This is a genomic window from Gracilibacillus suaedae (assembly GCF_017599345.1).
Taxonomy (GTDB): Bacteria; Bacillota; Bacilli; order Bacillales; family Amphibacillaceae; genus Gracilibacillus; species Gracilibacillus suaedae.
Map to the genome: position 1 here is coordinate 1 of NZ_JAGFVL010000061.1, position 44,283 is coordinate 44,283.

The window sequence follows — 44,283 nt, forward strand, 5'->3', positions numbered from 1 at the left end:
GTGAGTTCCCACAGGAGTCTCCGTATTCTGCCTACGCTATTGTTGTGCTCTGGTTATAGAAAGGATAGAACTCATGGAAATACATATGGTGGAGAATTCGATTGGTTGATTTCGGATTAGTGTTGTAGGGCATATCTTAACGAAGGCCGCCCACTTTCACTCCTGTGGGAATTGTTTGACCTGAAGATCCACTTTTTCGAGCGGTTTTGGCTCGAAAAAGTTAGCTGAAGGACAAACCCCACGGAAAGGGAAGTGGGCAGCCGGAGTGGCAGTTATGATCACGATATATGTCAAAATTACTTCATAGGTGACTGTGCATTTAATTTCGAACAAACAGTATTTTCACTACTTCGCAGTATATATCTACTGTGTAATATATCATTAAACCTGGACAGGTGATAGGGTAAATATATCTATTGAATGCAAAAAGAAGAGCCGATGAGATATCTCATCGGCCAAAAGAAAAAGGGGCTATCATTTTGTGAGAAAGCAATCTTTGCAGCATTGCTCAATTTGGAACACTTTAAATATAGCAAATAAATGAAAAGCTGGTGTTAAGTATCAGTTAAGATCGTGTAAAGTTTTTCCTGAATCTATGATAAATCGTTATAATGTTAGATAATAGTTTTGAGGAGGAGTTAACATGAAGTCAGTTTCGATTTGTGTAACAAGTGATGTGCATGGTCATATCATGCCAACGAATTATCGCAACAATCAAGAAGAACAGATTGGTTTAGCAAAAACGGCTAATATTTTGAAAGAAATAAGGGAGAGAAATGATACGATTTTAATAGATAATGGCGACTTTATTCAAGGAAGTCCATTCACCTATTATTTTGCCAAAAAGCAAGCAGATCAGCCTAGTCCAATGATTAAGGTTGCCAACCAACTAAACTATGATCTAGCAGTAATCGGTAATCATGAATTTAATTATGGACAGCCATACTTACAAAAAGCAGTTGCAGCGTCTGATTTTCCCTGGCTCTCTGCTAATATAGTAGATAATGTAACGAATCATCCTTTTTTAGGTAAGCCTTATATCATCAAAGAAATAGCAGGGATACGCATTGCTATATTAGGATTAACCACACATTACATACCAAATTGGGAGGACCCCAATCATATAAAAAACCTTGCTTTTGAAGATGCCTGTCAGTCTGCAAAAAAATGGGTAGCAAAAATTCGTGAAAAAGAAGTACCAGATGTGATGGTGGTCAGCTATCACGGTGGATTGGAACGTGATCCCCAAACAGGTGAACCGACCGAAGATCTTACAGGAGAAAACCAAGGTTATCAAATCTGCAAGGAAGTAGAAGGAATTGATATCTGTATTACAGGTCATCAGCATCGCTTTCTAACAGAAAATATTAATGGAGTAACAGTTGTTCAACCTGGCAATAATGGTCAAGCGATCGTAGAGATAAGACTAGAATTCGATCAAACGATCCAATCCATTACTACTACTCTGCATCGTGTAGATGAACAGACAAAAGTAGATCACCAAGTGGAAAACAGTATACGGGAAGAAGAAAAACAGGTTCAAGCCTTCTTAGATCAAACCATTACAACAGTGAAGGGTGATATGGAAATAAGCGATCCGATGAATGTACGGTTACATGGTCATCCTTTTATTAACTATATTAATCAATTGCAAATGGATGTAGCGGAGGTGGATATTTCGTGTACGGCATTATTTCACGATCAGTCACCAGGATTTCCTCAACAAATAACAATGAGAGATATTGTATCTAATTATATTTATCCTAATACACTAAAAGTACTGAAATTAACAGGACAAGATATAAAAGACGCATTAGAAAAATCCGCTAGTTTCTTTCAAGTGGAAAACAATGAAATAGAGATTAATCCAACGTATTTGAAACCAAAACCACAACCATATAATTATGATATGTGGCAAGGTATTTACTACGAAATCAAGCTATCGAATTCAATTGGTGAACGAGTGATAAGGTTGGAATATCAAGGTGAGCCACTTGATTTAAATCAAGCATTTCAAGTCGTTATGAACAATTATCGTGCAAGTGGTGGCGGAGACTATCATATGTTTAAAAACAAAGAAGTGGTGAAAGATATCCCGATAGATATGACAGAATTGATTGCTGATGACCTTTTGAAAAGGGATGAACTTGTTCCTGATTCATCTAGTTATTTTCGTATAATTGAATAATGATAGACTAAAAAAATAGTATAAAGATAGAAAAATATTACGAATTGACGTATAAAACACTTCATTGTTGCCCCATAATGACAAATGTGACAAGCATTTGTAACATCGTAATTTTTGTTACAGACTCTTAAATTCACTGTAACCACAAAGGGTATTTCGATGTGTTATATTGGTGCTTGTCAACATTGAAAGGAGGCAACTATGATGCGAAGGTTTTTAGTGTCAGTAGGTTTTGTTACAACTAGCTTCTTTTTTGTGCTACCAATTTCGGCAGCAGAATATGAGGTAGAAAAAGGAGATAGTTTGTGGGACATTGCACAAGAACATAACACAACAGTTGCGGATTTAAAGGAGATTAACGAGCTAGATTCAGACTTAATTCTTCCAAAACAAATTTTAGAGATAGATAGAGAAATTACTTACACGGTTGAAAGAGGTGATTCATTAAGTCAAATCGCTCATGATTATGATGTAACGGTTAGCGATTTAAAAGAATGGAATAACCTCGAAACAGATTTAATAATTATTGATGAAAAATTAATCATCAAGGATGTAAACAAAGAACAGTCTGAACCACAACAAGAAGAGGAAACAAAGGAAGTAAACCAGACAGAAGAAACACCAGAAGCTACAGAGCCAAAGATTGAAAAACAAGCGAATACAGCAAATGAAGAATCATCTGAAGACCAAACTGGTGAAACTATCTCAGTATCAGCAACTGCATATACTGCAGAATGTGATGGCTGTTCAGGTGTCACTGCTACAGGGATTGATTTATTAGAAAATCCTAACATGAAAGTAATTGCAGTAGACCCTAGCGTTATCCCACTTGGAACTAGAGTACATGTGGAAGGTTACGGAGAAGCAATCGCCGGGGATACTGGTGGAGCAATTAAAGGGAATAAAATCGACATTCATGTTCCAACAAAAGACGAAGCCTATGACTGGGGCGTCCGCACAGTAGACGTCACTATATTAGACTAGTAAAGTAAGTAGAAACTCTCTCGTTTTGTGCGAGGGAGTTTTTTTGTTGCTAGGAAAGTTTATAATTCGTGGTACCATCGTTGTTGAACTATGATAAGCGAAACTTGAGAATAACCCAAGTTGTTAGGTTTTGGGTATGTTGTAGAGCAGAGCTTAGTGTGGGCCGCCCACTTCCACTCCTGTGGGAATTGTTTGCCCTGAAGATCCACTTTTTCGAGCGATTTTAGCTCAGTTTTTCTAACGAATTTGCACAAAAACAAATAAACTCAAAAAAAATTAAAAAAAATCACAGATTAAGAGTTGCTATTTCAAAGTAAATATCTTATAATTTTAACAACGTTGTTATTATAAAACTGCAAGCGATTACAAAAATAACATTGGGAGTGTGCGAAGTGAAGAAAAAATATGTTTTAGTTGGAACTGGTGGCCGTGCAGAGTTTTTCTATGGAGCAATGGTGCGTGATTTTCAGGAAACGTGTGAACTAGTTGCTTTTTGTGATACCAATCAAACACGATTAAATTATGCTAATAAACTATTAAAAGACAAATATGGAGTCTCAGAAATCAATACGTATACAGCAGATCAATTTGATGAAATGATTGCAACGGAAAAACCAGACATTGTCATTGTAACTTCAATGGACAGAACACATCATCGATATATCATTCGTGCAATGGAATTAGGCTGTGATGCAATTACAGAAAAACCGATGACAGTCGATGCAGAGAAGACACAAGCAATTATTGATGCAATTGAACGAACAGGTCAAAATGTTCGCGTTACATTCAATTATCGTTATGCACCACATAATACGAAGATCCGTGAGTTAATTCGCGATGGTGCAATTGGTCAAGTAAATTCGGTCCACTTTGAATGGGCTTTGGATACACAGCATGGAGCAGATTATTTCCGTCGTTGGCATCGTGATAAACGTAATAGTGGTGGACTACTTGTTCATAAGTCAACACATCATTTTGATCTAGTTAATTTCTGGCTCAACACGGAACCAGATGTAGTTTATGCAACAGGTGGACTTCGTTTCTACGGAAAAGAAAATGCCGAAGAACGTGGTGTGACAAGATTCTATGAACGAGCACATGGCAGTGAGTATGCCAAAGATGATCCATTTGCAATTGATTTAGAATCCAATGAACATTTGAAATCGATGTATTTAGATGCTGAAAAAGAAGACGGATATCATCGTGATCAGAGTGTGTTTGGTGATGGAATTAACATTGAAGATACCTTAGGAGTAAATGTGACATATAAAAACAAATCGATTTTAACGTATTCTTTAAATGCATACTTACCATGGGAAGGTTTTCAGATTGCTTTTAATGGTACAGAAGGGCGAATTGAAGTACAGGTGCGTGAGCAATCTTATATTAATTCAGGTGGTAATAAGAGTGATGAAGGAAAATTGAGCGGTAAATCAATCCGAGTATTACCTATGTTTGGCGAACCATATGAAGTAGAAGTGGAAGAAAAAGAAGGTGGCCATGGCGGTGGCGATCCGGAATTGTTAAATGATTTATTTGGGGTACCAAAAGAGGATGAATTTAACCGTGCTGCTTCACACATTGATGGCGCCATATCGATTTTAACTGGAATTGCTGGAAATAAATCGTTAGCAACAGGGCAAGCAGTAAAAGTGGATGATCTAGTAGACCTGAAAAGGAAGTAATAGACAAAAGGCTGTTGACGAAGTTTAGTCAACAGCCTTTTGTCTACAACATTGATCAAAGTCTCACTGTATATTTCTTCTATTGATCTTGCTCCATTTCAATTACATCATCATTTATAGACTGTTCGTTAGTTGAAAATCCAATCACACCGAAGCATGCGATTAATAGAAGAAATAACACTACTAATAATTTTCTCATTTGTTATCCCTCCTAATTTGTAAATCCAACTTATATTGTATATGATAATCGGTATAATAACTATGTAATTTCTGTGGAAAAACGTACAAAATTATGAATGGAGGATAAAAATTGGTAAATAACCTGCAAGAGGCTGAAATTGCCCGGATAGAGAGTATAGGGGAAGGGTCACGGGTCTGTTTAGATTTAGTTGATCATCTTGCCCCGACTGAAGGAATATTGTTGGGAAATACAGGGCATGGCTACTTTTTTGTATTAGCGGAGAATCGGACAACCGATACCTACCCAGCCAGACCATTTCGTATAAATAGTGGAGCCATTCATCATTATGTTCTTAAAGAAGAGGAGAAGACGGCTTATTTAGCGGAACTGAAACCGGGTCATAACATTACGGTATATAATGAAAATGGCGAAACGCGGAAAATAGCCATTGGCCGCGTGAAAATAGAAAAACGCCCTCTTATGCGTGTGGTAGCAAAAGTTGGCGATACAGAGATTTCAGCGACACTCCAAGAGGCTGACAGTGTTCATGTATTAACTCCTGAACACAAGGAAAAACCAGCTATCACACTCCAAGAAGGTGAACGAATTTTAGTAAAACTTGATCAACCTGGTCGGCATCTTGGCGAGAAAATAGAAGAAGAGATAATCGAATTTTAATGTTGTGTAAATTTTCCGAAAACTCAAAAGAAAGTTGTTGACAAAATATCAAGAGCATACTATGATAGTATCAACATTTAAAAACGTGATGGCATTGATGAAGAGAAGTAGCTTATACTCAAGCACTAAAGAGAGCTGATGGTAGGTGCAAATCAGTGTGCAAGGTAAGTGAATGGACTTCTGAGCCCCAAACCGAACGAGAATCTAGTAGGCTTTGGCGAGATACCCACTCGTTGCAAAAGGGTAGCGTTGATCAGACGTGATAAGTGAGCTGTATGTGCAGCTAATAAAGGTGGTACCACGGGTTTCCTCGTCCTTTTCGGATGTGGAAACCCTTTTTGTATTGCTGGAAAAGTAAAGTGACCAGTAATTGAGTTAAAACGTCCAGTAAAACCACAAAAGTGTCCAATAAAATATAGAAAATTGATGAGAAGGAAGAGTACAATGTTCCCGCTGTATGACAGAGAGCCGGAAATGCTGAGAATCCGGTATACACGGAAATTGGAATGGACCTTCGAGAGTGCCTTGGAAATGATAGTACAGGGCAACGGCTGATCCCCGTTAATGGATAATGAGCGGAAGGCTAGAAAATAGCCCTCAACAAAAGGTGGCACCGCGGTAATCAAACCGTCCTTATGCAGACTTATAAAGTTTGTATAAGGACGGTTTTTTATATTCGGATAATTAAACTTTTAAAAAAAGGAGTCGAACGAAATGGTTAACTATAAAAGCACGGAACTAAATGGAGATACGATCACACCGATCTCGATATTTAACAGAGTCAAAGGTAAAAAGAAATTTTTACTGGAGAGCTCCGGCAGCCACGATGAAAAAGGGAGATTTTCTTTCATCGGATTCAATCCATATAAAGAAATTATTGGATCAGAAACCAACACAACCGTTACGAACTATACCGATGGGACAACTGAAACGGTTCAGCAAAAGCCGTTAGAAGTAGTTAAAGCACATATTCCTAACGAAGAATTACCTTTATCATACGCCTTTTACAGTGGAGCAATCGGATATATCGGCTATGATGCGATTCGACAATATGAATACATTGGTGAGCTGTTAGATGATGAAATGGATATGCCAGATGTTCACATGATGTTTTACCAGGATGTTATGGTTTTTGACCATATGAAACAAAAAGTTACCATAATGACGGTCAATCTAGATGGTTCAAGAGATGATGACCAATTAGAGACCAACTTACATCAGCTGCAAGATCAAATCTTAACACCAGAACCGACCATGCCAGATGAAGAGTTGCTCGTTAGCTTCGAATCATCGATAGAAAAAGAAACATTTTTGAACATGGTCGAAACGGCAAAACAACATATTATGGACGGCGACATTTTCCAAGTAGTCTTATCACAACGGATGAAAGCAAGCTTCGATGCTGACCCGTTTACCTTTTATCGTAGGCTGAGAGTAGCCAATCCATCGCCTTATATGTATTTTATCGATTTTGATGATTATATTGTGCTTGGAGCCTCACCAGAGAGCTTAATAAAAACAACCGGACGAAATGTTGTTACCAATCCGATAGCTGGTACAAGACCAAGAGGAAAAAAAGCGACAGAGGATCAGCAATTAGCAACGGAATTATTAGCAGATGACAAAGAATTAGCAGAACACAAAATGCTAGTGGATTTAAGTCGCAATGACCTTGGACGTGTTTGTGAAGTTGGTTCGATTACAATACCGAAATATATGGTGATTGAACGTTATCAACATGTTATGCACATTGTCTCTGAAGTGCATGGTGAATTAACACAAGATTACACTGGTTTAGATGCACTTGTATCGACACTTCCGGCAGGAACGGTTTCAGGGGCACCGAAAATTCGCGCTATGCAAATTATTAATGATCTCGAAGACAAAAAGCGAGGCGTCTATGCAGGGGCTGTCGGTTACATCAATATGAATGGTGATCTCGATTTAGCGTTAGCAATTCGTACGATGGTGATTAAAGGAAATCAGGCGTATGTGCAAGCAGGAGCGGGGATCGTTTACGATTCTGATCCACAATCGGAATACCAGGAAACGTTAAATAAAGCAAAATCGCTATTGGAGGTTAGTAAAAAATGATTTTATTAATCGATAACTATGATTCTTTTACCTATAACTTATTTCAATATATCTCAGAGCTTGGCAAAGAAGTGAAAGTTGTCCGAAATGACAAAATGACCATCGAGGAAATCAGACAGTTAAAGCCGGAAGCGATTATTTTGTCACCTGGACCGGGGATTCCAGAAGAAGCTGGAATTTGTATCGATATTGTCAAAACCCTATCGAGCGAGTTTCCGATTTTAGGAATATGTCTTGGGCATCAGGCAATTGGTGCCGCATATGGAGCAACTGTTACACATGCTGGACAGATCAAACATGGTAAAACCTCGATGATTCGTCATCAAAACGATGAAATTTTTAATTACTTGGAACAACCATTAGAGGTGATGCGTTATCACTCTCTTGTTATTGAAAAAGATACACTTCCTAATCAGTTGTTAGTAACGGCAACCGCAATGGATGATCAGGAAATCATGGCGGTGAAGCATACCTACTTACCTGTTTATGGTTTGCAATTTCACCCTGAATCAATTGGAACAGGAAAAGGTAAGCAATTACTGAACAATTTCTTTGAATCGATCAGAAAGGGGCAAAAAGCGTGAAAACATATTTAAAAAAAGTGATGGAAAAAGAAGATTTGACATTAATAGAAATGGAAGAGGCTGCAAGGTATATTTTTTCAGAAGAAACAAGTGATATTGCGATTGGCGCCTTTCTATCAGCGCTAAAGACAAAAGGAGAAACTGTCGAGGAAATTACAGGATTAGTAAACGTATTGTTAGAAATTTCACCACTTGCCTTGCCAGATGAACTGACAGATGCAATGGATAACTGTGGTACAGGAGGAGATGGTTCGCAAAGCTTTAATATCAGTACAACTTCTGCTTTTGTTATCGCAGGTGCAGGTATTACCGTAGCAAAACATGGTAATCGTAGTATTTCAAGTAAAACAGGAAGTGCAGATGTTTTGGAGCATCTAGGTGTACCATTAGAATTTACAAGACCAGAAACATATGAGATCTTAAAACAAAATGGTATTGCTTTCTTATTTGCACCAAATGTACATCCAGCAATGAAGCGTGCAATGAAAGTAAGAAGAGAATTAGGCGTGCCGACCATCTTTAATGTGATTGGACCATTAACGAACCCTGTAAAACTAACTTCGCAATTGATGGGAACTTATCGTCGTGATTCACTAGAAAAAATGGCAGCTGTCCTGCATAAATTAGGGCGCAGGCGAGCATTGATTGTCAATGGTGCTGGTTATATGGATGAAGCATCTTTAGCAGGTGAGAATCATTTGGTATTATTAGATCGAGGCGAAATTATGAAATTCACCCTGAAACCAGAAGCAGTGAACTTGCCAATTGTTGAAAATCATTTAATCAGAGGTGGCGATGCGAAAGAAAATGCAGAGATTTTGCGAAGTGTATTAGAAGGGAGAAAAGGGCCACATCGAGACACGGTTTTATTAAATGCAGGATTAGGCATTTTCGCTAATGGCAAAGCAGACACGGTGCAGCAGGGGGTAGAATTAGCACGTGAGTCGATTGATTCTGGTGCTGCATTAGCGAAATTAGAGAATCTGATTACGATAAGCAATAAGATGAAACAAGAGGTGTAACATGACTATTTTAGATAAGATTTTAGCAGAAAAGGAAAAGGAAGTAGCAGATCTAAAAGAAAGCTATCAGCCCGGACAGATCCAAGCAAAACGAGTGAATGTTTCCTTATATGATACGTTTATGCACGCAGACAAAATGAGTATTATAGCTGAAATGAAACGTGCATCTCCGTCTAAAGGATTGATCAATGATGGGGTCGAACCTAGTGCGCAAGGTCGTATTTATGAAACGTGTGGGGCAGGTGCGATCTCGGTATTAACCGATACTCCTTTTTTCCAAGGAACGATGGAAGATATGCAAGAAGTTAGAGAAGTGGTTGATATTCCGGTCTTAAACAAGGACTTTATTATTGATGAAATCCAAATTGACCGAGCTTATGATGCCGGTGCAAATTTGATTTTATTAATCGCAGCAGCGCTTCCAGAACAAAGACTAGCGCAATTATATCAATATGCGAGTGAGAAAGGGCTGGAAATATTATTCGAGGTACACAACGAAACAGAATTAGCAGTTGCTCAAAGAATCAGTGCTCAGATTATCGGGATTAACAACCGTGATTTGAAAACATTTGAAGTCGATCTTGCCACAACCGAGAGACTGGCAGAAAAAATCGATACAACGAAGACGTTATTAATCAGTGAAAGTGGCATGAAGGAAAAATCAGATGTAGAACGCGTGCAAAAAGTTGGTGCTAAAGGAATTTTAGTCGGTGAAACAATGATGCGTTCTGTCAATTTAAAAGAAACATTCGATAGTTTACGAGTACCGTTAGGAGAATAAATATGGTTCAAGTAAAAATTTGCGGGTTACAAAATAAACAGGCAATTCAAACTGCTGCAGAAGCAGGTGCAGATTTTATCGGATTTGTTTTTGCTAAAAGTAAACGAAGAGTGACGAAAGAACAGGCAGCAAATTTAGCACAATTTGTTCCATCCGATGTGAAGAAAGTCGGTGTTTTTGTTAATGAAGAAATCAAGGTGATTCGGGAAATTGCTCAAGTTGTCGGTTTGGATTATGTGCAATTACACGGGGATGAGTCGCCAGTTTTTTGTCAGGAAATTGGCTTACCGGTAATTAAGGCATTTGAGGTTCGTGGGGAGAGTGACCTAAATAAAATCGGTTCTTATGACTGTGCGTACTATTTACTGGATAGCCCGAGCGGTAAATACCGTGGTGGCTCAGGTGAAACATTCGACTGGCAGGTAGCAAAAGAGTTTGACTTTTTAAATAAAAAGATCTTGCTTGCAGGTGGTCTTAAAGTCGAAAACATTGAAGAAGCGATCGCAGAAGTGGCTCCTGCCGGTGTTGATGTTTCCAGTGGGGTCGAAACAAGTGGCGAAAAGGATTTAGAGAAAATAAAAGCATTTATAGATGTAGCAAAGAAAGGTGATGGAAATGGCAAACTATCAGGCACCAAATGAAACAGGTCATTATGGCGAATACGGTGGTCGTTTTGTACCGGAAACGTTAATGCCAGCCGTTTTAGAGGTGGAAAAAGCATATCAAGAAGCTATTAAAGATGAGCGATTTTTAGAAGAATTCGATTATTATTTAAAAGAATATGTTGGAAGAGAAACGCCATTATATTATGCAGAGCGTTTTTCCAAAAAATTAGGTGGCCCCAAAATTTACTTGAAGCGGGAAGACTTAAATCATACTGGTGCTCACAAAATTAATAATGCATTAGGTCAGGCGCTTTTAACATTACGAATGGGTAAGAAAAAAGTTGTTGCAGAAACAGGTGCTGGCCAACATGGTGTAGCAACGGCTACGGTATGTGCATTGCTTGGTTTAGAATGTATCATTTTTATGGGGAAAGAAGACGTAAGGCGTCAAAAGCTTAATGTTTTTCGTATGGAGTTATTAGGTGCTCGCGTGGAAAGTGTTGATCAAGGAAGAGGTACCTTAAAGGATGCTGTCAATGAAGCATTGCGCTACTGGGTAAGTAATGTGGAAGATACTCATTACATCATCGGTTCGGTAATAGGACCACATCCATTTCCACAAATCGTTCGTGATTTTCAAAGTATGATTGGAACCGAAACGAAAAAACAAGTGAAAGAAAAGGAAGATCGCCTACCAGACGCGGTAGTTGCCTGTATCGGTGGCGGCAGTAACTCAATGGGCATGTTCTTTCCATTTGTTGAGGATGAAGAAGTCAAGCTTTATGGAGTAGAAGCTGGTGGAAAAGGTGTCGATACTGATCAACATGCTGTTACATTAAATTATGGCAAAAAAGGCATCTTACACGGTACAATGACTTATTTATTACAAGACGAGAATGGACAGATTCAAGAAGCACATTCGATTTCAGCTGGTCTCGATTATCCTGGAGTAGGCCCAGAGCATAGTCACTTACGCGATATTGGTCGTGTCAACTATGTGAATATTACCGACGAAGAAGCGCTGGAGGGATTACAAGAATTATCGAAAACAGAAGGAATTATTCCAGCCTTAGAAAGTTCTCATGCCGTTGCATATGCAATGAAACTGGCAAAGGAAATGAACGAAGATGAGGTTATAGTAATTTGTTTATCAGGCCGTGGTGATAAAGATGTGGAAACAGTCAGAGATGCATTAGGTGGTGAAGTAAATGGGTAAAGCAAAAATAGATCAAGCGTTTAATAACGTATTAGAACGCGGAGACAAAGCCTTTGTACCATATATTATGGCGGGTGATGGTGACGGCTTAGATCAACTGGATGAGCAATTAGCCTTTTTAGAAGAAGCAGGTGCAACGGTCGTGGAATTAGGAATAGCCTTTTCCGATCCAGTAGCAGATGGCCCAACAATTCAAGAATCGGGCCTTCGTGCATTAGCAAATGGTGTATCACTAAATGCAGTGCTGAAAAAATTGAAAGATGGAAAAGATAAGCGGAAGATTCCCGTTGTACTGATGACATATATTAATCCGATTCATGCTTATGGCGTGGATAACTTTGCAAAATCTTGTGCAGAATCAGGAGTGGACGGCTTAATTATTCCTGATTTACCTTTAGAAGAAGAAGGAATCATTGTACCAGCTTTACTGGAAAACGACATTGCTCTTATTCGCTTAGCAGCATTAACAAGTACAGAAGAACGCTTAGCGGAAATCGCTAAACGTACGGAAGGCTTTCTTTATGCAGTAACAGTAACTGGAACTACCGGTGTGCGATCTTCCTTCAAAGACAATCTCGGAGCACATTTAGAGTCATTACGAGCAAAAAGTAATGCTCCCGTTCTCGCAGGATTCGGTGTATCCAGTCCTGAGCATGTGCGTTCATTAACAGAGCATTGTGATGGAGTCGTAGTCGGAAGTAAAATTGTTGATTCGTTATATAAAAATGACCGAGCTGCGATCCGGGAATTAATCAATTCCGCTCGCCTATCAAAGCAGTAATCCTGAAAAAAGCGCTTGAGGTGCCAGCACCCCAAGCGCTTTTTTCAGTTGCAAATAAACTCCCGAAGCCCTCGAAAGATTATCAATAAAGTAAAAAAATTGTAAGCACAAATTTTTCATCTCAGCCCAACTAGTTATTTAGTTCCTATTATTTTAGTTAGTGCATTCATTAAGCGTACTGACATGAAAAAGGAAAAAATTTAGTTAAATCTAAAAAAAGGATATGTTTTCATAAAAAAAGTGAATTCACACACTTTGTATATAGTGGCATACTGTAAATAAGTTCTATTGCAATAGATCGGAAACATGTACGAACAAGGTTTTAAATAACTTGTTTATATTTTAATTAGATATTGTAAGCGATATCATAAAGGTTTTTATTGAATGAAGGAGGCGGTGGATTTTTATTGGTAGGCTGCTTTATCTCATGCTGATAAAGCAGATATTCATTAGTTATCAACCACAATCTTTTACACTTTTTCTAGCAATTTAGTTTAATTTTAAAAAAGTGTGCGTACCAATTTGTTTATAGTAAAAAATAAAACGAATTAGGGGGAGTTAGGTGTGAAGAACAAAGTCCTACTATTTATCACAATTTGTTTAGTGTTGTTGTTGGCAGCATGTAGTGATGACGAAACAAGTAATGAGCCAAAAGAAACTGAAGATGGAAAAGTTGTTTTAACAGGGCTAATAACAAAGCATCCATTGACCAAAGACCTTGAAGACATGGAATGGCTAGCAGAAGTAGAAGAACGAGCAGGTGTAGAAATCCAATGGGAAGAAGTTACCGCTGACTGGGATCAAAAGAAAGGTGCCATGTTAGCAGGTGGTGATATTCCTGATATTATTGTAGGGCCTAATGCGATCACAGATGCAGACTTTGCACAGTTCCCAGGTTTATTTGAAGACTTAAAACCATTGATAGAAGAACATGGACCAAATATCCAAGCTATGTTTGAAGAGCAACCAGAAACGGAATTACTTTCAACACAAACCGATGGAGAAATTTATGGCTTATCCAAGTATCAACAGTTCTGGCCAGAAACAGCTACCATGCAATTTATTAATCAACAATGGCTAGACAATCTAGGGTTAGATACCCCGACGAATTGGGACGAATTGTTTGATGTATTAATGGCTTTTGAAGAAGAGGATGCCAATGGTAATGGTGACCCAAATGATGAGATTCCAATGGACTTTGCCCCAGTAGCTGAAACTGGATTTGGTTATTTCCATCCAACTGTGTTACTCGGCAGTATGGGAATGACAGTAACTGGTGGTGGTGGTCAAGGCTACTTCCTGGAAGACGGTGAAGTGAAAAACTTCTTTATCGATGAAAGATACAAAACATTCGTTTCCTTTTTAAATAAATTATATGAAAACGGTTTAATAAACGATGAAGCATTTACACAAGATTATTCACAATATCAGGCTTTAGCACGTGGTGAAGGTGAAGATGCCAAAATAGGTTATACATTTGGTTGGGAAAAAACAGACAGATTCGGTTTAGGTGTTTCAGACCAATACGAAACGTTTGATCCGATGAAAGTCTCGGCTGATTATGACGGTGAAGTAAGCTGGTCTTATGACTATAATGAATTAAACTTCGGTGTTAACTTTGTTCAAATGTCATCAGCGACAAGCAACAAAGAAGCAGCCATGAAGTTTATCAATGAACTATATGACCCTGAAGTCAGTCTGCAAGTATTATTCGGCTCTATAGGTCCTAATATTGAAAAGACTGGAGATAATTCCTATAAAATTCTCGAACCTCAGGATGAAGAAATGGATCCGGGTACTTGGAAATGGACTTCTACTTGGGCAGATAATGGTCCCATGTTCATCTCCGATCAATTAGATGTTGAATTACCTGTAGATATGAAGGCAGTAGATGAACAACAAGCACCATTTAATGATGTATTTGAATCACTGGATCGTGAAAATGATGTGTTCCCGGGAATGATGCTGAAATATTCCGAAGAGGACCATAACCAAATGACGCTTGTTAATACAGACTTTATGAATATTGCCATCTCCAAGTTTGGCGAGTGGATCACCTCAGGTGGTATTGAAGATGAATGGGATAGTTATGTGCAACAAGTAGAGCAGATGGGTTTACCATCGAATATTGAGATTATCCAAGGTTACTATGATGATTACAAGGAGCAATTAAACTAGAAAACTAGAAGGAGAGATATTGGCTGCAGCTAATATCTCTCTAAAAAAAGGAGAGTCATATCATGGCCTTGATCCAAGGAACGAATACGGAAACTTTGCCTAAGGCGAAAAAAGCAACCATTCTTAATACGTTAAGAAGAGATTACCAATTATGGCTAATGATTCTACCTGCAATCATCTGTGTAATTATATTTAACTATATTCCGATGTATGGCATTCAATTAGCATTTCGGGAATATGATTTCACGGCTGGTTTGACGGGTGGAGAATGGGCAGGATTTAAATATTTTGAACAATTCATTAATAGTCATCTTTTTTGGGATCTGATCCGTAATACGTTACTCATCAGTATCACAACGATTGTTGTTGGTTTTCCGGCACCAATTGCCCTCGCTCTTTTAGTAAACCAAATCAGATGGAAAAGAGGAAAACGAATTTTACAAACAACTGTTTATTTACCTCACTTCATTTCTATCGTTGTTTTAGTTGGTTTACTAAACGTTATGTTATCGCCAAATACTGGGGTTATCGGTTTATTGTTGGCAAAACTAGGTGTGGAAGGCAATCTGTTAGCGTCTGTAAAAGCATTTGTTCCTATCTATGTATTATCAGATGTGTGGCAGCATGTCGGATGGAACAGTATTATTTATCTGGCCGCATTGGCTGCTGTTGATCCACAGCTGTATGATGCAGCCAAAATTGATGGAGCGAATAAATGGCAAATCATTAGAAATGTAGAGATACCGGCTATTATTCCGACCATCATCATCTTATTAATACTAAACATGGGAACAGTTATCAGTACAGGATTTGAAAAAATATTCCTCATGCAAAATTCCCTTAACTTACCCATATCAGAAGTGATTGAAACGTATGTCTATAAAACTGGTATTGTATCCAATCAATTTAGCTATGCCGCTGCGATTGGTCTATTTAATACGATGATTAATTTTATGATGCTAGTTATTGTCAATACCATTGCAAAGAAAGTGGCTCGCATTAGTCTGTGGTAAGTTAGCTCAAATCAATTTGAAGGAGGAAGCGAAATGCCTTCTATCACAATGAATAGAATAAGAAATAAAAAACCAACTGATTTACTATTCGATGCTACCGTAGTGGCGATATGTATTTTAATATTTTTTATTGTAGCCTATCCGATTTATTTTATCGTGATTGCCTCGATTAGTGATCCTACTTATGTTTCAACCGGAAGAGTACTTTTTGTTCCAAAGGGTTTTAGTTTATTTGGATATGAACAAATTTTTTCCGATTCGAGAGTTTGGATTGGCTATCGCAATACATTGTTTTATGCTCTTTTTGGGACATTCGTTAATTTACTGTTAACTTTGCCGGCAGCATACGTGCTGTCCCGCCATGAGTTTAAAGCTCGAAGATTTTTGATGTTTTTCTTTATCTTCACGATGTTTTTTAATGGTGGGTTAATTCCTACCTATATGTTAATGAGAGATTTAAGTTTAATAGATACTCCATGGGTATTTATCTTTAATCCACTTACCGTGAATGTATTTAATTTAATTATTACAAGAACATTCTTTGAGAACAATATACCGCATGAAATGTTTGAAGCTGCTACAATGGATGGCTGCTCCCATTTTAAGTTTTTCTCATCGATCGTATTGCCATTGTCCAAAGCTGTAACTGCAGTAATCGGACTTTATTATCTAGTGTGGCACTGGAATGACTTTTTTACAGGGTTAATTTATATTCGTAATTATGATTTACAGCCATTGCAGATTGTGTTGCGAGATATACTTTTATCCAATCAAGTGTTTGCCGAAGGTGCAGGAAGCGGTGGAACCGGTGGAGGTTATGCACAACGTTATGCCGATCAGGTTAAATATGGTGTTATTATCGTATCCTCCCTACCTGTATTAATCCTGTATCCATTTATCCAGAAATATTTTGAGAAAGGTGTATTAATCGGTTCAGTGAAAGGATAAGTAAAAAGGACAGAACTGGAATCTCAGTTCTGTCCATTTAACTCGGTGTTGCAAAAAAAGAATAAGCCGTCCGCATTATAATATAAGCTAGTAAACTAACTCCTAAAGCAGGTATAAAACCTGGTACTAAATAATACAGGTAAAAAGTCGCCGCAATTAACACGAGCATTGCAATCGTATGCAGTGGCTTACCAATAACCAATATAGCAGAATATTTAATATATCCAAGTATGGAAAATTGGTAATGCACATAGATCGGGAAAATGAACACAGCAACAAGTGCGATAATAGCTAATAAAATATAGGTCATCACCATTAATGTAGAGTTTAATAGTGAACTGTCTAACTGGCCTAAGATTTGAATGTTAAACAGTAAAATAGCTGTGGCGATCGCGAGTATATACCCAAGGATATTAGATTTGATAAACTCCTGTTTGTAATAGTGAATAAATTCGCGAAAAAGCTTGATATCATCCTCTGATTTGATATCTTGCCTGATTGTTGCAAACAAGGCTGCGGTAGCTGGGAAAATTCCAACTATAAATAATCCGAGTACAGAAAAGATGAACCAATACAGATTTAACAGCAGAATCTTAAAAATCCATTCTCCAACCGTTATATAAACTGAAATACCTTTATTCATAGCAAGGAACCTCCCAATCTCATATATCTATCTATTAAGCATACACAAAAATATTAGAATGGTAAATTTCATAGGCGGAATTTAAAAGAAAAGATATAGATTCTAAAAATAAGATAAATAGGTTCAAAGACTTCGCAATAATTAAAGCGAATTTCGCAATAAAGCAGGCCGGATTCGCAATAATCAGAGTGGATTTCGCAATAAAGCAGGCCGGATTCGCAATAATCAGAGTGGATTTCGCAATAAAGCAGGCCGGATTCGCAATAATCAGAGTGGATTTCGCAATAAAGCAGGCCGAATTCGCAACAATCAGAGTGAATTTCGCAATAAAGCAGGTCCAATTCGCAATAATCAAGCAGGATTTCGCAATAAAGCAGGCCAAATTCGCAACAATCAAACGTAAATCAAAAGGCTACCTCTTAAAAAGAGATAGCCTAAATATTATGCATACATCGCACTAATTTCCTTTTGTAACTTCTGATCTGCCACATACTCATCATAGCTGATTTCTTTATCGACAATTCCTTTTGGTGTAATCTCGATCAGGCGATTGGCGATACTGTTAATGAACTGATGGTCATGTGATGTGAATAGAATTGAACCTTTAAACTTAATTAAGCCGTTGTTCAACGCAGTAATGGATTCTAGGTCTAAGTGGTTTGTCGGTTCATCCAATACCAGCACATTGGCATTCGATAACATCATTTTTGATAACATACAACGTACTTTTTCCCCACCAGATAAAACATTCGCTTTTTTCAGTGCTTCTTCTCCAGAGAATAACATACGGCCAAGGAATCCGCGTAAGAAAGTTTCAGTTTGATCTTCTGGTGAATATTGACGCAGCCATTCTACTAAGGTCATGTCATTGCCTTCGAAAAATGCTGAGTTATCTTTCGGGAAGTAAGACTGTGAAGTGGTAACACCCCAAGAATAGCTTCCTTCGTCAGGTTCCATTTCACCCATTAGGATATCAAATAATACGGTTTTAGCATTTTCATTTGGTCCGATGAAGGCCACTTTATCATATGGTTTTAATGTAAAACTTACATTATCTAATACCTTCACGCCGTCAATTGTTTTCGAGATACCCTCGACACGTAATAAATCATTGCCAATGTCACGACCAGGCTGGAAGGCTACATACGGATAACGACGGGAAGATGGTTTAATATCGTCCAGTGTAATGTTATCGAGCATTTTTTTACGAGAAGTTGCTTGCTTTGATTTCGACGCATTGGCACTAAAGCGAGCAATAAAGTTTTGCAATTCCTTAATTTTCTCTTCTTTTTTCTTGTTTTGATCCTTAGCCATTTGTAAGGCTAATTGACTGGATTCATACCAGAAATCATAGTTTCCGACGTACATTTCGATTTTGCCATAGTCGACATCAGCGATATGTGTACATACTTTATTTAAAAAGTGACGATCGTGGGATACAACAATAACGGTATTTTCAAAGTTAATTAAAAATTCTTCCAACCATTGAATCGCTTGAATATCCAAGTGGTTTGTCGGCTCATCTAATAATAAAATATCCGGATTACCGAACAGTGCTTGTGCCAACAATACTTTTACCTTTTCAGAACCTGTTAAATCTGCCATCTTTTTCGTGTGGAGGTCTTCACTAATACCAAGCCCTTTTAACAGAATAGCAGCATCTGATTCTGCTTCCCAACCGTTCATCTCGGCAAATTCGCCTTCCAATTCAGCAGCGCGCATACCGTCTTCTTCTGTGAATTCCCCTTTAGCATAAATAGCGTCTTTTTCTTGCATCACTTCATACAAGCGAGTGTGTCCCATGATAACAGTCTTTAACACTTCGTACTCTTCATAGGCGAAGTGATCCTGTTTTAACACAGCAAGGCGTTCATCTTTTCCAAGTGAAACGTGGCCAGTCTGTGGTTCGATCTCACCTGACAATATTTTAAGAAAAGTAGATTTACCAGCACCATTGGCACCGATCAAACCATAGCAATTTCCAGCAGTAAATTTAATATTGACGTCTTCAAATAACTTCTTATCACCAAAACGTAAACTTACATTAGTTGCTTGTAGCATACTCCATAATTCCTCCATTATCTCATATCATAAAGCAAGCTTAAGCGATTTGGGATAGGAAGTCAATCAAGGAATGACATTCTGAGGAAATTCGGTATGATAGAAGTAAGGAGGAGAGATCTCATGCAATCATATTCTAAACACCAGTCATATGGTTTTCGGTTAAAAGGAGATTATCAAGAACGCGTTGCAGGTCTTCATTCAATTGGAAAGGAGTCCCGGAGTGAGCATACCTATATTTGGGATGGATTAAAAAGAGGGGAAGAAGGAAGAGTAGTTTTTCAATATACGTTAGATGGTAAAGGAGCAATTAGAATTGGCAACGAAATCTACCCATTAACGAAAGGTGATGCTTTTTTCGTAAAAATCCCTAGTGATCATTGTTACTACTTACCGGAAGAATCAACGTACTGGGATTTCATCTATATGACCGTTTATGGGAAGGAAGCAATTCGCCATTTTCAGTATTTATCAGAAAAATATGGTCATATCCTTCAGCTCCCGGACCACTCTAGACCAATTAAACACATATTGCGAGTATTGCAGAAAATTGAAGCAACTGGTATTAATCATGGCTATGAAGCTTCGGGCTATGCCTATAGTTTTTTGATGGAATGCTCGCAATATTTTGAGCATGAACAACTTCAAGAGGACCAGTTACCTGTCGCCATCTCAAAGGCAGTTTCCTTTATGGAAAACAATTATGCTGAGGATATCTCATTAGATGATATTGTTGCCGCATCTGGTTTATCCAAATATCATTTCACGAGGCTTTTTTCTGCTTCTATCAATCAAACTCCTGTTCGTTATTTAACCAAGGTACGCATTCAGCACGCCTTAGACCTTTTACAAAATAATGAGAAAACAATAGACGAAATTGCCCAAGAAGTTGGATTTTCATCCAGTAATTATTTTAGTAAAGTGTTTAAGAAATTATTGAATGAGACACCAAGTGAGTATCGTCAAAATAAATACGTGATGCCCGTCGATCGATTATTCATTGATTAATAACCGCAATATTTTACTCTTATTAAAAATATTTACGATTGTAAACGTTTCAAAATCCTCATAAGATGATAGTAAGTAATAGCAATTTAATGCGAATGAGGAGGAGAAAATATGTCCAAAATTACGTTTCTAGGAGCAGGAAGTACGGTTTTCGCCAAAAATGTACTAGGTGACTGTATGACAGTAGAGGCCTTACAAGGTTTCGAATTTGCCTTATTTGATATCGATCACCAGCGTTTGAATGATTCGGAAATGATGTTAAACAATTTAAAGAAAAGTTTAAACGCGAATGTGAAAGTAACAGCTTATCATGATCGTAAAGAGGCATTGAGGGATGCCAAATATGTGATTAATGCTATACAAGTCGGAGGTTACGACCCGTGTACGATTACCGACTTTGAAGTGCCAAAGAAATACGGATTACGCCAGACAATTGCAGATACATTAGGGATAGGCGGGCTCTTCCGAAACTTAAGAACGATTCCTGTGATGCAGGAATTCGCTCGTGACATGAAAGAAGTTTGCCCTGATGCATGGTTTTTAAATTATACAAATCCAATGGCGGTATTAACTAATGTGATGCTAAAAGAAGGGATTAAAACTGTCGGATTGTGCCACAGTGTTCAGGTTTGTGCTAGCCATTTATTAGATTCTTTAGAGATGCCGAAAGATAATGTGCAGTGGAAGATTGCCGGCATTAATCACATTGCATGGTTACTTGAAATAACAAGGAACGGGGAAGATCTCTATCCGGAAATTAAAAAACGTGCAAAAGAAAAACAACAAGAAAAGCATGACGATATGGTGCGTTTTGAATTAATGGATAAGTTCGGCTACTATGTGACAGAGTCATCGGAGCATAATGCCGAATACCATCCATACTTTATTAAGAGCAAGTATCCGGAATTAATCGAGAAATATAATATTCCATTAGATGAATATCCGCGTCGCTGTGTGAACCAAATTGAAGGCTGGAAGAAAATGCGGGATGATCTTGTCAACGATCAAAACTTGCAGCATGAACGCACACATGAATATGGTTCATACATCATTGAAGCAATGGAAACGAATCAACCATTTAAAATAGGTGGTAACGTTTTGAATACTGGAGGACTAATCAGCAACTTGCCGGAAAATGCTGTCGTTGAAGTTCCTTGTTTAGTGGATGCAAGTGGGGTAACACCTACCTATGTTGGTGATTTGCCAGAACAATTGGCAGCACTGAACAGGACCAACATTAATACACAACTATTAACAATAGAAGCGGCGCTTACGAAGAAAAAGGAAAAAATTTATCAGGCAGCACTCCTCGATCCACATACTGCAGCAGAGTTATCCATTAATGATATTATCACTTTATGTGACGATTTAATTGAAGAACATGGAGATTGGTTGCCGGAATATCAATAAGAAAAAGAACACCTTCTTACTACTATCTGCAGAAAAAAGAAGGTGTTCTTTTATTTTTTTACCCCCAATTTAACATTTACGTAATAAATAGAATTTGTTAGTAACTATTTTACTAAACATATTAAAAATCGTTAAAACTTCTAAATAAACATATTGAAAGCGGTTAAATTATGTGTTAATATCGTTTTAACAAAAATAAAATTTACTAAATTATTGATGTTTAATGTGATTTATTTACTAAAAGTGGGGGTTGAGGTTATTATGGCAACTATAAAAGAGATTGCGATCAAATCAAAGGTTTCGCCGGCAACAGTATCACGAGTATTAAATAATGATGCTTCACTATCTGTTGCAGAGGAAACACGAAAACGAATATTACAAGTAGCTGAAAGCTTAAACTACAAGACCATGAGAATAAGGAAAAAACAAACAGAAAGTCATAAAACTTCTTACAAATTCGGTATATTTTTATGTCAATCTTTAGCAGAGGAATTAAACGACCCTTACTTCCTATCCATTAGACAAGGGGTAGAAAATCAATGCAGAGACTTAGAAATAGAAACAACGGAGATATACCGTATCCATAGTTTTCAACTTTCACAAATAAATGAAGGATTAGACGGATTAATTGTAATAGGAAAAATTGATACCGAAATCATTAACAAATTAAAACAAAAAATTAAATGTTTTGTTTATGTAGATTGCTCACCAGATGAGGATCAATTTGATTCGGTCGTTATCGATTTTCAAAAATCTACAAATCTAGCTCTAGACCATTTAATAAAACTAGGTTATCAAAGAGTTGGTTATATCGGAGGTGTACAAGCAGAACATAGGCAACAAAAGGAAAAGAGATTATTTGATGACGAACGATATAAAATATTTAATAAAAAAATGAAAAAGTTAGGGAAGTATGCGAAAGATCATATCTTTATTGGAGAATTTACCATGTCAGAAGGTTATCGTCTGATGAAAGAATCGATTGCTAAGGGTAATTTGCCAGATGCATATTTTATCGCTAGTGATCCTATGGCGGTGGGGGCCTTGAGAGCACTTCAAGAAGAACATATTAAGGTACCAGACGACGTTGCAATTGTAAGCTTTGACGATGTGGAAATGGCGAAGTTTGCCAGTTGTCCATTATCAACTGTTCATGTGCCGACAGAACTAATGGGTAGAACAAGTGTCAAGCTGTTGGTTGATCGCATACAAGGTCGGGATATTCCTTTGAAGGTAACTGTACCTACCAATTTTGTAGTTAGAGAGAGTTGTGGTGGTGCAGAAAAATAATTATATTTTTACAACTTTAAGGAGGTGAGACCAACATTGAATAAATGTAACCTTGCAGTCCTAGAAAGGTTTTTGGCGGAACGAATCTAGGACTACAAGCACTCTTTTTTGGACAAGAGCACTCTCATTATAAATGAAATTTAGTGCTCCTTACAATGTTTACAGTTTTTAAATATTTTATAAAAAGGAGTTTTATAATGAAAACGTTTTTAAAATCATTAATAATTATTAGCTTTATTTCTGTCGTATTAATCGGTTGCTCTGCTGGAGGATCGTCAGATGATACAAATGGAGAAGGTGGAATGGACGGGGTAACCCTTTCTTTATATTCTACTGTGACAAATGAAGCAGATCAAAAAGCGATGGAATCTGTTATTGGGAAATTTGAGGAAGAATATCCGGATATTACTATCGATTACAACTTTCCAGCTGGGGAATATGAGAGTCAATTACGTGTGAAAATGGCTGCAAATGATATGCCTGACTTATTTGATACACATGGTTGGTCACAAAATCGCTATGGTGAATACACAATGGATTTAAGTGATATGAACTGGGTAGCAGATTTGGATCCTGCTTTAGAAGAAATTTTTACGGACGAAGATGGGAAAGTATATGCTTATCCCATTAATCAAGCGAAAGATGGATTAACATACAACAAAAACGTGCTTGATGACTATGGAATCGAGCCACCTAATACATTTGATGAATTTATGACAGCGCTTGAAACGATTAAAGAAGAAAGCAATGGAGATGTAACACCATTATGGTTTGGAGGTAGTGAAGAAGGTGAGTTTGGTCAGTTCTTTGATCAATTTGCCACACCGTTATTAATTACACACCCTGATCACGATTATAGTGAAGCATTATTAGATGGATCATTTGATTGGGAACCTTATACATTCTTACCTGAGAAGTTATTAGAAATGCAAGAAAAAGAATTGATTAATCTAGATGCATTAACAGCGCAAGTTCATGAAAAAACACAGTTATTAGCACAGGATAAAATTGCCTTTGTTATGGCAACAACTCCAATTGGTGCTGTTCGGGAATTAAACCCTGATGCAGAATTAGGTGTTATGCCAGTGCCTGCAATTCATGAAGGTGGAGAGCAAAGTTGGATTGGTGGGGAACGTCACACCTATGCGATCTGGAAAGACACAGAGTATCCGGAAGAAGCCAAGACATTTATAGAATTTTTAGCTCAACCAGAAATAGTGCAGGAATTAGCAGAAGGTACGTCATTGCCAGCAGGGCTTACGAACGCATCTGCAGATATTTATTTCCAACCTTACTACGATGAGTATTCTGATGTAGTGGTAGAACCTTATTTCGACAGGGTATTCTTACCGAGTGGTATGTGGGAACCGATGGGTACAGCAGGGCAAGAATTGTTATCTGGGTCCTTAACACCTGAAGACGTATCAGAAAAAATGGCTACAGAATATACTCGACTATTAGAACAAGAGGGGTCGGAATAAAAAAACTGTGTATAACGAGTAGGGGATTATCCCCTGCTCGTTCCATAATAGGAGTTGAATAGCGATGAATAAAAGCACAAAGAATACTGCAAAAATAGAAAATAATTCATCACTTTGGTGGATGTATTTACCAGCATTCCTGTTTGTAGCTTTCTTTATTGTGTATCCTTTTGTGAATGGTATTCGGATTTCATTTACAAACTGGAATGGCTTTTCGCAAATGTATGATTTTATTGGTTTAAAGCAATATACACGTATGCTGACAGACCCCGATACATGGACTATTGTAAGAAATACATTATTATATGGCATCGGCAGTACAGTTTTTCAAAATATTTTAGGTTTAGTTTATGCATTACTTTTAAATCAAAGTATAAAATTTAAAGCAATAACAAGGACGGTTGTTTATTTACCCGTAATTATCAGTCCGTTAATCATGGGGTATATTTGGTATTTTTTCTTTGCTTACCAGGGTGGCGCATTAAATGATGTCTTGATGGCATTAGGAGGAGATCCCATTAATGCATTAGGAAATGCGGACTTAAATATTTGGATTATCGTATTCGTAAATACCTTCCAATTCGTTGGAATAGCGATGATAATATATTTGGCAGGTTTATAAAGTGTTTCCAAAGACTTTTATGAAGCGGCAGAAATTGATGGTGCTTCTTCCTTTCAACAGTTCAAAAACATTACACTACCTTTATTAATGCCATCGATCACCATTAATATGGTTATTAATATTATTGGTGGTTTAAAATTATTTGATGTCATTATTTCATTAACAGGTGGCGGCCCTGGAAATGCATCCCAATCGATGTCTACTTTTATGTATGACTTATATTTTTCGCGACAGGATGCGGGTTATGCAGCAACACAAGGTGTGTTAATGATGGTGATTATATTGATCTTAAGTTTATCGGCTCTTGTGTACTTCCGTCGTAAGGAGGTGGAGGCATAATGAATTATTCTTCCAGAAGAAAAAAGACAACATTATCGATCATGGCTTTGGTTATTACACTTTTACATCTTATGCCTTTTTATATCTTAATCACAACAGCATTAAAGGCAAAAGGTGATTTCAGCTCAAAATGGGTTTTTCCTGCAGAAATTAATTGGAGTAATTTTAGTGAAGCGTGGGAAAAGGCGAATTTAGGTAATGCTCTGTTGAATACAACGATTATAACATTCTTTGCTGCCATACTATTAATTATGGTAGGTTCTCTCGCAGCATATCCTTTAGCAAGAAGACAAACGAAATTAAATAAATTTATGTATATGTTCTTCATTGCAATTATGGTAGTACCGCCATTAGCAGCGTTAGTACCGTTGTATCAATTAGTTGTTAGCATCGGATTGATGAATACACATGAAGTAGCTATTTTTAACAATGTAGCAGCTTATTTACCGTTAACTATTTTCTTATATGCAGGTTTTATTCGTTCGACTATTCCGAAATCACTGGAGGAAGCAGCGCGAATTGATGGTGCAAGTACAATGAGTATCTTCTTCCGAATCGTATTTCCATTATTAAAGCCTGTTACAGCTTCTGTTTTGATCATTGCATGTGTATTTATCTGGAATGATTATCAGTTTGCGATTTTCTTCTTACAAGATAAATCGGTACAAACAATGACAGTTGCGCTATCAGGGTTCTTTGGAGAGAATACAAACAACTTAAATCTTGTAGCATCAGCAGCTATTATAGCAATGTTGCCGATGGTTATTCTATTTTTATTTTTACAAAAGTACTTTATTAAAGGATTAGCATCAGGATCAGTAAAAGGATAAAGGAGTTTAAACATGACAATTGCGTATAATGACCAAACTAGAGAGTTCCATCTACAAACCAATCAATCCAGCTATATTTTTACAGTATTAGAAAATGAACAACTCGGGCATCTTTATTACGGCAAAAAAGTAAAACATAAAGATTCTTTTCAACATTATCTGGAAACAGGATTTCGTTCCAATATCACCTACTTAAAAGAAGGAGATATGACTTTCTCATTGGAGCAGACAAAACAGGAATATCCTTCTTATGGTACAACTGATTTCCGTGAGCCAGCATACCAAGTGTTGCAAGAGAATGGTAGCAGAATTACCGATTTCCAGTATAAAGAGCATAAGATCTACAAAGGTAAGCCCAAATTGAATGGTTTACCAGCCACATATGCTGAAAACGGTGATCCGGTAGAAACAGTAGAAATAATATTGTACGATGACGAAATCGATGCAGAATTGATCTTACTTTACTCTGTTTTTGAAGAACAAGATGCAATAGTACGCAGTGCCAAGTTTATTAATTATGGTAAACAGAACCTCAACGTTATTCGTGCGATGAGTGCAAATGTGGATTTCTTCGACTCTGATTATGAAATGATGCAGTTATCAGGAGCGTGGAGTAGAGAACGACACCTTAAAACACGGAAATTGGAAGAAGGAATCCAACATATTTCGAGTACACGTGGCATTAGTAGTAGTCAGCACAATCCGTTTACTGCATTAAAGCGACCAAAGACTACTGAATTTCAAGGTGATGTTTACGGTTTCAGTCTGGTCTACAGCGGTAACTTTCTTGCGCAGGTAGAAGTAGATTACTTAGATGTTGCACGTGTCAGTTTAGGAATAAACCCATTTGATTTCAATTGGTTATTGGAAGAAAATGAAAGCTTTCAAACTCCGGAAGTAGTGATGACTTATTCTAATCAAGGGTTAAATGGAATGAGTCAAAACTTTCATCATCTTTATCAAAAACGTTTAGTAAGAGGCAAATGGCGTGACCGAGCACGACCAATTTTAACAAATAACTGGGAAGGAACGTATTTTGACTTTGATGAAGAAAAAATACTCGAGATGGCAAAACAATCTAACAAATTAGGTGTCGAACTATTTGTACTGGATGATGGCTGGTTTGGTAAACGTAATGATGACACAACTTCACTAGGTGATTGGTTTGTTAATGATGATAAATTACCAAATGGTATAACCGGTCTTGCTGAAAAAGTAACGGATCTTGGAATGGATTTTGGCTTGTGGTTTGAACCTGAAATGGTATCGAAGGTAAGTAAGCTATATGAAGAGCATCCAGACTGGATTATTCATGTGCCAAACCGAAATCCGTCACATGGTCGTAACCAGTATGTGCTTGACTTCTCCCGTAAAGAAGTAGTTGATACGCTTTATCATATGATCGCTGAAATCTTACGAGATGCCCCGATTTCTTATGTAAAATGGGATATGAACCGCTATTTAACGGAGATTGGTTCACGAGTATTGCCTGCCGACCGACAGCGTGAAGTAACGCACCGTTATATATTGGGGGTTTATGATTTATATGAACGTTTAACGTCTGAGTTTCCTGATATTTTATTTGAATCTTGTGCAAGTGGTGGCTGTCGATTTGATCCTGGTATGTTATACTATGCTCCTCAAACGTGGACAAGTGATGATACAGATGCAGTAGAACGACTTAAAATTCAATATGGTACATCTTTTATATATCCAATAAGTTCAATGGGAGCACACGTATCCGCAGTCCCTAACCATCAAGTGGGACGTTATACAAGTTTGCGAACCAGAGCAGAAGTAGCATATTTCGGTGCATTCGGTTATGAGTTGGATGTGACAAGAATGCCGGAGTCGGAAAAGCAGGAGATCAAAGAGCAAATTGCATTTTTCAAAAAGCATCGCGAAGTATTTCAATTCGGGACATTCCACCGTATCCATAGCCCGTTTGAAAAAGACGGTAATCGAACATCATGGATTTCAGTATCAAAAGATAAGTCCAAGGCTGTAGTAGCAGATTATCATGTCTTATCTCGTCCTAATCCAGGTTTTAACCGCTTGTTACTAAAGGGGTTAGACCCAGAGGCAAACTATGAAATGGAAGGATATGAAGGGATATATCATGGGGATGAATTAATGGAGATTGGTATACCGCTAGATCACGAACGATTCCGTGAACGTCATGAACATGAAGTAGCCGGTGACTTCTACTCGCGCCTTTTTGTAATTCATAAGAAATAATAAAAAGGATCTCTGCTTATTTAGTAGAGATCCTTTTAACAATTTATCAAAGCTCACTAAATACATTTATATAATGATTTCAACTATCCTTTATGTACTGCAACAGCTGTAACCGCTCGTTTCTTCTCATGAGCGAGAATGGGCTCAGCTACTCGTTTGCGGAAAAATTGGATGAACGGACCTGTGAAAAAGGCGAGTATAACAGTTGCGACACCGACTATTGCACCAAACGAAAACCCAATCACCACACATAAACTATCTGTTGTAATCCTCGCGATCGGGAAAGGCACCTTGTTTTTGGATAATTTCACAATAACGAAGGCTAAGGCATCATATGGTGAAATTCCCAAATTCGGCGTTATATATAATGCAACACCTGAACTAGCAAATATAACAGCGATTGCCATCAAGGTTAAACGAATAGCGAGGATAGGCATATCATCAAAGAAAAAGCTATAACCGTATACTATAAAGTCCGATATAAAGCCAATTCCAATCATGTTCACAATAGTTCCAATTCCAATTAAACTTCGGGAATAAAGAAAGATAACCCCAAGTAAAAGAAAGTTAAATATCAACTGATAAACGCCAAGTGAAATACCAAGAAAGCCGCTTATGCCAAGGTTTAGTGTTGAATAAGGATCGGTCCCAAAAGCGCTAATTCGTAATAGTGCGACAGCAATCCCGATAAACAGGTTGCCAATGAGCACCATATTAAATCTTCTCCATGTCATCGCTTTCATGCTGTGTCCCCTTTTATCTCTTTTATATAAAAAAATCTATTTTGGTTTAGTATTGCCCCATAGATATTATATCCGAAATGTTTTGATATGGATAGAGTAAACTGATGAATGATAAAGGAAGTGAAACCTATAAACTAAAGGAGTGTTGACATTTTGTCAACACTCCTTTATCTTAAATATAGATTTTAAAAAGAAGGTGTACTCGTATGTCAACAAATTATGTTGTGTTAATAAAAGAAGCACTAAATGAAAGAAATAAAAGTATGCGTCAATTGGCAAAAGAAACAGGGATTAACGTTTCCACTATCTCTAGAATTATGAATGGGAAGAGAAAAGCAACGTTAGGTCATCTTAAAGCTATTTCAACAAGCTTACATATTCCTTTATCAGAATTAGTAAGTTCTGAAGAAAGTGGTGAGCCGACCCAGCCAGTATCTTTTAAACATGTACGTGCTCTCATCTCGGAAATGAATCTGCCTGTAAAAAATTTTTCAGCTGACAGATTGAAAGAAAGGTTACTTGAGTATCGGAAAGAGAGTAATACAGAAGAGGGAAGAGCTACCATTCTAAAACAGTTCAAATCAAAAATGGCTGCTTTAGGCGGACAAGGTCCGTATATACAACAGTTAGAGTCTATGTATCAAACCTTTAAAGAAAAGAAAGCAACTAAAAAAGAGCTTTTATTAATAGGAAGTGCATTGTTTTATTTTATTGCATCAGTGGACATTATTCCAGATTACTTATTTCCTATAGGGTACTTAGATGATGCACTAGCTATACAGTACGTTATGCAATCTTTATCACGGTGCTAATGTCTGTAAGTCCCCTCCAATTAACACAAGGAAGCAAAATAAGGTAACAGATACTAGGACCCTGATAAGTTTCGCTATGATTAGTGGTGGCCAAAATCCCCTACTGATAATAGTCCTACTTTATCAACGAAGCATTAAAAGAAGGAAGAGACATATGACAAAGAAACCTACACTCGATTATCTAATGCTTATTATTTTAATCGGTCTATTAATGATTAGTTTGTTAGCTGTATACAGTGGAACAGGTCAATACACGGATGGGCAATCGTTTTATTTTGCCAGAAGACAATTTATTTGGTACATCGTCAGTATGGCTATCATGATTGGTATTGCTTACTTTGATTATGACTTACTTGAAAACTGGGCCGTTTATTTATATATTTTGGGGATTTTGCTACTTATTTATGTTCGTTATTTTGGTATTGAAAGAAATGGTTCTCAAAGATGGATGAATCTTGGGTTTATGGACCTGCAGCCATCAGAATTAATGAAAATATTCTTAGTTATTTATTTGGCAGCCATTTATAAAAAATATGGTACAGAAAAATTAACCTTTATCAAAAGTATTCCACTTGTTTTAAAAACTGTCGCTGTTCTGGCAATCCCGTTTATTTTGATTCTTAAACAACCAGATTTAGGATCTGCCCTTTTAATTGCAGTGACAGCACTAGGTTTATTATTGATGTCCAATATAAGTAATAGGATGATTGTCTGTGTTATGTCTGTATTGATCTCCGGTGTAATATTAGTAATCTATTTATTTTCGCAACATGAAGAATGGATCTCTAGATTTTTTGAGCCACATCAATTGGGCCGAATTTACAGTTGGATTAACCCAGCTGAATATACGATGAATTTTGGCTATCAATTAAGACAAGCCATGTTAGGGATAGGTGCAGGTCAGTTGACAGGATCAGGGTTTAATCAAGGTTATCAAGTCCAAAGTGGTCGTGTGCCTGAAGCGCATACTGATTTTGTGTTTGCTGTGATTGGAGAAGAATTTGGCTTTATAGGAGGTAGTATTTTAATTGTTCTCTATTTTTTACTAATCTATCGCATCATAGTGATTGCGTTAAAAATAGACGATTTATTTGGTGTTTATATTTGTGTTGGTATTATTACACTTCTCTCCTTCCAAAGCTTCCAAAATATCGCGATGACGATAGGCTTAATGCCTGTAACAGGAATAGCACTACCATTTATTAGTTATGGTGGAAGTGCGTTAATCACCAATATGTTTGCATTAGGCTTAGTTCAAAGTATTTATGTGCGCTCTAAAGATTATATGTTTGCATCAGAGAATGATATGACTGCATAAGGGGAGTATATGATGAAGCGGTTGAGAAATATAGACTTAACATTGTTAATGGTACTTTTGTTGTTTGTTACCTTTGGTGTCGTAATGGTTTATAGTGCAAGCTACCCTTATGCATATATCCAGCATGATAATGCATCATACTATTTTCACAGACAGCTATTTTGGCTTGTTTTTAGCGGATTATTTTCAATAGGTGCTATGCTATTGCCATATCAAGTATATGGAAAATTAAGTCCCTTGCTTGTTTTGTTTACTTTGACAGCATTAGTTCTCGTTTTAATACCTGGAGTCGGAGTGGAACGAAATTTTTCAACTAGATGGATTTCAATCGGTGGATTTCTATTTCAGCCAGTTGAATTTGCGAAACTTGCTATGCTTATTTATTTTGCTTACTTCTATAGTAGAAAAGAAGCCTATATTGGTCATTTTGGCAAAGGAGTTATTCCACCACTTATTATTTTGGCACTTATATTTGGTTTGTTACTGAAACAACCAGATTTAGGGTCTGCAACATTAATATTATTTTCATGTGGGATGATTTTATTTTTTACAAAAATTCGATTTCGTCACTTATTTTTACTAGGAAGTGTTGCAGTCTCAATATTTATTTTCTTCGCAATGAAGTCACCTTACCGACTTGAGAGAGTTGCATCTTTCATAGATCCCTTTGCAGATGCCCAAGGATCAGGTTATCAGCTAGTTAATTCTTATATCTCGATCCATACAGGAGGTATTACTGGAAACGGATTGGGGGGAAGTGTTCAGAAGCTTGGCTATTTACCAGAGGCACATACAGACTTTATTATGTCGATCATAACGGAAGAATTGGGTCTGTTTGGAGTCGTAGCTGTGTTAAGTTTCTATTTCTTTCTTTTTGTGAAAGGGATTCGGATTGCAATGCATGCAAGAGATGAATTTGGTAAACTGTTAGCCTTTGGAATTACCTTTCAAATCATTATACAAGCGTTTATTAATTTAGGTGCGATTTTAGGAATGATGCCTATTACTGGTATCACCTTACCTTTTATTAGTTACGGTGGTTCATCATTAATAGTAACGATGGTTTCGGCGGGAATATTATTAAATATTTCTGCCTATTCTATTAAGTATGTGGAAAATTAAATGGTGTTTCCCTATCAACTTCTCTCCCAATCGATATATAATAGAGGATGGGGGTGGGGACATGCCTCAAGCTTGGCTACTTGGACCTTTCGTGATCAAGGTTGATCTGGTTCTAATAATTGTTAGTTTTGTACTAGGCTTTCTTTTCTTTTACTGGATCAGCCCATATCCAAAGGAAAAAACAAAGAACATAATCGATACGGTTTCTAATATTTTCATTACTTTCATGATTGCCATTTGGATTGGAAAAATAGTGCTTCAATTTCAAACGTTTTTGTCAGACCCTGTTGCTATCTTGGCTTATCCAGCTAATACGAATGCATTTTACATAGCGGTTATCCTAACTATTCTGTTTAGTAAGTGGAGATGGATCAAATCGATTGATCAATATTATGACAATCTCTATGTATTTAGCACGGTGTTTCTCACGACTAATTTCATTTATTCTTTTTTGGATCATATATTGTACCAGAAGAACTGGTTATATCTCATAGGTCTAATCCTATTATTAGTTTTTATCATTTATTCCAGTGATAAAAAGTCGCCGAACATCATTGCAAATATTACATTAATCGGATGGGGACTACTGCAAATAGTAACACAAACCACGATTTTTCAATTTACACCACATCTAATCTTTTATATCGTTTTCGTCATGATTGGCGTTCTCCAAGGATATACATATTACCGTAATAGGAGGAGTATGCGATGAAAAAATGGATCATTAGTGCCGTTTTATTAGCAATGGTGGCATGGGCTGTTATCGACGTGGTAATAGATAACAAGATTACAGAGGCAGATAATATTGGTCTGGAAATAGGAAATATTGCACCGGATTTTGAGTTAGAAACACTGGGCGGGGAAACGGTGAAATTATCGGATTACCGTGGTGAGCCGGTGATGCTTAATTTTTGGGCAACATGGTGTCCTCCATGCCGATCGGAAATGCCGGATATGCAACGTTTTTATGAGGATACAGACATGAAGATTTTAGCGATTAATTTAACGGATACGGAATCTAATTTTGAAGATGTTGGTCAGTTTGTAGAGGAATATGATCTGACATTTACGATTCCGTTAGATCAGGGAAATGTTGTGGGCGATCGTTATCAAATTCGTCCTATTCCTACCACTTATATGTTAGATTCCAATGGTATCATCCAGTTTAATGTATTTGGTCCGCTTAACTACGACCAGATGATGTTGGAATATAATAAATTGAAATAGTAGGCGGACATTAAATCCGTTATATATGACAAAAATGCTGTTGTGACGGTGTTTGTGGACATTTGTTCCGTTATTCTATATCAAATTCGCTTATTTTTGGCTTGTTTCATCAAATAAGGAACTCAATGTCCGCTCACTGCTAAAAAAGGGCATTATTTAACCAAATAACGGACCGAATGTCCAAACGATGATATTCTCAAGCCTTGTGTTTTTGCTTTCTTCTAACAAGATAATAGGCGGTCATCCCCGAAGCGATGGGGATAACAATTGCAACTCCCATTCCCGCAGTAAAGATGGTAATCATTTCGTCACTAAATACTTTGGAATTAATGATCTCCCCGAATGAATAAGATAAATCTTTAAACCATATTAAGAGTGCCATATAACCACCGAAAAATGCAAAGAAAAGCGTGTTCGTACTAGTACCCAATATATCTTTGCCGATGCGGATCCCTGTTAAAAACAGTTCCATTCTTGAAATGGTAGGGTTTTGTTGATGGATTTCACGCATAGGAGATGTGATAGAAATGGCCGTGTCTACAATTGCTCCAATCGTACTCATAATAATAACGGCTGTGGCAATTTTTACAAAATCCAATCCAATTTGTAAGGAAAAGTAATAAATGCTATCAGATTCTTCTTCGCCAAATCCTTGAATCATTGATTCTTCTGTGATGAAAATAATAAATAACAGTAATAACACAATCGTAATAATTGTCGAAAGGAAAGCCAATGTTGTTTTACTATTGACTTCATTGATGAAAAAGAGACTAACTGCGCTGATAACAATACATGCTAGTAATGTTAAAAGAACAGGGTCACCATTTGGATCATTCATAATTAAAATAACAGTGATTAGAACAAAGAAATTTATAATAAATGCAATAAAGGATTTTATACCTTTCTTTCCACCGACAATTGCCATTAAGACAAATAAAATGATTGCTAATACGAATAATGCGCTCATTGTTTCGCCTGCTTTCTTTTAATGAAGAAGATCGAAGTATAAATTGTTATCGGTATGGTTAAGACGATTCCGATACCGCCAGCTAAAGCACGTGCTAGCTCCATCGAGAGGTTTGTGGATAAGGTGAAACCAAATGCTGACTCATTTTTGAAATATAATAATAACATGGGAATGGAGCCACTGACATATGCAAAAAATAGTATGTTGGTTGTTGTCCCCATAATATCTTTTCCAATTTCCAAACCTGCTTTTTTTATTATGCTTAACTTAATATTGTTGTTTTTATGATATAACTCAAAGATCGACGAGGACAAGGTAATCGCTATATCCATGACTGCTCCTAACGATCCGATTAAAAGTCCTGCCATAAAAACAATTTGCGGATTCCTACTTAGAAAGGACATTTCCTCATAACGTAATCCCTGCTCTCCTGTTACAAAAAGGGCAAAATAAGCAATCAAAAGTGAACTTAACGTACCAAGTAAGGTGGCGACAATCGCTGTATATGTTTTTTCATTAAAGCCACTGACCAACAGTAACGATATCACGGTAAAAAGGACAATGCTAATACCGCAAATGACCATTAAACTAAGGTCTGAATTTTGTAGATAAATGTCCAATGCTAACGATAAGATGCCGGCATTTACCGCTAAGCTGATCACCGATAGGGTCCCCTGTTTCTTACCGATGGCAAGCAAAATAATGATGAAAATCCAAGCTACCAAGATGAGATACTTATCACGTTTGACATCTTCAATGGTTCCGGTAGAAGTGGATTCATCAATGGTGACGAATACTTCATCCCCTGTATCAAATGCTTGATCAACTGCCTGTGATTCGAAGTATTCATTCGTTATTTCGATCATTTTCCCTTTGTTGGAACCGTTTTGTACTTCAGCTGTGATTTCCTGGGTAACCATATAATCTTGATTTTGATGCTGATCAACCGTTTCTGCTTTATCCGTTTGTACTGTATTGGTTATTTTGCCAATTGGTCTGTCATAGAATTCGTGGTTGTGATTGACAAAAATAATCGAACTGATAAAGCATACAGCAATCAGAGTGACTATTAGAAGTTGCTGTTTTGTTAAATTTTTTATCCATGCTTTCAAGCTGTTCACTCCATCATTTATATTAAAGAAATTACGCAAGGGTTAATCAATCGGCACAATCCGTTCTCCAAATCTTCAGTCTCGCTAATAATCAATGGGGTAAAACCTCCATTGATCATAGTATCACTTTATAAATGCAAAGGAGTAGGAAATCCGTAAGTATGGAGCCGGTTGATCCTGATAAACATTTTCCGTATTGATTAAAATCCTCTTTGGAATCTTCTAAGTTTGGGTTTTTCCCTACTTCCTACATAATAGCATCCCTTTAAACTCTTTGTCATACAGATAAGGTGATTTCTTTATTAAATTTTGAATAAATGTACCAACTGGTTAATAACCGTATAACAGCCTAATTTTTGTTCGTTGGCACAAAGTTTAGTAAAGGAGGACTTATACCCCCGAATTGTATCATATTTCATAAATGTAACGAATTTTGAAATAGTACCTCGGATTGATGGAATTTCAACAAGATTTACTATAATGAAAAACGTCTTAATGTTTAGCGAAACCGTTAAGACGTTTTTAATGTCTGACAAATAAGCAAAACTGGTTTAATTGATTGCAGATCTAAATTATTTCTTTGACACAAAAACAACTTGCCATTATGATAATAAAAGAAAACCCTAGTAAACTAATAAGAAAAGAGTGATTTAGATGGAAACAACAGTGAAAGTTCAAGCTGCAGATGCAGTAAAAGATTCCATACAACAAAAAAATTCGAATTTAAATAAACCACAAATGCCACTTATAATTGGGGGATTAATAGTTGGTTTCATATTATTGGTCTATTTAATGTTTTCCCAAAATAGCGTTCAACCGTTATTACTAGTAATTGGTCTGTTACTTGGTTATACATTATTTCATGCGCGATTTGGCTTTACTTCGGCCTTCCGTAGGTTTATGTCTGTTGGTAATGGGCAGGCATTACGATCACATATGTTAATGTTGGCTGTTGCTGTTACATTATTTGCTCCCATTCTAGCATTTGGTTTTTCTTTCTTTGGTGGAGAAGTTGCTGGTTATGTATCACCAGTTGGATTGAGTCTCGTTGTAGGAGCTTTCATGTTTGGGATAGGGATGCAATTAGGTGGAGGTTGTGCTTCTGGTACCCTTTATGCAGTCGGTGGTGGACGTTCTGTCATGTTTGTCACGCTATTATTCTTTATTATTGGTTCAACAGTAGGGGCCTATCATCTTCCATTTTGGACAGAAGATTTACCAGCCTTCGAACCTGTCTCTATAGCAACATCTACAGGGATTGGCTATGGTGGTGCTTGGATATTGTCAATTGCATTATTTGGACTAATAGCTTGGATATCCCTAGTTGTAGAGAAAAAGAAACGTGCACCAAAAATGGCTCCATTACCTTCTGAAAAAGGCTGGAAGAGGATTTTTCGTGGATCATGGCCATTATTTGCTGCAGCAATTGTATTAGCAGTTCTTAATGCCTTAACATTAATGACTCGCGGTGCTCCATGGGGAGTTACTTCTGCTTTTGCCTTATGGGGCTCAAAAGTAGCACAATTCTTTGGAGTCGATGTAGCTAGTTGGGGTTATTGGCAAGGCGCAAATGCTTCCGTACTAGAGGCATCTATTTTTGCTGACTCTACTACTGTGTTAAATTTAGGTGTTATTCTTGGGGCATTCCTCGCATCAGCAGCAGGTGGACTCTTCAAGTTTTCTAAAATAACAGGGAAAAATGCGATGGCGTCTGTAATTGGTGGTCTACTGATGGGCTATGGTGCCCGTCTTGCATTTGGATGTAATATTGGTGCTTATTTTGGTGGCATTGCCTCCTTCAGCCTTCACGGTTATATTTGGGGGATTCTAGCATTAGCGGGTACTTTTGTAGCACTATATCTCAGACCACTATTTGGATTATCCGTACCGAAACCAAAAGATTCATTTTGTTAATAAGGAGAAAAAATCACCATGCAGGATATGCCCATGGTGATTTTTTAGCTTTTTGTAATAGTGAATAAACTAGCCTAGCTATACGCACTTTTATAACTATGATAAGATGTTTGTACCACATAGTTATTCGTTTAAATGTTAGTAAAGTCGCTAGTATGTTATATTAAAGTGTAATGTTTATGGAAAGGATGTTCCTTCATGAAGAAAACCGTAGTGTTAGCGGAAAAGCCTTCTGTTGCCCGTGATATAGCACGAGTATTACAGTGTAATAAAAAAGGAAATGGCTTTTTAGAGGGTCAAAAATATATTGTTACTTGGGCGCTAGGACATTTAGTTACACTAGCAGATCCCGAGGTTTATGATGATAAATATAAAACATGGAAACTGGATGAACTTCCGATGTTACCAGACCGATTAAAATTAGTAGTAATTAAGAAAACAGGCAAACAATTTCAAACCGTAAAAAATCAACTTGTTCGAAAAGATGTGCATGATATCGTGATTGCTACGGATGCTGGACGTGAAGGGGAATTAGTGGCACGCTGGATTTTGGAAAAGGTTCGTGTTAACAAACCTGTCAAAAGGTTATGGATTTCTTCTGTAACAGATCAAGCGATCAAGCAAGGTTTTCATAACTTAAAACCAGCCAAACAATACGATAATCTTTATGCATCAGCAGTTGCTCGATCAGAAGCAGACTGGTATGTTGGACTGAATGCAACGAGAGCATTGACGACGAAATTTAATGCGCAGCTATCGAGCGGTCGTGTACAAACACCAACCCTAGCGATGATTGCATCGAGAGAGAAGGAAATTAAACAATTCCAGCCGAAAAAATATTACCAACTGAAAGCACGATCAAAGGATGGCATTACCTTAACTTGGCAAAATGCTAAAGGAGAAACACGCCTGTTTGATCAATCAAAGGCAAAGGAACTACAATCTAAATTACAAAATAAAACGATAGCTGTCACTCGTATCGACAAAAAGAATAAAAAGAGCTATGCTCCTAGCCTTTATGACTTAACCGATTTGCAGCGGGATGCAAACCGTATTTTCGGTTTTTCAGGAAAACAAACATTATCCATCATGCAGAAACTTTATGAACAGCATAAAGTATTGACTTATCCACGAACCGATTCTAAATATATTTCCACTGATATTGTGCCTACATTAAAGGAAAGAGTCGTAAGCTGTGGAGTAGGTCCATATGCGAAGATAGCAAACAAAATAAAGAAACAGCCGATCAAAGCTCATAAATCGTTTGTTGATAACAGCAAAGTTTCCGATCACCATGCGATTATTCCGACAGAAGAGCCGGTGTATTTATCGAAATTATCTGATCACGAACAAAAAATATATGATCTCGTAATTAAGCGATTTTTAGCAGTTTTATTGCCACCATTTCAGTTTGAAAAAATCGAGTTACAAGCTGAAATAGCTGGTGAAACATTTACTGCTAGTGGGAAAAATGTGATTGATCCAGGCTTTAAAGCTGTTTATAACCATGACAATGACGATGAGGACGAACAAAAGATCAGTGATATCCAAGAAAAACATGTCTGGGAAAACCCAAGCTTAACATTGATCGAAGGGGAAACAAAACCGCCAGAACGCTTAACAGAGGGAACATTACTACAAGCAATGGAAAATCCAGCGAAGTTTTTAGAAAGAGATGAAAAACACGCATCCAAAACGCTACAAGCAACTGGTGGTTTAGGAACTGTCGCAACGAGAGCAGATATTATCGAAAAATTGTTTAATACCTTTTACATCGAGAAAAAAGGGAAATATCTTCACCTTACATCAAAAGGTAAACAGTTACTTGAGCTTGTACCAGCTGATCTACGTTCTCCGTTGTTAACGGCAGAGTGGGAGAAAAAGCTGAATCAGATTGCAAATGGTCAACTGAAGAAAACAGCCTTTATCAGTGAAATAAAAGGATATACAAAGGAAATCGTGCACCAAGTGAAAACGACTGATGCCAAATATAAACACGATAACATGACCGGTACGAAATGTCCTAAATGTGGAAAGCTTATGTTAGAAGTAAATGGAAAGAAAGGTCGCATGCTTGTCTGTCAAGACAGAGAATGTGGAGAGCGTAAGCCGATCGCCAAAAAAACGAATGCGCGTTGTCCTAATTGCCATAAAAGAATGGAACTACGCGGACAAGGTGAAGGACAAACCTTTTCCTGTGTATGTGGATATCGTGAAAAGCTATCTTCATTCCAAAAACGAAAAGAAAAACAAGGCAAGAATAAAGCAACGAAACGAGATGTGAACAAATATATGAAACAACAGGACGACGGATTTGCCAACACTGCATTGGCAGACGCACTTGCTAAATTAAAGAAAAAGTAAAAGAAAACAACGTGGTAGTTAGATACGCCTCGTTGTTTTTTTAGTAAGTCACAACTTTTATAAGCAAGTAATATAGAAAAAGTTGATTCAATACATGTGATTAAAGAATGCAAAGACAGCTATTCAGCTGAAGTTGCCATTTTGAAAGATAGCTAGTGTAATTCAACCGCTACGGCTGACTGTTTCGACTTCTCTAGTGTTAGCATGATCTAACTTTTTCTACAACAAGAACAGAAAAAGTATATGGGTTTTTTAACAATTTTAGTGATTGTTTATGCCATACCTTACCCTTTCACAGGGATAATAACCCAAGATACCTGGTCCTCCTGTGGGAATCGATTGCTCGAAACAGTTAGCTGAAGGGTAAACCCCACAGAAAGGGAAGTGGGCAGCCGGAGTGGTAAACAAACAGTCGCTATATTTCATAATGGTTACTTTTACACTTTTTGACAAGCCACCCTTGCACATCGATAAAAAATATAATATAGTAAAATTACATTTATATTGAATTTTTTTCCACCTAAGAAAATCAAAGTGAAACTATGATCATTAGTGAAACTTATCAGGGTGTTAGCATTTGCTTAGCTTCTTCTATTTACTTGAAGCTTGAAGTGGAGGTCGTACAGACGGTTAGCACCGTGATAAATGTTTCAAAATTGAAATAATACGCCTCAAGTCTTACTTCAAAATATATCTACAGCCCATTATCCAAATTGATAAGACAAACTATCATATACAGATGGAAGGAGGGGCGAAGGTGAAAAAAGTTTATCTTCTTTTCACAGATACTGGGACGATGTTATCACGTATCATTAATCTGTGTACAAAATCAACTTTAAATCATGCATCGATTGCTTTTGATTCTTCTTTAACAGAAGTATACAGTTTCGGAAGAAAGCATCCATATAATCCTTGGATTGGTGGATTTGTCAGAGAAAATTTACGTACTCCATTTTTTAGTCATTCTAAATGTGCGATCTATCAATTATCGATATCAGATGATACATATTATGTATTAAAACAACGAATAGAAAAAATGGAAGCTGAAACAGATCAATACCGCTATAATTTGTTAGGTCTATTTGGTGTCCTCTTAAACATGGAATGGCAACGCGAGCATGCTTATTTCTGTTCGGAATTTGTCGTTACCATCTTGAAAGAGGCAGGGATTTACGTTGATGAGAAACCGGCATGTCTGGTGAAACCGCAGGATTTAAAAGAGTGGAAAGCATTAGAATTAATTTATCACGGAGATTTACCCGTCTATTTAGAGCATCATGGTGGTTACCAAGTGAATGTACCATTATGGAAAAAGATTTATAGTTAACAGCAATTATTTATATATTTATTTTTCAAGAGTCTTAACCAAGGCTCTTGTTTTTTATAATTGGTGAAAGTTTGCTATCGGATATTTCTAGTCACAACATTTGCCTAGTTTTTCATAGAATATCTTGAGTAAATGTTTAGGAGGAAAAGAATATGTACCCATATTACCAGTACGGCTATCCGCAATATCAAATGTATCCGTATGATTTCCGCCAAAATTTCATTAATGGGCAGGCGACTTGGACAGAAGGCGGAAATGTAACCCAATGTAATATTCCTTGGTCTTATAATCAATACATGACAGTAGCTGTCAGCACCAATTCCCCTTATCAATGTGGCCAAACCATTAAAGTAAGAAACCCGCAGAATGCTAGAGAAGTTATTGTGACGGTCGTGGATACAGTGCCGAACGCACCGGAAACAAACTTAAACTTGCATCGCAGGGCATTTGAGGCATTAGGTGTAAATCCATCTGTAGGAGTGTTGTCCATTCAATTTGAACCATCACCTGAATTGGAGCAGGTTAAATGGGGGAAGTATTTGTTAGAAGTTACCCAGACCGCTTATCCGAACTATAATGTGACAGATTATAATTTTGTTAAAAAAACACAGCCCTCGCAAAATCAAGTAAGAGAAGTTTACGATTATTCTTTACAAAACACGCAAGAACGGTTAACTGTCAGAGGAACAGTAGTATATAATCCGACAACAGATCGTGTTATTTCATTTGATATTAGAGAACTATAGAATGGGATATAGCACTACACCTATTTTGCTGCCAGTTGCGATGAATGTAGGAATTGATCCGGTCCATGTCGGTGTATTACTTATTTTGTGTTTAGCAGTAGGACTTGTGACACCTTCAGTTAGTTCTACGATAGGAAGGATCGCGGTTGAAAGAGCATCACTTGGAATTCTCACATTCGACGCAGCCATGATTGTAATATTATTAGTAGTAGCATACTTCCCACAAGTATCCCTATTCCTTCGAGCGCTGTTTGGCTATTATCCGAATGAAACACACGCATTCTGTTTTCATGAGATGCGTGTGTTTTTAGTTTTAGTCTCCGGTAATGAAAAAATGTGTACATAGATTATTACCTGGTAAATCAGGGCAGAGTGCGGACATTTTGGACTTCTGTCAAGAAAGTGGACACCTAAATAACGAATACATGTCAGATTACCGTAGCCTTTTCTTCACTTTTCAAATGATAGATGATACCGCGGAGGCATCAAGCCCAAACCACTTGACCCCTCCACGGAATCATCTGGCTAGTCGCTAAGTGATGAAAAGGCAACTTACTGCTTCGATAAGTGCTCTTTCTTTTATGCCGCATGCTGCCTATCGTATTTTTGCTTGAACGCTACCGGAGATATAAAACCAATGGATCCATGTATTCTTTTTCGATTATAGAAAAGCTCTATATAACGATAAATCTCCGCGTAAGCTTGCTCCTTCGTTTGAAATCGTTGACCTCTCATTAATTCTTTTTTGATTAGGCTGAAGAACGATTCTGCACAAGCATTATCATAACAATTTCCTGTACGACTCATGCTTGCCTCCATACCAAATTCTTTCAGTTTGTCCCGGTACTCCGTAGAAGCGTATTGTGTACCACGGTCGGAGTGGTGAAGCAAGCCTTTTTCTGGGTTTCTTAACGTATAAGCATCTTCTAGTGCTTGAAGAACTAATGACGTTTCCATATGTCCATCTAAGCGCCAACCAACTATTTCACGAGTATATAAGTCCAGAATCGCAGCTAAATATAAGCGCCCTTGTCGACAAGGGATATAGGTGATATCAGCTACCCATATCTTGTTTGGTTCTGGTGCTGTAAAGTGTTGATTTAACCTATTAGGTGCTACAGGATCATCATGATTTGAATGCGTTGTAGATACTTTATATGGCTTAGATACACAAGATCGTAAGTTTAGTTCTTTCATGTACACACTAACGGTTCTTTCTGTTACTTGATATCCTTCTTGGACTAATAGCTTTGTGATTTTGGGACTACCATATATACTGTCAGCATCGTAATAATGGTATTTAATTCGTTTCTTTATGGCTTCCCTACGTATTTCTTGTGGACTCGGCTTATGCTTTCTCCATTTGAAATAACCGCTCGTAGACACCTCTAATACTTTACACATCTTCTCCACTGAAAACACCGAGCGATTGTCTTCAATGAATAGAAACTTCATTTTTTTGGTCTGCTGAAGATGTGCACCGCCTTTTTTACGATAGCCAATTCTTCCTCGGTCTCCGCTATTTTCTTGTCTTTTGCCTTTAGTTCCCGTTCTTTTTCCTTTAGTTCTCGCTCCAGTTTCTTTAAACGTTCTTCCACCACCACCGGTTCGTTTTCAAATTCGCGATATTTACTCATCCATTCATGCAGACAACTTAGTGGAACCTTGATATCTTCCGCAATCTCTGTCATGGTTTTCTTTTGCTTTTGCTCTTGCGCAAACTTTACCGTTTCTCTTTTAAACTCTTCACTGTATCTTTGCCGATGTTCTC

The 44,283-nt window shown here is 37.3% G+C and carries 37 protein-coding genes, 1 pseudogene and 2 other annotated features; of the genes and pseudogenes, 31 read left to right on the forward strand and 7 right to left on the reverse strand.

The window, feature by feature from the left end:
• Positions 1–643 precede the first annotated feature (643 nt).
• The 14 genes from J5J03_RS18485 to J5J03_RS18550 all read left to right on the forward strand — a co-directional run bounded on the left by J5J03_RS18485 (position 644) and on the right by J5J03_RS18550 (position 16,938).
• A complete protein-coding gene (locus J5J03_RS18485) occupies positions 644–2,188 on the forward strand; it encodes a bifunctional metallophosphatase/5'-nucleotidase (RefSeq protein WP_208591719.1) in 1,545 nt (514 codons plus the stop codon).
• Positions 2,189–2,392: 204 nt separating this feature from the next.
• Positions 2,393–3,172 (forward strand): 3D domain-containing protein, encoded by a 780-nt coding sequence (locus J5J03_RS22195; RefSeq protein WP_208591729.1) that lies wholly within the window; start codon positions 2,393–2,395, stop codon positions 3,170–3,172.
• A gap of 392 nt (positions 3,173–3,564) precedes the next feature.
• Complete coding sequence (locus tag J5J03_RS18495) at positions 3,565–4,857, forward strand: Gfo/Idh/MocA family protein (protein WP_208591731.1); 1,293 nt, start codon at positions 3,565–3,567, stop codon at positions 4,855–4,857.
• 310 nt (positions 4,858–5,167) lie between these two features.
• Complete coding sequence (locus J5J03_RS18500) at positions 5,168–5,716, forward strand: 3-dehydroquinate synthase II (RefSeq protein ID WP_208591733.1); 549 nt, start codon at positions 5,168–5,170, stop codon at positions 5,714–5,716.
• A gap of 85 nt (positions 5,717–5,801) precedes the next feature.
• Positions 5,802–6,037, forward strand: a binding site (T-box leader).
• Between the two features lie 96 nt (positions 6,038–6,133).
• Positions 6,134–6,354 (forward strand) — a binding site (T-box leader).
• A 76-nt stretch (positions 6,355–6,430) separates the two neighbouring features.
• The gene (gene trpE, locus J5J03_RS18505) at positions 6,431–7,810 is read left to right on the forward strand and encodes an anthranilate synthase component I (protein ID WP_208591735.1); all 1,380 of its coding nucleotides are present in this window, start codon (positions 6,431–6,433) and stop codon (positions 7,808–7,810) included.
• Complete coding sequence (locus J5J03_RS18510; RefSeq protein WP_208591737.1) at positions 7,807–8,394, forward strand: anthranilate synthase component II; 588 nt, start codon at positions 7,807–7,809, stop codon at positions 8,392–8,394. The genes trpE and J5J03_RS18510 overlap by 4 nt, the downstream gene beginning before the upstream one ends.
• The gene (trpD, locus tag J5J03_RS18515; RefSeq protein WP_208591751.1) at positions 8,391–9,416 is read left to right on the forward strand and encodes an anthranilate phosphoribosyltransferase; all 1,026 of its coding nucleotides are present in this window, start codon (positions 8,391–8,393) and stop codon (positions 9,414–9,416) included. The genes J5J03_RS18510 and trpD overlap by 4 nt, the downstream gene beginning before the upstream one ends.
• 1 nt (position 9,417) lies before the next feature.
• On the forward strand, positions 9,418–10,197 hold the full coding sequence (trpC, locus tag J5J03_RS18520) for an indole-3-glycerol phosphate synthase TrpC (RefSeq protein WP_208591753.1): 780 nt from the start codon (positions 9,418–9,420) through the stop codon (positions 10,195–10,197).
• A gap of 2 nt (positions 10,198–10,199) precedes the next feature.
• Positions 10,200–10,838, forward strand: a complete 639-nt coding sequence (locus tag J5J03_RS18525; RefSeq protein ID WP_208591755.1) for a phosphoribosylanthranilate isomerase — start codon at positions 10,200–10,202, stop codon at positions 10,836–10,838.
• Positions 10,813–12,018, forward strand: coding sequence for a tryptophan synthase subunit beta (gene trpB / locus J5J03_RS18530; protein ID WP_208591758.1), 1,206 nt, complete (start codon positions 10,813–10,815; stop codon positions 12,016–12,018). Before J5J03_RS18525 ends, trpB begins: the two co-directional genes overlap by 26 nt.
• Entirely contained in the window at positions 12,011–12,799 is a 789-nt protein-coding gene (gene trpA, locus J5J03_RS18535; RefSeq protein WP_208591760.1) for a tryptophan synthase subunit alpha, read from the forward strand. The genes trpB and trpA overlap by 8 nt, the downstream gene beginning before the upstream one ends.
• Before the next feature lie 564 nt (positions 12,800–13,363).
• Positions 13,364–14,977: an extracellular solute-binding protein gene (locus J5J03_RS18540; protein ID WP_208591769.1), complete on the forward strand. Its 1,614-nt coding sequence runs from the start codon at positions 13,364–13,366 to the stop codon at positions 14,975–14,977.
• Between the two features lie 62 nt (positions 14,978–15,039).
• Positions 15,040–15,990 carry an ABC transporter permease gene (locus J5J03_RS18545; RefSeq protein WP_208591771.1) on the forward strand — a complete coding sequence of 317 codons (951 nt, stop codon included), beginning with the start codon at positions 15,040–15,042 and terminating at the stop codon, positions 15,988–15,990.
• A gap of 33 nt (positions 15,991–16,023) precedes the next feature.
• Positions 16,024–16,938 (forward strand): carbohydrate ABC transporter permease, encoded by a 915-nt coding sequence (locus J5J03_RS18550; RefSeq protein ID WP_208591773.1) that lies wholly within the window; start codon positions 16,024–16,026, stop codon positions 16,936–16,938.
• 37 nt (positions 16,939–16,975) lie between these two features.
• Here J5J03_RS18550 and J5J03_RS18555 read toward each other — a convergent pair whose 3' ends face one another.
• Positions 16,976–17,581, reverse strand: a complete 606-nt coding sequence (locus J5J03_RS18555) for a YesL family protein (RefSeq protein WP_208591775.1) — start codon at positions 17,579–17,581, stop codon at positions 16,976–16,978.
• Positions 17,582–18,022: 441 nt separating this feature from the next.
• Positions 18,023–19,642, reverse strand: a complete 1,620-nt coding sequence (locus J5J03_RS18560; RefSeq protein WP_208591784.1) for an ABC-F family ATP-binding cassette domain-containing protein — start codon at positions 19,640–19,642, stop codon at positions 18,023–18,025.
• Positions 19,643–19,765: 123 nt separating this feature from the next.
• On the opposite strand from J5J03_RS18560, the gene J5J03_RS18565 reads away from it, so the two are divergent.
• The 7 genes and pseudogenes from J5J03_RS18565 (at position 19,766) to J5J03_RS18595 (ending at position 28,860) form a co-directional block, all read left to right on the forward strand.
• The gene (locus J5J03_RS18565; RefSeq protein WP_208591793.1) at positions 19,766–20,650 is read left to right on the forward strand and encodes an AraC family transcriptional regulator; all 885 of its coding nucleotides are present in this window, start codon (positions 19,766–19,768) and stop codon (positions 20,648–20,650) included.
• A gap of 111 nt (positions 20,651–20,761) precedes the next feature.
• On the forward strand, positions 20,762–22,060 hold the full coding sequence (gene melA / locus J5J03_RS18570; RefSeq protein ID WP_208591795.1) for an alpha-glucosidase/alpha-galactosidase: 1,299 nt from the start codon (positions 20,762–20,764) through the stop codon (positions 22,058–22,060).
• A gap of 261 nt (positions 22,061–22,321) precedes the next feature.
• Entirely contained in the window at positions 22,322–23,350 is a 1,029-nt protein-coding gene (locus J5J03_RS18575) for a LacI family DNA-binding transcriptional regulator (protein WP_208591797.1), read from the forward strand.
• 197 nt (positions 23,351–23,547) lie between these two features.
• Complete coding sequence (locus J5J03_RS18580) at positions 23,548–24,831, forward strand: ABC transporter substrate-binding protein (protein WP_208591799.1); 1,284 nt, start codon at positions 23,548–23,550, stop codon at positions 24,829–24,831.
• A gap of 64 nt (positions 24,832–24,895) precedes the next feature.
• Positions 24,896–25,792: pseudogene (locus J5J03_RS18585) on the forward strand (carbohydrate ABC transporter permease).
• Positions 25,792–26,622, forward strand: coding sequence for a carbohydrate ABC transporter permease (locus J5J03_RS18590; RefSeq protein ID WP_208591802.1), 831 nt, complete (start codon positions 25,792–25,794; stop codon positions 26,620–26,622). The pseudogene J5J03_RS18585 and the gene J5J03_RS18590 overlap by 1 nt, the downstream one beginning before the upstream one ends.
• A 12-nt stretch (positions 26,623–26,634) precedes the next feature.
• Positions 26,635–28,860 carry an alpha-galactosidase gene (locus J5J03_RS18595; protein WP_208591825.1) on the forward strand — a complete coding sequence of 742 codons (2,226 nt, stop codon included), beginning with the start codon at positions 26,635–26,637 and terminating at the stop codon, positions 28,858–28,860.
• A gap of 83 nt (positions 28,861–28,943) precedes the next feature.
• Here the strand turns inward: J5J03_RS18595 and J5J03_RS18600 are convergent, their stop codons facing one another.
• Positions 28,944–29,603, reverse strand: coding sequence for a YczE/YyaS/YitT family protein (locus J5J03_RS18600; protein ID WP_208591827.1), 660 nt, complete (start codon positions 29,601–29,603; stop codon positions 28,944–28,946).
• Positions 29,604–29,809: 206 nt separating this feature from the next.
• Between J5J03_RS18600 and J5J03_RS18605 the strand changes: the two genes are divergently transcribed.
• The 5 genes from J5J03_RS18605 (at position 29,810) to J5J03_RS18625 (ending at position 34,082) form a co-directional block, all read left to right on the forward strand.
• Positions 29,810–30,415: a helix-turn-helix domain-containing protein gene (locus J5J03_RS18605; RefSeq protein ID WP_208591829.1), complete on the forward strand. Its 606-nt coding sequence runs from the start codon at positions 29,810–29,812 to the stop codon at positions 30,413–30,415.
• A gap of 154 nt (positions 30,416–30,569) precedes the next feature.
• Positions 30,570–31,733 carry a rod shape-determining protein RodA gene (gene rodA, locus J5J03_RS18610; protein WP_208591832.1) on the forward strand — a complete coding sequence of 388 codons (1,164 nt, stop codon included), beginning with the start codon at positions 30,570–30,572 and terminating at the stop codon, positions 31,731–31,733.
• 12 nt (positions 31,734–31,745) lie between these two features.
• Positions 31,746–32,855, forward strand: coding sequence for a putative lipid II flippase FtsW (ftsW, locus tag J5J03_RS18615; protein WP_208591834.1), 1,110 nt, complete (start codon positions 31,746–31,748; stop codon positions 32,853–32,855).
• A 61-nt stretch (positions 32,856–32,916) separates the two neighbouring features.
• Positions 32,917–33,567, forward strand: coding sequence for a hypothetical protein (locus tag J5J03_RS18620; RefSeq protein ID WP_208591836.1), 651 nt, complete (start codon positions 32,917–32,919; stop codon positions 33,565–33,567).
• A complete protein-coding gene (locus tag J5J03_RS18625; protein WP_208591845.1) occupies positions 33,564–34,082 on the forward strand; it encodes a redoxin domain-containing protein in 519 nt (172 codons plus the stop codon). The genes J5J03_RS18620 and J5J03_RS18625 overlap by 4 nt, the downstream gene beginning before the upstream one ends.
• A 196-nt stretch (positions 34,083–34,278) precedes the next feature.
• On the opposite strand, the gene J5J03_RS18630 is transcribed toward J5J03_RS18625, so the two are convergent.
• Both J5J03_RS18630 and J5J03_RS18635 read right to left on the reverse strand, forming a co-directional pair.
• Positions 34,279–35,049: a YibE/F family protein gene (locus tag J5J03_RS18630; protein ID WP_208591847.1), complete on the reverse strand. Its 771-nt coding sequence runs from the start codon at positions 35,047–35,049 to the stop codon at positions 34,279–34,281.
• Positions 35,046–36,161, reverse strand: a complete 1,116-nt coding sequence (locus J5J03_RS18635) for a YibE/F family protein (protein WP_208591849.1) — start codon at positions 36,159–36,161, stop codon at positions 35,046–35,048. Before J5J03_RS18635 ends, J5J03_RS18630 begins: the two co-directional genes overlap by 4 nt.
• A gap of 654 nt (positions 36,162–36,815) precedes the next feature.
• Here J5J03_RS18635 and J5J03_RS18640 point away from each other — a divergent pair.
• The 5 genes from J5J03_RS18640 (at position 36,816) to J5J03_RS18660 (ending at position 42,858) form a co-directional block, all read left to right on the forward strand.
• Positions 36,816–38,075 carry a YeeE/YedE family protein gene (locus J5J03_RS18640; protein WP_208591857.1) on the forward strand — a complete coding sequence of 420 codons (1,260 nt, stop codon included), beginning with the start codon at positions 36,816–36,818 and terminating at the stop codon, positions 38,073–38,075.
• A 198-nt stretch (positions 38,076–38,273) separates the two neighbouring features.
• Positions 38,274–40,439 (forward strand): DNA topoisomerase III, encoded by a 2,166-nt coding sequence (locus J5J03_RS18645; RefSeq protein ID WP_208591859.1) that lies wholly within the window; start codon positions 38,274–38,276, stop codon positions 40,437–40,439.
• Positions 40,440–41,196: 757 nt separating this feature from the next.
• On the forward strand, positions 41,197–41,766 hold the full coding sequence (locus tag J5J03_RS18650; RefSeq protein ID WP_208591861.1) for a hypothetical protein: 570 nt from the start codon (positions 41,197–41,199) through the stop codon (positions 41,764–41,766).
• Between the two features lie 152 nt (positions 41,767–41,918).
• Positions 41,919–42,512 (forward strand): DUF3889 domain-containing protein, encoded by a 594-nt coding sequence (locus tag J5J03_RS18655; protein WP_208591863.1) that lies wholly within the window; start codon positions 41,919–41,921, stop codon positions 42,510–42,512.
• A gap of 1 nt (position 42,513) precedes the next feature.
• Positions 42,514–42,858 carry a TRAP transporter large permease subunit gene (locus tag J5J03_RS18660; protein WP_231710829.1) on the forward strand — a complete coding sequence of 115 codons (345 nt, stop codon included), beginning with the start codon at positions 42,514–42,516 and terminating at the stop codon, positions 42,856–42,858.
• 233 nt (positions 42,859–43,091) lie between these two features.
• Here the strand turns inward: J5J03_RS18660 and J5J03_RS18665 are convergent, their stop codons facing one another.
• Together J5J03_RS18665 and J5J03_RS18670 are read right to left on the reverse strand one after the other, a co-directional pair.
• Complete coding sequence (locus tag J5J03_RS18665; RefSeq protein ID WP_208585884.1) at positions 43,092–43,967, reverse strand: IS3 family transposase; 876 nt, start codon at positions 43,965–43,967, stop codon at positions 43,092–43,094.
• Positions 43,964–44,283: transposase (locus tag J5J03_RS18670; protein WP_208586293.1), on the reverse strand; the 320-nt coding region annotated here is incomplete at its 5' end. The genes J5J03_RS18665 and J5J03_RS18670, both read right to left, overlap by 4 nt.

Coding starts and splice junctions, on each gene's coding strand:
- J5J03_RS18545 (WP_208591771.1), top strand. CDS start 15,040: ATGGCCTTGATCCAAGGAACGAATACGGAAACTTTGCCTAAGGCGAAA.
- J5J03_RS18605 (WP_208591829.1), top strand. CDS start 29,810: ATGTCAACAAATTATGTTGTGTTAATAAAAGAAGCACTAAATGAAAGA.
- J5J03_RS18590 (WP_208591802.1), top strand. CDS start 25,792: ATGAATTATTCTTCCAGAAGAAAAAAGACAACATTATCGATCATGGCT.
- J5J03_RS18660 (WP_231710829.1), top strand. CDS start 42,514: ATGGGATATAGCACTACACCTATTTTGCTGCCAGTTGCGATGAATGTA.
- J5J03_RS18560 (WP_208591784.1), bottom strand. CDS start 19,642: ATGCTACAAGCAACTAATGTAAGTTTACGTTTTGGTGATAAGAAGTTA.
- J5J03_RS18550 (WP_208591773.1), top strand. CDS start 16,024: ATGCCTTCTATCACAATGAATAGAATAAGAAATAAAAAACCAACTGAT.
- J5J03_RS18645 (WP_208591859.1), top strand. CDS start 38,274: ATGAAGAAAACCGTAGTGTTAGCGGAAAAGCCTTCTGTTGCCCGTGAT.
- trpE (WP_208591735.1), top strand. CDS start 6,431: ATGGTTAACTATAAAAGCACGGAACTAAATGGAGATACGATCACACCG.
- J5J03_RS18485 (WP_208591719.1), top strand. CDS start 644: ATGAAGTCAGTTTCGATTTGTGTAACAAGTGATGTGCATGGTCATATC.
- J5J03_RS18640 (WP_208591857.1), top strand. CDS start 36,816: ATGGAAACAACAGTGAAAGTTCAAGCTGCAGATGCAGTAAAAGATTCC.
- J5J03_RS18625 (WP_208591845.1), top strand. CDS start 33,564: ATGAAAAAATGGATCATTAGTGCCGTTTTATTAGCAATGGTGGCATGG.
- J5J03_RS18630 (WP_208591847.1), bottom strand. CDS start 35,049: ATGAGCGCATTATTCGTATTAGCAATCATTTTATTTGTCTTAATGGCA.
- J5J03_RS18565 (WP_208591793.1), top strand. CDS start 19,766: ATGCAATCATATTCTAAACACCAGTCATATGGTTTTCGGTTAAAAGGA.
- J5J03_RS18620 (WP_208591836.1), top strand. CDS start 32,917: ATGCCTCAAGCTTGGCTACTTGGACCTTTCGTGATCAAGGTTGATCTG.
- J5J03_RS18510 (WP_208591737.1), top strand. CDS start 7,807: ATGATTTTATTAATCGATAACTATGATTCTTTTACCTATAACTTATTT.
- trpC (WP_208591753.1), top strand. CDS start 9,418: ATGACTATTTTAGATAAGATTTTAGCAGAAAAGGAAAAGGAAGTAGCA.
- rodA (WP_208591832.1), top strand. CDS start 30,570: ATGACAAAGAAACCTACACTCGATTATCTAATGCTTATTATTTTAATC.
- J5J03_RS18525 (WP_208591755.1), top strand. CDS start 10,200: ATGGTTCAAGTAAAAATTTGCGGGTTACAAAATAAACAGGCAATTCAA.
- ftsW (WP_208591834.1), top strand. CDS start 31,746: ATGAAGCGGTTGAGAAATATAGACTTAACATTGTTAATGGTACTTTTG.
- J5J03_RS18595 (WP_208591825.1), top strand. CDS start 26,635: ATGACAATTGCGTATAATGACCAAACTAGAGAGTTCCATCTACAAACC.
- trpA (WP_208591760.1), top strand. CDS start 12,011: ATGGGTAAAGCAAAAATAGATCAAGCGTTTAATAACGTATTAGAACGC.
- J5J03_RS22195 (WP_208591729.1), top strand. CDS start 2,393: ATGCGAAGGTTTTTAGTGTCAGTAGGTTTTGTTACAACTAGCTTCTTT.
- J5J03_RS18580 (WP_208591799.1), top strand. CDS start 23,548: ATGAAAACGTTTTTAAAATCATTAATAATTATTAGCTTTATTTCTGTC.
- J5J03_RS18665 (WP_208585884.1), bottom strand. CDS start 43,967: ATGAAGTTTCTATTCATTGAAGACAATCGCTCGGTGTTTTCAGTGGAG.
- melA (WP_208591795.1), top strand. CDS start 20,762: ATGTCCAAAATTACGTTTCTAGGAGCAGGAAGTACGGTTTTCGCCAAA.
- J5J03_RS18555 (WP_208591775.1), bottom strand. CDS start 17,581: ATGAATAAAGGTATTTCAGTTTATATAACGGTTGGAGAATGGATTTTT.
- J5J03_RS18655 (WP_208591863.1), top strand. CDS start 41,919: ATGTACCCATATTACCAGTACGGCTATCCGCAATATCAAATGTATCCG.
- J5J03_RS18600 (WP_208591827.1), bottom strand. CDS start 29,603: ATGAAAGCGATGACATGGAGAAGATTTAATATGGTGCTCATTGGCAAC.
- J5J03_RS18575 (WP_208591797.1), top strand. CDS start 22,322: ATGGCAACTATAAAAGAGATTGCGATCAAATCAAAGGTTTCGCCGGCA.
- trpB (WP_208591758.1), top strand. CDS start 10,813: ATGGCAAACTATCAGGCACCAAATGAAACAGGTCATTATGGCGAATAC.